Consider the following 54,980-nt stretch of genomic DNA (forward strand, 5'->3'; position numbering starts at 1 on the left):
TGGTGAAACCGGCCTGGCAGCGTTTGCTGGCAGATCGCCCCGAGATCGAGGTGGTGCTCGAACAGGGCGGTCTCCCACCGTTTCTCGACGAGGTGAGCCGCCTGGTCCGCGACTACTATCACCTCGAGAACCCCACCGGATTCGACCCGGAATCCTGTGAATCGCTGGTGGAGGTCCGGCTGGCGGACGGCTCGCCGCTGCGCGGATATGTCGACCGCATCGATATCGCGCCGGACGGCCGGTTGCGGGTCGTCGACTACAAGACCGGGCGCGTTCCCGCACCGGATGCCGAGCAGAAGGCGCTGTTCCAGCTGAAGTTCTACGCGCTGATCATGTACCGCACCCGGGGCGTGGCCCCGGCCCAGCTGCGGCTGCTGTATCTGCGCGACGGGCAGATCCTGACCTATGCGCCGGACGCGGACGAACTCGTCCGGTTCGAGCGCATCGTGTCGGCGCTGTGGGCGGCGATCACCACCGCCGGCCGCGAGGGAGATTTCCCGCCGCGGCCGGGGTGGGGCTGCAAATTCTGCGAGTACCGCCCGCTGTGCCCGGCCTACGGCGGTACCCCACCGCCGTATCCGGGCTGGCCGGACGACGCTGCCGCGACGGTGCCGCATCCATGACCGCGGGCGCCGTCGAGCGAGGTCAGAAGGCGCGGCAGGAACGAATATCGGTAGCCAGAATCGCCTTGGCGCCGAGTTCGGCGAGCTGATCCATCACGTCGTTGCCCTGATTACGCGGCACCAGCGCGCGCACGGCGACCCAGTCGGGATCGGTCAGCGGCGAGACGGTCGGCGACTCCAGACCAGGCGTGATCGCGGCGGCCCGGTCGAGCAGATCCTTGGGGCAGTCGTAATCGAGCATCAGGTACTGCTGGGCGAAGACCACACCCTGCACCCGCGCGATGAGCTGGTTGCGGGCCTTGTCGCTGTGGTCGGAGCCGGCGGCCTCGATCAGCACGGCCTCCGAATCACACAGCGAATCGCCGAAGGCGACCAGATCGTGCTGACGCAGGGTGCGCCCGGAGCCGACCACGTCCGCGATAGCGTCGGCGACCCCGAGCTGGATGGAGATCTCCACCGCGCCGTCGAGGCGGATCACCTCGGCCTCGATCCCCCGGCGCTGCAGATCCCGCAGCACCAGATTCGGGTAGCTGGTGGCGATCCGCTTGTCGTAGAGGTCTTCGACCTTCCATTCCCGTCCGGCGGGGGCTGCGTAGCGGAAGGTGGAGCGGCCGAAACCCAGGCCGAGGCGTTCCTGCACCGGGGCGCCGGAATCCAGGGCCAGATCGCGGCCGGTGATGCCGAGGTCGAGGCGTCCCGACCCGACGTAGATGGCGATGTCCTTCGGGCGGAGGAAGAAGAATTCGACCTGGTTGGCGTTGTCGATCACCGACAGGTCGCGCGAATCGCTGCGCTTGCGGTAACCGGCCTCGGTGAGAATTTCCACGGCCGATTCGGAGAGAGCGCCTTTGTTGGGGACTGCGACGCGAAGCATGGGGTGTCCTTTCGGGACGGGTGGCGGACAAAGGTGTCAGGGAGCGGTCGAACCGTTTCGCCCGGTAGCCGTGGCGGCCCGGGTCTCACCCGTCACAGATGTCGGTACACGTCCTCGAGCCGCAGACCGCGGCCCACCATCAGCACCTGCACCCAGTACAGGAGCTGGGAGATCTCTTCGGCCAGCTGTTCGTCGGTCTCGTGTTCGGCGGCGATCCACACCTCACCGGCCTCTTCGATCACCTTCTTGCCCTGCGCGTGGACCCCGGCGTCCAATGCCGCCACGGTTGCGGAACCTTCCGGACGGTTGGCCGCACGATCCTGCAGCTCGGCGAACAGGGTTTCGAAAGTCTTCACGGGACGCCATTCTTTCAGACGACCGCATATGTCCCGCAATCGGTTATCGGCGGGGGCGCCGCGGTTGCCGCCGGTGTGCGCGCGATCACCGTCCGGCACCCGGCGGCGGTGCTGCCGGCGCCTCGAGCGGGCGGTCGACGCGATAGATGTAATGCCATCCGTCGTCGATCGGGTTGTCCGGCGGCAGCTCCCCTTCCGCGACCCGGTGCAGACCGGCCTTCTCCAGCGCCCGCCAGGACGCCCGGTTCGCGGCGGCGACGGGAATGACGATGCAGTCGGCGCGCGGATAGTCGGCCCAGCTCGCCGCGACGACCGCGCGCAGCATCGCCGAACCCAGGCCGCGGCCGACCCGCCCCGGCTCGCCGATCAGGTAGTCCAGTGACACGGCCTCGCCGGGCACGTCGAGTATCGGCCGCACCTGCTCCACATACTCGGGCCAGTCCGCCCAGCGAATACGCTGCACCAGCCCGACGGGTTCGCCGTCGGCACTGACGAGCAGATCTTCGGCGGCCACCTCCCCGCGCGCGGTCGGCCCGAAATCACGTTCGACGGATGCGGCGTCGAAGTCGTGATGCCACCACCGCCGCACATGCGGTTGCGCCAGCCAATGCCCGAGCAGCGCGAAATCCGCCGGTGTCACCTGACGCCAGGCGAACCGCGGCATCACCGAGTCGACCACGGGAACGAGGCTAGCAATCCGGGTGCATGCCCACCACGGATCGAAACCGCTCCGCACGGAGCCTGCGCTCCGGTGACGGCACCTGTGGACCGAAACCCGTTGTGACCGAGACAGTCTCGCGCGACAGCAATGTGCCGCGACCATTCCCCGATACGACCGGCACCCGAGCCGCCTGTCACCCGGTTCGAGTGGCGGGCGGCTCGGGTGTAGTCCCCGATCAGGCGGAGGCGAGCAATTCCTCCAGTTCCGACACCGCGGTCCGCAGTTCGTCGGCGAACCGATACATCTGCTCCGCAACCGATTTCGGCGTCGCGAGGTAGATGTTCCAGCGATCCGGCAGCAGGACGTAGGCGATGCCGATGCACTTCTGGCTGGTGCAGCCGAAACCGAAGTATTCGATATTCGCCGAAGGCGCCGAGCTCGTACTCAGATAGTCGTCGCGGGTGATGATCCAGCCCGGGCTGTCGAAGAAGGGCATCGGCTCCGTAGCGCCCAGTTCGGCGCCTCGCCGGCGCTGCACCCACTGCAGCTCCCAGAGATGCTGTTCCGGCGCCTCGCCGCGCTGGCATTGCTTGGCGCGCTCCACATGGGCGGTCGCGGCCGCGCGGGCGGCGGCCAGCTTCGTCGCCGCATCGGCCGACGAATCGTCCATGGCGGCAACGAATTCCAGGATCTGCGGGGTCACCACGCGCATGGCCTCGGTGCGTCCGTTGCGATACTGCCGGGTCGCGATCGATTCGTAGGTGGCCCCGATCATTCCCTTGCTGCGCTGATGGGCGAGCTGATAGCTCAACTGCGCGAAGGCGTCCGGCGAGATGCCGAGCTCCTTGGCGCGGGCCGTGCCGAAGTGGTCGAACGACACCGTGGTCGTCGCGTTGTCGGCGACGAACTGCGCGAATGCCGCTGCGGCCGAGGAGATCTCACCACGCAACCGATCGTCGAGCCGGAATTCGATCGGCTCCACCGAGGGCAGCCCCTGGGGCTGCGCCCCCGACTGCGCGGCATGCTCGGCGGCCGGAGCCTCGAGCAGCCGGTCGACGAACGACAGGATGGTGGTGCCGTCGAGTCCGCAGTGTTCGACGTTGATACCGGCGCTGCCGTCGGCGAAGACGATCAGCGAGACCGCCTTGTCGAACCACCGGTTACCGCTGTCGCCGTGCAGCAGCTGGTCACTGGCCGCGCGTTGATCGGCCGGGGTCACATCGTCGAGGCAGACGCAGAACAGTGCGGTTTCGATCGCCTCCAGCGCCGCCGCGTTCACCGGATCTTCCAGCAGACGGCCCCGCACGCCGGCCCATTCGGCCCGCGCCATGGTGGTGAGATGTCCGGCCGAGGAGTCGACGGGCAGCTGATCGGGCGCCGCCTTGAGCACGGCCCGCAGACCGTCGGCGAGGTCCTCCGGGGCATGCGGCGCCCCGCCGGCGCCGATGACCTCCATCCGGAACATGGCGCCGTGGTGGAAGACCACGATGTGGCGCGCCTGCGACGGGCCCGGCCATTCATCGCTGTAGGGCACGCGCACGCTGTCCTGCGGATCGCCGGGAATCCTGGTCTCGGAGAACAGGAATTTGTTCTGCGCCATCGAAAAGTGCGCTCCGCGTTGCACGACCGGCGGGATCTCCTCCCGATCGAGCAGCAGTTTGTAGTTCACCGCGGCGGTGATCAGCGCGGCGGCGCGATCGGCCTGCTGGTCCGAGGTGGACTGCGCCAGTGGCGTGTCGTTGCGGAACAGGAAGAAGAAGTTGGCGTTGACCGCGATCCGGTCGCGACGGCCCAGATAGCGCGAGGGCCAGAACTCGTCGAGCCAGCTGCCCACACCGGGGGTGCGGTCGAACCGCTCCAGATCGGCGTGCAGGATCCGGGCCGGACCGTCGGCGCGCAGCAGATCGGCCACGGCGCGCTCGGTATCGGCGTATTCGTCCTCCGACAGCAGCGGCCGCGACCACTGCAGGAAACGCGCGCAGCTGTCGTCGAGCGTGGGCAGCGGCACGCGCGGCAGCTGATCGTCGAAGGCGAAGGTACGGTCGGTCACGGGCGGTCCTCGGGGGTCGGTGTGGATATGTAGAGTTCGGCGTGCAGCCAGCCGTCGGATTCGTAGCCGGTCGGATCTATTCCGTTGGCGGTCAGCGTATTCAATACCTGTTGCTGTTCGGCGGCGGAGGCGAAACGGCGCTGCCGGAAGGTGCCGGGACGGCGCTCGGTCCGGTACCCCAGGGCGGCGAGTTCGCGCGCGATCGGTTCGAAGGCATACATCCGCAGCACGAAGTGTGCCATCCACGGTAGCCGGGTGCCGTGCGCGCGAGCCACCCGTGTGAGGGTGCGGCCGGTGACGTAACCGACGCAGCCCGTGGAGATCACCAGATCGGCCGAGCCGATGATCTTGCGCTGTGCCTCGGTGGGATCGCCCGCCTCCAGATCGGCGTGGACGGTCTCGTGCAGCAGTCCGGTGGCCGCCGCGTAGTCCAACGCCGGCGCGGAGGCGTCCATACCGATGAAGCGGATCTGGGGCAGCCGGTCGTCGGCGACCAGGCGGGCGCGGTCGCGGGCGATACAGGTGGCGGTATCGGCATCACCGTAGTGCTCGGCCAGATCGGCCACGGTGGTCCCGAAACGCAGCAGCGCCGCGTTCACCCCGTAGGAGCACCCCAGGTCCAGGACGGTCGGCACGGTGCCGGTGCGCGCCTCGTAGTCGGCGAACAGTTCCAGGAAGGCGGGTTTGGCCAATTCCGGTATGCAGTAGTCCAATTCGGCCATCCGGCGGCAGTAGGCGCTCGGATCGGGGCGGTCGTAGATGTCGTCGAACGAAGCTTTTCCGGTGCTGTGCATCGAAACCGTCACGGGCGATCCTCCTGAGTCGAACGGGTGATCAGTCGAGAAGTCGGTCACCGCGTACGGCATTGCCCGCCGCGGCCAGATGGTCCGGAAGAACCCGCCCGAACAGCTGCCGGGTGCGTTCGACCGCGCCCACGATGCCCGGGCGGTCGCTGTAGGCGAAGATCGCGCTGTGGCGCTGCGTGGTGCCCTCCACCGGCGAGACCCGGTGCAGGGAGAAACGGCCTTGGAACAGTTGCAGATCGCCGGGGCGCAGCGTGAGCCGCCGGATGAAGGAGTCGCCCGCTCCGGTGAGCACGGCCCGCACATCGGCCGGATTCTCCGCTTCCGGCGTCCGGATGCGCGGGCAGTATTCGAAGACACCGCCCGCGTCCGGTTCCTGCGTCAGCATCGAGACCGTGAATTCGTTGGTGTCGAAATGCCACGGATGCGACATGCCGGGCGCAACCACGTTGAGACACAATCCCGCCAGCGGATCGGTGTATTCGTGCAGCTGTGGCAACCCGAAGCATTCGGCGACCAATCGCTGGAACGCCGCGCTCGTGTAGAGCACCTGGATCACCGCGGTGGGCGGAATGAGATCCCGCGCGACGAAGGCGTTTCCACGCTCGAGCACGATCGTGGCCGGATGGTCGGGAGGCAGGTCGCTGTCGAGCGGAATGTTGTACGCGTTGACCTTCTCGACCGTGTAATAGGCGTGCGGGGCGAGTTCGGCGCCCTCGTCGCGCAGCGTGGCCAGCAGATCGGGGCGCACGAATCCGGGCAGGACGGTGCAGCCGACGGCGGCGAGGTCGTCGCGCGCTCGGCGCACCACCTCGTCCCACCGGGCGCTGCCGGGTGCGTCGAGCGGATAGCGCTCGGTATCGACGACGGCAGCGAGGGCCGGACGGGCCGCCGCGTCGAACCGTTCCGAACTACCTTCTGCCCCAGCTGTTTCGCCGTCCCGGCTCGGTACACCCACGTTGCCACAACCCCCTGTCGCCGCCATGAAGATCATTGTGACCTGCCGGGCGCCAATGCACAGCAGATTCCCGGATATCATTGAGAAACCTCACAAACCCTCGAGTAACCATGTGCGCCAGCGATATTCGCCACCACAACGTCGCGCGGCGCGCCGCTGCCGGTCCGGCCGCCGCGCACGGACGGTAGGGTCGCGAGATGGCGCCACTGCGGGTGGGCACCGTGCCGACCACCTCCGACGAATTCATCGGCCGCGAACCGGAACTGGAACGGCTGGCGACCCTGCTCTCCGGGCCCGCGCGGCTGATCACGGTGATCGGCGCGGGTGGTCTGGGCAAGACGCGCCTGGTCACCGAGGCCGTGCACCGGTTGCCCCGGACCGGCGAGGGGCGCGTGCACTGGGTGCGCCTGGCCCGGCTGACGGCGGGCACCGACGCGGCCGGAGTCGCCGACGAGGTGGTCCGCGCGGTCGCCGACCACGACTTCTCCGGGCGGGCACCGTGGCCGGCGCTGATCGAAACCCTCGATGCCGGCGCCACGCCCCCGGTGCTGGTCATGGACAATTGCGAGCACGTCACCGAGGGCGCCGGTCAGGTGATCGCCGAACTGATCGAGACGGTGCCGGGCCTGACGGTACTGGCCACCAGCCGCCGCCCCATCGGCTGGATAGACGAGCAGCTCCTACCGCTCCCACCGTTGACCCAGCGCCAAGCCGTGGAGTTGTTCCGCCGGCGCGCGGCGCTGACCGGTACCGTGCTGAGCCCGGACACCGCCGAGACGGTGGCATCCATCTGCCGGCATCTGCACCACTACCCGCTGCACATCCGCCTCGCCGCGGCGCGGTTGCGGCGGCGTCCACCGGCCATGATTCTGCGCGATCTCGACGGCCGCGCGGGCGACACCCGTCTGCACTGGCCGCCCGCCACTGTGATCGGCGTGGACGCCCGGCATCGCGGTATCACCGACGTGATCGCGTGGTCGTTCGAACTGTGTGACGCGCGGGAACGGCTGCTGTTCGAGCGGATGTCGGTCTTCGCGCCCGGTTACGACGTCAATCCGGCCGACGCCGAGGACGATGCGAGTCTCGAGGCGGGAGCCGACCTCGACGCGATCGTGGCCGTGTGCGCCGAACCCGACGCCGCGGCGGAGCCGGCCGCCACCGACATCGAGGAGCTGCTGGAACGGCTGGCCGACCAATCGCTGGTCACCGTGCATGTGAGCGCCCGCGAGGTGCGCTATTCGCTGCTGGAGAGTCTGCGGCTGTTCGCCCGGGAGCGCCTGGCCGAACGGGATCCGCGCGAGCCGCGGCGGCTCGCGGACCGGCACCGCCGCTACTACCGCGACCGCATCACGAGCACCGACGACGGCGACGGCCGATTGCCACAGTGGGCGCGGGCGTCGTGGGACAACCTGCTGGTCGCCATCGATCGCAGCCTGGACTCGCCCGACGACGCGGTGGCCGGGCTGGAGATCGCGTTGGGAATGATCGCGTTGCACGTCCCCTTCTTCCGGGGTTCGTTGCGCGAATCACGGCGCCGCGCCGAGAAGACGCTGGCCGCCGCCACCTCGGCGCCCGAGCCGCTGCGGATCCGGGCGATGGCGACGATCGCCTGGATCTGCCTGTGCCAGGGCCTGCCCGACGAGGCCGAGGCGTTACTCGATCGCTGTGTGACGGCCGCGGTGTCCGACCCGGCGGCACGGGCCCGAGTGGCCGCCGATCCCACCGCCGACATTGCGCTCCCGGCGCCGGTGGCCTTCACCCTCGGCTGCCGGCTGATGCTCGTCGACCAGGATGTGCGCGCGCTGGTGCTGCTGGCGCGCGCCCGCGAAAAATTCACCGCCGCAGCGGATTACGGGCATGTGGCGATCAGCGCGCTGTTCGAGGCACTCGCCGCCGCCTTCCTCGGCACCTCCGAGCAGGCCCTCGCCGTGACCGCCCGCCACCTCGAGGCGGTGTCGGATTCGGGCGCGGACTGGGCGAAGTCGTGGGCCGAGATCGCGCGGATCATCGCCGACACCCTGCACGGCGACGCGCGGCGGGCCGCCGCGGCCGGGCGCGCCACCCTGGCGCGCCAGGTCGCGACACGCGACACCTGGGGTGTGGTGTGGTCCGTCCACGCGCGGGCGTGGGCACTGGCGCGGCTGACTCTCGCCGCGCCGCCGGCGGCCGCACCACATACGACGGCCGTGGAGATCGCGCGGCTGCTCGGCGCCGCCGCGGCGCTGCGCCGCAGGCTCGGCGTCGACATCGCGCAGCTGCGGCCCTTCGTGGCGGAGACCGACCACGCGGCGGACGGAATCCGGCGGCTCGTGGGTGCGCACACCTTCGACGCGGCCTATCACGAGGGAACCGAGGTATGCACGACACTGCGGCAGATCAGCCGGCTCGCCTGTGACATCGCCGTGCCGGACGAGTTCGCGGTCGCACCGCACGCACCGGAATGGGATCTGCTGACCCCGGCCGAGCAGGAGGTCGCCGCGCTCGCGGCGGCCGGGTACACCAACAGCGCCATTGCGGACCGGCGGGGTAGTTCGGCGCGAACGGTGGACGCCCAGATAGCCGCCGTCCTGCGGAAGCTGGCCGTCGCGTCGCGCGCCGAAATCGCACCGCTGGTGCCACCCGAGCGCCGCGGCGGCGCCGACCACGCACCGAGGCCGCGCCGACTCCGCGCCGTGCCCGCACCGGCGAACTCGGTGGCGCGGGTCAGCGGACGCCGGCGTGAACCAGGGCAAGCTCGTCGACGGTGAGGCCTACCAGGGATTCGCGGAATTCGAGTCCGGGACGCGCCGGGACCGCGATCTCACACGGCACCACCAGCACCCGGCATCCGGCGGCCAGTGCGGCGGCCGAGCCCGTCGGCGAATCCTCCACGGCCACACACTCTTCCGGGGCGACACCGAGCAACCGCGCGGCGCGGAGATAGGGATCGGGCGCGGGTTTGCCGCTGTCGACCTCGTCGCCGCAGACCGAGACGTCGAACATGTGACGGCCCAGCGTTTCCAAGCACAGCTCGGTGATCGACCGCTTGGTGTTGGTCACCAGTGCGGCCGGCAGGCCCGCAGTCCGCAGCGTAGCCAGTGCGTCCTGGGCACCGGGCCGCCACGGGATGGGCCCGGCCATCAGTTCGGTGACCCGGCGCTCCAGCCACTGGCCCGCCGCCAGCATCGCCGCCGGGTCGAGCTCCAGGCCCAGGCCGTCGAACAGGATCCGCAGCGCGTTGCGGGCGTCGGCGCCGATCAGCGCGTGCCGGATGGCGTCGGTCATCCGGCCGCCGAGCTCCTCGGCGAGCTCGCGCACGCCGATATCCCAGAGCTTCTCCGAATCCAGCAGGGTGCCGTCCATATCCCACAGCACGGCGGCCACAGTCACCCGGAGCTCTCCTTCCGATTCCGCATCAGGTTCCCGACGCGGTGATGAGCATCCGGCCGGTGGCCGTATCCACCGTGAACCAGCGGCTCTCGGAGGTGACGGTCCCGTTCTTCAGCGTATAGGTGAGCGTCGCGACCGCCCGCCCGGGACCGCTCTGGGTCACCCCGCCGACCCGCACCGACGACACCGTCGACCAGAAATTCGAGTACTGCGCGTAGCCGCCGGTCTGGGACTGGTACGACGGTGCCAGCTCGGCCCACGCGCCGCTGGTGTTACCGGGCAGCATGCCGTAGTAGCCGGAGATGAAGCTCGCGATATCGGCCGGCTGGGCGGGGCCGTAGGGAGCGCTGGTTCCGGGCGGGGCCGGCCGGGTGGCGCTCGCGCCGGGCGCCGGGGCGGCGCTCGGCGCCGGGCCGGGCGGGACCTGGCCGCTGGGCACGGGGCTGCCGAGCGACGCGCTACCCCCCGCACCGTTGGATGAGGATCCACCGGGCGCGTCCGGGGTCGCGGCGCCGGGCGGCGCGAAGGCGGTCGCCGAGGGTTGCCCCGGCGCCGAGGTGGTGCCGTCCCCCGCCGCGGTGTGGTTGTCGTCGGACCCGGACGTCGCCACCAAACCGATGATCACCGCGATGACGAGAACGGCGGCAGCGGCGACCGCCCAGATCCGCCGATCGCGCAGCGGGCCCGGTTTCGGTTGCGGCGCGGGCGTTTTCGCCGTAGATCCGGCACCCGCGGGGGTGGGCGCGGGTGCTGTCTTCTCGGGAGCCGACAGCACCGTGGTCGCCGCGGCGTCGGCGCCCGGTTGCGGCAGCACCTTGGTGGCCGCGGGGACCAACGCCGCCGATCGGCCGTCGGCGACGGCCTCGAGCGCCTGCTGCGCCTCCCGCATGGTCGGCCGGTCGGCGCCGTCGGCGGCCAGCAGGCTCATCAGCACCGGGCCCAGCGATTCGGCGCGCTTGGGCTCGGGCACCTTGGCACTGACCACCGAATGCAGCACCGCCAGCGGGTTGTCGCCCTCACCGAACGGCGGCGCGCCCTCGACGGCCGCATACAGCGTCGACCCCAGCGCGAACACGTCCGACGCCGGCTCCGGATCCTCACCGCGCGCGATCTCCGGCGACAGATACGCCGGAGTCCCGGCCAGGAAGCCGGTCGAGGTGACCGTGACGTCGCCGACGGCCCGCGAGATCCCGAAGTCGGTGATCTTCACCGTCCCGTTCTCGGCGACGAGGATGTTCGCGGGCTTCACGTCCCGGTGCACGATGCCGGCGTCGTGCGCGGCGGCCAGCGCCGCGGCGACCTTCGCCCCGATCCGGGCCACCTCGCGCGGCTCGAGCGGCCCCTTGTCGCGCATCAATGCCGCGAGGCTCTGCGCGTCGACGTATTCCATCACCAGCCAGGGCTGGCCGTCCTCCTCCGCGACGTCGAAGACGGTGACCGCGTTCTGATGGTGCAACCGCGCCGCGATGCGTCCCTCCCGCATCGCGCGCATCTTCGCCTCGAGCGCCTGTGCCTTGGTCAGCCCGGGCGCCAGCAACAGCTGTTTGACCGCGACGGTGCGCCGCAGCCGGACGTCACTGGCGCGCCACACGACCCCCATGGCTCCACTGCCGATGGGATCGGCCAGTCGGTACCGCCCGGCGATCAGCCGATCTGAACTCATGGTGTCCAACCCCTCCTGCGCTCACACGCCGAGCCGCCTTGCCACTCTGCGTGACGCCCGGAAACGCCAAAATCCTACGCGTTGAAGTATTTTGCTTCCGGATGCAGCAGGACGAAGGCATCGGTGGACTGTTCCGGATGCAGCTGCAACTCCTCCGACAGCGACACGCCGATCCGGTCCGCCTCGAGCAGCGACACCAGTTTCGCGCGATCCTCGAGTTCGGGGCAGGCCCCGTAACCGAAGGAGTAGCGTGCGCCACGGTAGCCGAGTTTGAAGTAATCCGTCACCTCGGCGGGGTCCTCGTCGGCGACCGAATGTCCTTCCAGCACAAGCTCTTCGCGAATCCGGCGGTGCCAGTACTCGGCCAGCGCCTCGGTGAGCTGCACGCCGATGCCGTGCACCTCGAGGTAGTCGCGATAGTTGTTCGCCGCGAACAGCTCGTTGGCGAAATCGGCGATCGGCTGGCCCATGGTGACCAGCTGGAACGGCAGCACGTCGACCTGTCCGCGCTCCACGGCCAGCTTCCGCGAGCGCACGAAGTCGGCGATGCACAGGAACCGGTCGCGCTGCTGACGCGGGAAGGTGAACCGATAGCGTTGCGGCGCAGCGGGGTCCGGCTCGGTGAGAACGATCACATCGTCCCCTTCGGATACGGCCGGGAAGTAGCCGTAGACCACTGCCGCATGCTGCAGCACGCCCTCGGTGGACAACCGGTCCAGCCAGTACCGCAGCCGCGGACGGCCGTCGGATTCGACCAGTTCCTCGTAGCTCGGCCCCTCGCCGCCACGCTGCCCGCGCAGACCCCACTGCCCCAGGAACAGCGCGCGCTCGTCCAGCAGGCCCGAGTATTCGCCCACCGCAAGACCTTTGATCACCCGCGTGCCCCAGAACGGCGGCACCGGCACCGGCAGATCGGCGGCCACGTCCGAGCGTTCGGGCACCTCGACGGGCACCTCCTTGGCGCGCCGTTCCGCCGCGATGCGCTTGGACCGCTCGTGGCGGGCCTTGCGTTCGGCGGCCTTGGCGCGTTCGGCCTCGGCGTCGGGACTGTCCGAATCGCCCGCGCCGCCACGCTTGCGGGTCATGATGTCGTCCATCAGGCGCAGGCCCTCGAACGCGTCGCGGGCATAGTGCACATCGCCGGCGTAGACGTCGGTCAGATCGTTCTCGACGTAGGCGCGGGTCAGCGCGGCGCCGCCCAGCAGCACCGGGAACTGGTCGGCGACCCCGCGGGTGTTCATCTCCTCGAGGTTCTCCTTCATCACCACCGTCGACTTGACCAGCAGACCGGACATGCCGATCACATCGGCCTTCTTGTCGGTCGCCGCGTCCAGGATCGCCGAAATCGGTTGTTTGATACCGAGATTGACGACCTCGTAGCCGTTGTTCGACAGGATGATGTCGACCAGGTTCTTGCCGATGTCGTGCACGTCGCCCTTGACCGTGGCCAGCACGATGCGGCCCTTGCCGGAGTCGTCGGTGGCCTCCATATGCGGTTCCAGGTGCGCCACGGCGGCCTTCATCACCTCGGCGGACTGCAGCACGAACGGCAGCTGCATCTGACCGGAGCCGAAGAGCTCACCGACGGTCTTCATCCCCGACAGCAGCGTTTCGTTGATGATCTGCAGCGGCGGCACCTCCTGCATGGCCGCGTCCAGATCCTGTTCCAGCCCGTTGCGGTCGCCGTCGACGATGCGCCGCTCCAGGCGTTCGAACAGCGGCAACGCGGCCAGTTCGTCGGCGCGGGAGGCCTTGGCCGAGGCGGCCGACACGCCCTCGAACATCGCCATCAGCGTCTGCAGCGGGTCGTAGCCCTCGCGGCGGCGGTCGTAGATCAGATCCAGCGCCGCGGTGCGCTGATCCTCCGGGATCCGGCTCATCGGCAGGATCTTCGAGGCGTGCACGATCGCGGAATCCAGTCCGGCCTCGACACATTCGTGCATGAACACCGAGTTCAGCACCTGCCGCGCGGCCGGGTTGAGGCCGAAGGAGATGTTCGACAGGCCGAGGGTGGTCTGCACCTGCGGGTGGCGGCGCTTGAGTTCGCGGATGCCCTCGATGGTCTCCAGGCCGTCGCGCCGCGACTCCTCCTGGCCGGTGCCGAGGGTGAAGGTCAGGCAGTCGACGATGATGTCGCTCTCGGCCAGCCCCCAATTGCCGGTGATGTCGGCGATCAGGCGCTCGGCGATCTCGACCTTCTTCTCCGCCGTGCGAGCCTGGCCCTCCTCGTCGATGGTCAGCGCCACCACGGCGGCGCCGTGCTCGGCCACCAGGCGCATGATCTGCTGGAAGCGCGAATCCGGCCCGGCGCCGTCCTCGTAGTTCACCGAGTTGACCGCGCACCGCCCGCCCAGATGTTCCAGACCGGCCTGCAGCACCGGCGGCTCGGTGGAGTCGAGCATGATCGGCAGCGTCGAGGCGGTGGCCAGCCGGCCCGCCAGCTCGGCCATGTCGACGCTGCCGTCGCGGCCGACGTAGTCGACACACAGGTCCAGCATGTGCGCGCCGTCGCGGGTCTGGTCCTTGGCGATGTCGAGGCATTTCTGCCAGTCACCGGCCAGCATCGCGTCGCGGAATGCCTTGGAGCCGTTGGCGTTGGTGCGCTCGCCGATCATCATGATCGAGGCGTCCTGTTCGAACGGCACCGAGGTGTACATCGAGGACACGCTCGGCTCGTGAGCCGGATTGCGTTCGGCGGGAGCGACATTCGCGACCGCGTCGGCGACCTCGCGGATGTGCTGCGGGGTGGTGCCGCAGCAGCCACCCACCAGCGCGAGGCCGAATTCGGTGACGAAGCCGTGCAGCGCGCTCGCCAATTCGCCCGGGGTGAGCGGATATTCGGCGCCGTTGGCCCCCAGCACCGGCAGGCCCGCGTTCGGCATCACCGACACCGGCAGCTGGGCGTGCTTGGACAGATGGCGCAGATGTTCGCTCATCTCGTCCGGGCCGGTGGCGCAATTGAGACCGATCATGTCGACGCCGAGCGGCTCGATCGCGGTCAGCGCCGCACCGATCTCACTGCCGACCAGCATGGTTCCGGTGGTCTCGACCGTGACGTGGGTGATGATCGGAATGCGCCGCCCGGCCCGTTCCATGGCCCGGCGGCTACCGGTGACCGCGGCCTTCACCTGCAGCAGGTCCTGGCAGGTCTCGATCAGGATGGCATCCGCGCCGCCCTCGAGCATGCCGAGCGCGGACTCGGCGTAGGCGTCGCGCAGCGCGACGAAGGGGGCGTGGCCCAGGGTGGGCAGTTTGGTGCCGGGGCCCATCGACCCCAGGACGTAGCGGGGCGTGCCGTCGGCGGACGGGCCCATCTCGTCGGCGACCTCGCGGGCGAGCCGGGTGCCGCGTTCGGACAGATCGCGGATCCGGTCGGCGATGTCGTAGTCGGCCAGGTTCGGCAGGTTGCAGCCGAAGGTGTTGGTCTCGACCGCGTCGGCGCCGGCCTCGTAGTAGGCGCGGTGAATGCCGCGCAGCACGTCGGGGCGGGTCTCGTTCAGGATCTCGTTGCATCCTTCGAGGCCACGGAAGTCGTCGAGCGTCAGATCCGCGGCCTGCAACATCGTGCCCATCGCACCGTCGCCGATCACGACACGCCGGGCAAGCGTGTCGAGCAACGTGGTATCGAACTCGGCGCGGGAGGACACAGACATGTACCCCAGAGTAGTGGGCGGCCCCGACAATCCTGACCACCGGACCGGGCGGCCCGTGCCACATCGCTCCCGACACGCGGTATCCCGCAATATGCGGTGAACGACACCGCCGCCACGCCGTAGGCTGACCGGGTGAACCCCAGTGCCTCATCCGATCCGGCAATGCCGACGTTGCGTGATCCGGTTCTCGTCGCCGCCTTCGAAGGCTGGAACGACGCGGCCGACGCCGCCAGCGGCGCCGTCGAACATCTGGAACTGATCTGGGACGCCGAACCGCTGGCCGAACTGGATTCCGAAGACTACTACGATTACCAGGTCAACCGGCCGACCGTGCGCCAGGTCGACGGCGTGACCCGCGAGATCCAGTGGCCCTCGACCACCCTGTCGGTGTGCTCACCTCCTGGTAGTGAGCGCGACATCGTGTTGCTGCACGGCATCGAGCCGAATATGCGCTGGCGAGCGTTCTGCTCCGACATCATCGAACTGATCGAGCAACTGCAGGTCACGACGGTGGTGATTCTGGGAGCACTGCTCGCGGACACGCCGCACACCCGGCCGGTCCCGGTCACTGGCACCGCCTACAGCAAGGAAGCGGCCGAACAGTTCAGCCTGGAACAAACTCGCTACGAGGGCCCGACCGGCATCACCGGCGTGCTGCAGGACGCGTGTGTGCGAGCGGGCGTGCCGGCCATCTCGTTCTGGGCGGCGGTTCCCCACTACGTCTCCCAGCCGCCGAATCCGAAGGCGACCATCGCGCTGCTGCGCCGGGTCGAGGACGTGCTCGATATCGAGGTGCCGCTGGGCGAGTTGCCCGCGCAGGCCGAGGACTGGGAGTCCGCGGTCGACGAGATGACCGAAGGTGACGAGGAGGTCACCGAATACGTGCGGTCGCTGGAGGAGCGCGGCGACGCCGCGGTCGACCTCGACGACGCGATGGCCAAGATCGATGGCGATGCGATCGCCGCGGAATTCGAGAAGTATCTGCGCCGGCGAGGCGGCGGCAAGGGCGGATTCGGCTTGTAGCCGGTGGCGGCGCCGGACACTCGGCCGGCGGACGGGTCCCGCGGACGCGTGTCCGGCGACAGCCGCGCGCGGTCAGGTCTCGATGGTCAGCACCTGGGCCTCCGCGTCGTGAGCCAGTTTCGCGATCAGCACGTCGCGCGGAATGGTCTGGCCCGCAAGATGATCGAGGGACGGAACCACCACATGGTGTGCCTCGGCCCGCTTGAGCTCGGCCGTGAGTTCGGCGAACGCGGTGCCGTCACCCTGGGTCGATTCATGGAACGTCGCGGCGAAGCAGAGGCCGACTTCGCTGGCCAGGGTGCACATCGCATCCTCCAGCTCGGCGGCGTGACCGTCGGCCAAATCGTCACGCACGTATCCATAGATCAACGCTTCCACCCGAACCTCCGTTTGGATGTGTAAGGGACTCGCTGTTCTGTTGTGGATCACCTGCTAGTGGATCACCTTCTGCGGACGGGAAAACCGCCCGAATCGAGCATCCGTCATCGGCAAATGCAATTGCAGATGTCAATGACGGACAACCGCGTGCCCTATTGGGTCCAACTCGCGTTAACTGGTGGGATACTACAGACGTGGCCGTGAGTGACGATCGACCCGTCTGGGCTGTCAGGATGCGCTCCGAACGCGACGCCCGGGGGTGGTCCCAAGCGGATGCCGTCCGTGCGATGCGTGCGAAGTCATCCCACAACTTGCCGACAGACAGTACCCTCCTACGCAATTGGCGCCGTTGGGAATCGGGCGAGTCGCGCCCGGACGATTTCTACGCGCCGATCATCGCGGCGGCGTTCGACACCGTCACCGCGGCGTTTTTCCCCAAGGCGCGCCCGAATCGGGACGACGAACTTTTGTCGTCAACGGGAATGGACACGCTCGAGTTCATCGGCCGGCTACGGATGTCCGACATCTCTTCGGCCACACTGGATGCCATTCGCATCACAGCCGAGCGGCTGTGCTGCGAATATCCCTTCGCCGACCCGCACGAACTGCACACCGAGGGCACCGCGTGGCTGCGGCGCATCACCTCCCTGCTGGACGGACGGCTGACCCTGGCTCAGCATCGCGAGGTGCTGGTCCTCGCCGGTTGGGTGGCGTTGCTGGTCGGATGTGTGGACTACGACCTGGGCCGGCGCACCGCCGCGGAGGCGACCCGCCGCGCGGCCCTGTCCCTGGGACAGGAGGCCGACCATCCCGAAATCGTCGGCTGGGGTGCGGAAATGGCGGCCTGGTTCGCCATCACGCAGGGCAACTACCGCGGTGCGATCGAGGTGGCCGAGTCCGCCCTGGACAACTGCCGCGGCATGGGCGTCGGCGTGCAGCTGGCCGCGCAGCAGGCCAAAGCGTGGGCCCGCATCGGCGATCGCGAGGCGATGGAACGCGCCCTCGAGCGGGGCCGAGATATCTTGCGGCAATTGGACAATCCGGCAAATCTGGACAACCACTTCGTGGTCGACGCGCAGAAGTTCGACTTCTACGCCATGGATTGCTGCCGGGTCGCCGGTGACAACCGCCCCGCGGAAGCCTATGCCCGCCAGGTGATCCGCAGCGCCACGGGCCTCGACGGTTCGGTCCGTCAGCCGATGCGCGTATCCGAGGCACAGCTGACCCTGGCCGTCGTAGCGGTCCGCGATCGCGATCTGGAGCTCGCGGTCGACGAGGCGATGCGCGCGTTCGAGGGCAAGCGCCGCTCGCTGCCCTCACTGCTGTGGATCGCGGGCGAGGCGGCGCGGGAGATGATCGAGCGCTATCCGTCCGATCCCCGCACTCGCACCTATCTCGAGCAGCTGCGGGTCCTGTCGATGAGCTGAGCGGATTCGCCTGCGCCGCTGAATTGCACGATGCCGCCGGGGTTGTACGCTGCGACGAATGGACTTCAGTCTGCGCAGCTGCTCGTGGCACGGGCACGCCACCTACGCCCCCGACGAAGCGGAACTGGCTGCGCGCCTGCATGTTTCGACGGCCGCCGGCGAGGCCTGGCGGTGTCTGCGCTGCGGGAACTTCGTGATCGGCGAGCCGCGCGGGCGCGGCCCCGCCGACGCGGCGCCCGAGGTGCCCCGCGGGCGGCTGCTGCGCGACCGGCTGATCATGCGGCTGCTGGCCACCGAACGCGTGCTGCGCGGACTGGTGTTCGTGGTGCTGGCCGCCGGGGTGTTCAAGGTGCGCAATTCGCAGGAACAGCTGCACGCCGCGTTCAACCGGGAGCTGCCGCTGATCCGTCCGCTCGCCGACCAGATCGGCTGGAATCCCGACAATTCCAAGATCGTGGCGTTCATCGAGAAGGGCTGGACGCTCTCGCCGACTGTGCTCACCTGGATCGCGGTGGGGTTGCTGGCTTATGCGGTCATCGAATTCGTGGAGGCCGTGGGACTGTGGTACGTGCAGCGCTGGGGTGAGTATTTCGCGGTGATCGCCACCTCGATCTTCCTGCCTCTCGAAATCTACGAGCTCACCGAGCGCATCACCGTCCTCCGCGCCGGCGCGCTGCTGATCAACATCGCGGCGGTGCTGTGGTTGCTGTGGTCGAAGCGGTTGTTCGGCCTCAACGGCGGTGGCGCCGCCTATCATCGCGAGCACAGTGAGGAGAGCCTGCTGACCGTGGAACGCTCCGCGGTCGCCACCGAGGCGGGGTGACGGCACGCCGAGGCCCGGGTGCGCCGCCGCGGCGCATGGGCAGGTATTACGCTCGTGCCGGTGACCGAGTCCGCTGACCGATTGCTGCCCGCCGAACCCGCACTGTTCGACGGCGTCTCCCCCACTCGGGACGACACGGTGATCGAGGGCGCGGATCGGCTGCGGTTGTTCTCCTTCGCCACCGCCGACAAGCGCAACGACTATCTGTGGGTGCTGCGCGCCTTCGATCACGCGCGTGCCGCCTATGTGGTGCTGCTGCACGCCTCCGATGTGGCCGACACCCTGGCTCGGATGCTCGATGCCCCGCATCCCACCGCCACCGAGATCGGGCCGCTGCTCGAACAGCTGCACACCTGGGGTGTGCTGGAACGCAGTTACGACGGCACCCGCGCGGCGACCCTGGCCGAATATCGCAACCGGCACTACGTGTATCAGTTCTCGCAGGCCGGATATCAGGCGTACCGGGCGGTGAACGAGGTGCTGGGGGCGCGCCTGGACGAGGCCTCGCTGTCACGCCTGGTGCTCCCGGAACTGCTGGCCGATCTGCGGGCGCTGGCGCAGGCCAATCGCGACGGCGACGCCGAGCGGGTGTACCGGATCCTGAAGCGACTCGACACCGCGCTGTCCGAATTGGCGGACCACGCGGCGCATTTCTATCTGACCCTCGGCGATCTGGTCCGCACGACCGAGGCCACGCCGGAAGCCTTTCTCGCACACAAGGATGCGCTGCTGGCGCATATGCGCGAATTCAGCATGGATCTGGCCCGCTACGCGCCCCGGCTGGCGGCCGCGATCGCCGAGGTCGACGACACCGGCGCCGAGTCGCTGATCGCCCGCGCCGCGTCCTGTGACGAGCGGGTGCTGCTGGACATCGGCGCGCGCGAAGCCGATTGGCGGGCTCGCTGGCAGGGGCTGCGCGGATGGTTCGTCGCGGTCCGCGATCGCGGCGCGCCCGACCCCGGCGGCGAATCCGCGCCGGCGACCGAGGCCGAACGGTTGCGGGAGGCGACCATGAGTGCGATCGCGGCGGTGCTGTCGCTGCTGCGCCGCGTGACCGAAACGCGCAAGGGCGGGGTGAGCCGGGAGTCGGCGCTGCGGCATCTGGCCGGTTGGTTCGCCGCCGCGCCCACCACCGACAGCGCGCACGCCCTGTTCGACGTCGTCTTCGGATTGGGCAAACCCCGGCACCTGTCGATGGAACATCCCGACGCCGACATCATTCCCGCCCACCGATCCTGGTGGGAGGCAGCGCCGCTGGAGATCGCGCGCACTCTCGCCGAAACCGGCCGTCAGCCCACCCCGGGCGCGCCCGCGCGGCTCGTGCGCAACGATGCCGGGGTGCGGCGGCTGCGCCAGGCGCAGTTGGAGACGCAGCGGGCCCGCGCGGCGGCCGCGATGTCGCTGGCCGCCGCCGATGTGCACGACCGGGTCCTCGACGAACGTGAAACCGAGGTCCTGCTGCGGCTGCTCGACGCCGCCTCCACCGCGTGGGTGCCCGTCAGCGGCCGGGTGAGCACGACCGGATCCGACAGCGGCGTGACGCTGACCGTCCGCGAACATCCCGGCTCCACGGTGGTGCGCACGGCACAGGGCCTGCTGTATCTGGATCACCGCCGGCTCGAGGTGCGCGAGAATTCCCGCGCCCGCACCGCCTCCGGGCGGTCGTGATGCACGCGAAAACCATCGACCCGCTGGCATTGGACAGCTACCAGCGCGCCGCGCGGGTCCTGCTGGCCAATCATCTGGTGACCCGGACCTTCCCGGATCGCATTGCGCTGCCGTTGATCCGGCGCTGGGCCACGGAATTGCGCGAGGACATGGCCGAGCTGCTCGGTTACCGGCTCGAGGTCACCGAGACCACGGCTCGGCTGTTCCCGATCCCCGACCGGCTCGACACCGGCCGTCCCGCCCGTACCCCCGCCGATCGTGTCTTCGACCGTCGCCGCTACGCCTATCTGTCGCTCGCGTTGGCGGCGCTCGGTCGCGCCGGTGATCAGATCACGCTGTCGGAGTTGGCCGATCAGGTCGCGGCCTACGCCGTGCGGGTGGAGGGGCTGGACCTGTCCACCGAACGCGCTGCCGACCGGGATGCGTTCGTGGACGCGGTGGCCTGGCTGGCCGCCCGCGGCGCCCTGACCCTCGCCGACGGCGACGCCGGTGGCTGGGCCGCCGACCCGGAAGCGGGTGAGGCACTCTACGACATCGACCGCTCGGTGGTGTTCGCGATCTTCCGGCCGCCGCGCGCGTTGCAGCACCTGCACAGCGTGCGCACCCTGCTCGCCGACGACACCGATTCCGCCGCAACGGTTTCCGTGCCGTCGCGCGCCGCGGCCGCGCGCCGGGTGCGGCGGGCGCTGATCGAACTGCCGGTCGTCTACACCGAAACCCTCGGTGCGGCGGAACAATCCGCGCTGGGAAGCGAGAAGATCGTGGCGGAGGTGGAGTTGCTCACCGGGTTGCGCGCCGAACGCCGCGGTGAGGGTGTGGCCTTGATCGACACCTCCGGCCGGTTCTCCGATATGCGCTTCCCCAGCACCGGAACCCTCGCGCAGGTGGCGCTGCTGCTGATCGGCGAGATCGCCGACCGGGTCCTCGACATCGACAATCCGCTGCCCCGGCAACCGCGCCCGCCCGCCGCCACCGGCATCGCCGACGGTCTCGATGCCGCCATTCCGGCGGCCACGGTCTTCGCGCCGCTGGTCACGGCGCCGCAGGAACCCGGCGACGCGGATGATCCGGCCGACGAGGAAGGTCCCGAGCCGATCACCCATCCGTTCGTCGACGACGAGTGGATTCGCGCGACGGTGCACGCGCTGACCGAGCGGTACGGTTCGACCTTCGCCGCTCAATGGCAGGCCGACGTGGGCGGGCTCACCACCGAAGTGGTCGGTCTGCTGGCGCGGCTGACTCTGGTGGAGATGGTCGACGGCGGTGTCCTGGCACTGCCCGCGCTGGCCCGCTATCGGGGCGCGGTGGTCACCGTGCGCACGCGGGCCGAAACCGAATTGTTCGCCTCGGCACGATCGCTGGGCGCGCACGCCACCGGGCAACCGGCGACCGCACCGGCCGGCGCCGCGGGATCCAGTACCTCAGGAAAGGGGACGGAGTAACCATGGACCTCATTCACGGTGGTGTCCGCTTCATTCCCACCCGCGCCGGAATCGTCAATCTGTGGGACTACCGCGATCAAGAATTCTGCTTCGCCGACGGGCGGCTGGTGCTGCGCGGTCCGAACGGCTCCGGCAAGACCAAGGCGCTGGAGGTGTTGTTCCCCTTCGTCTTCGACGGCCGCATCGAACCGCGGCGGTTGAATCCGTTCGCCGGTGAAGAGCGCACGATGAAGTCGAATCTGCTTTATCGCAAACAGGATTCGGCTTATTCCTATGTCTGGATGGAATTCGCGCGCGGGCGCTGGTCGGATCCCGAGGTGGTCACCGTCGGCATCGGCATGCGCGCGACCCGGTCCTCGGACAAGGTGACGCGGTGGTATTTCGTCGCCGACGGCCGGGTGGGCGTGGACTTCTCGCTGATCGGACCCGACGACCGGCCCTTCACCCGCAAACAGTTGGCCGAGCAGATCGGCACCGACGCGATCGTGGACCGCCCCGTCGACTACCGCGCCGCGATCGACGCGCGCATGTTCGGCCTCGGTGTGCAGCGCTACGACCAGTTGATCAATCTCATCCTGACCCTGCGCCGCCCGCAGCTGGCCAAGAACCTCGATCCGCGCGGACTCTCGCAGGCCCTCACCGACGGCCTGCGCCCGCTCGACGATCAGCTGATCCTCGACGCCGCCCGCTCGTTCAGCGATATGGAGGAGGTCGGCCGCACGCTCGAGGGGCTGGTCGCCGCCGACTCCGCTACTCGCACCTTCGTCGACGTCTATCGCAAATACCTTGCGGTGCAGGCGAAGTCGGATGTGGATCAGGTGCGTTCGCGGTTGGACGCGGTGACTCACGGCAGCACCGCGCTGTTCGCCGCCGCGGCACTGCGGCAGCGGCGCGAGACCGAGCGCACCGCCGCCGAGCATCGCGCCGAGGAGGCCGATCGCGCCTACGAGCAGGCCCTGACCGATCGGGAGACGCTGCAGCGCTCCAGCGCCTACGAGGGCAAGCAGCAGCTCGACGATCTGGCCGATGCGGTGCGGCGGCTCGAGACCTCGGCGGCGGTCCACCTTGACAAGGCGACCAAGGCCCAGCAGGCGGCCGACCAGCGCGGCGAGGAATACGAACGCGCCACCGCCGCGGTCACCACCGCCGCCGCGGCCCTGGCCCGCGGCGAGGACGAACTGCGCGCGGCGGCCGAGGAGGCCGGAATCGCCTGGGCAGCCCTGCCGGAACAGGCCCGCACCGAACAACTCACCACCACGGTGCGCAGTCACGCCGAGGAACGCGACGCCGATGTACGCGCGGTGCGCCAGGCGATGACGGTGGCCGATGCCGCCGCGGCCGACCGCACCCGTGCGGAGCGAGCCCTCGAGCGTGCGGGCCGCCACCGCGATACCGCGGCCGCCGAATTGGCCGAGGCGGAGGCCGCGGTGGCGCTGGCGCGCGCGAATACCGCTGCCTTCCTGCGTAGTTGGTGGAACACGCACGGTGAGCTGTACTCCCCCGTGGCCGCCGGATTGTTCGAGACGCTCGACGCCGCGCTCGCCGAGGCGGGCGGCGACGATGCGCTGCCGCTGCCGCAGGTGCTGGCCGAGCACACCGAATCGCTCACCGAAGCGCTGCGGGATCGCCGCCGTCAGGCCCGCGCGAGCGCCGATCAGGCTCGCGATCGCGCCGCGGCGCTGCGTGCCGAACAGCAGCGGGTCGCGGCCGAACAGGACGACGCGCCCCCGTCCCCGCAGAGCCGCGCCGAGGCCCGGACGACGCGTCCCGGCGCACCGCTGTGGCGGCTGGTGCGTTTCGCCGACGACATCGATGCCGAGCGCGCCGCCGGGATCGAGGCGGCTTTACAGGCCGCGGGCTTGCTCGACGCCTGGGTCGGTGCGAATGACGAGGCGCCGCAGGCTGATTCGGACACCTTCCTGACGCCGCTCCCGCCCACCGCCCGGCCCGACGGTCCCACTCTCGCGCAGGTGCTGGTCGTCGAGGACGGTGTCGGCGACGATGCCGATTCGCCGATCGCTACGGTCTCGCGCACCCACCTCACCGATATCCTGGCCTCTATCGCATTGAGCGACGACGGCTCCCACGTCGGCGACCTCGTTGCCGTCGGCGGTGACGGCGGTTTCCGGCAGGGTGTCCAGATCGGCCGCCACCACAAGCCGCAGGCCGAATTCATCGGCGCCACCGCCCGGGCCCGACGCCGGGAGCGGCGCCTGGCCGAGTTGGCCGAGGAGATCGCCGCCGCCGAACAGGCCGGACAGACCGCTCGTGCGGATGCCGATGAGGCCTCCGGCGAGTTGGCCCGGCTGGCGGCCGCCGCAAAGGACTTGCCGCGCAGCAGTGCGGTGATCGCCGCGCTGCGTTCGCTGTCCGAGGCGGCGGGAGTTCTGCGCTCGCATACCGAGGCGGCGGCGCAGGCCGAACACGATCTGGACCAGGCGGTCGCGGCGTTCACCGCGGCCGACAAGAAGGTGCGCGCGGTCGCCGCCTCCCGCAACGCGCCTCGCGACCCCGCGGAGCTGGACGCGCTCGCCGCGGCCGTCCGCCATTTCGAGAACACCGGCACCGCCCTGCTGCGGCTGCGCGGCGACCAGCAACGCGAGGCCGAACGCGCCCGCGAGGCCAGCGACCGGCTCGCCGAATCCCGCGATCTGGCCGAGGCTTTCGCCGAGGAGGCCGAAGCCGCGCGGGCCGGGTACGAGGAACAGCTGCGCAAACTCGAGACGCTGCGCGAGGCGCTGGGCGCCGACGCCGCCGATATCGACCGCGAACTCGAGCAGGCCCGCGAGCGCATCGACGCCGCCCGCGCCGAACAGCGGGCCGCTCGCAAGGCCGCCGCCGAGGCGATCGAAGCGGTCGGGTCCGCCGAGGGCGCCTATCGCGCCGCCCACGAGTCGCTCGGCACCGCGCTGACCGAATTGCTCACCGACGTGCGGCAACTCGCGCCCTACGCGCGGCCCGATCTGCTCTCGCTGCTGGGCGCGCCCACCGAGAGCCGGTGGCCGAGTTCGCCGGCGGCCTGGTCGACGGCCGATCAGCTGCTGTATCGCATCGAATCCGGCGGGCCGGAGAACGAGACCGCCGTCCTGCCCGTCGAGGTGCACGAGTTGTTCGACAACCTCTGCGCCGCCACCACTTCCGTGCGCGCCGGGGAGTCCGCCCGCAAGTCGACCCGCAGCGCGGTGACCGCGGCGTTGCAGGAATTCGACGCCGCACTGGCCTCCGCGCGCCAGGACTACCGCCTGCAATGGGACGCGGCCGACGGCCTGACCGTGGTCCAGGTGCACGACGACAACGGGATGGCGGCACTGGCCGATTTCGCCGACCGCATCGCCGCGGCTCGCGCCGATCAGGAACTGCTGCTGACCGATGCCGAGCGGCGTATTCTCGAGGACGCGCTGCTGACCGGGCTGGCGCAGCAGATCCACGAACGTACCTGCGACGCCCGCGATCTCATCGCCCGGATGGGCGCGGAGATGAAGCAGCGGCGCATGTCCTCGGGCAACACCATCGGGGTGCACTGGGTGCTGGTGGACAGTCTGTCGGAGTCGGCGCGCGCGGTGTGCAAACTGCTGGACCGCGCCGCTGCCGATCTGGGTCCCGACGAGTTGGCCACTGTGCGTGCGCATTTCGCCGCCGAGATCCGGGCGGCGCGCGCGACGCATCCGGAACGGTCCTATCCGGAGATTCTGGCCACCACCCTGGACTACCGGACGTGGCGGGTGTTCTCGTTCACCCTGGTGACCGCCGACGGCTCCGAGGATCGGCTCACCGTCGCCCGGCACAGCGCCCTCTCGGGTGGCGAACAGTCGGTGTCGCTGCATCTTCCGCTGTTCGCCGCCGCGCACGTGATGCTGGATTCGGCCGATCCGCAGGCGCCGCGACTGCTCGCACTGGACGAGGCGTTCGCCGGCGTCGACGACAACGGTCGCAGCGAATTGCTCGGCCTGTCGGTCGATTTCGATCTCGACCTGTTCATGACCGGCTACGACCTGTGGATCACCTACGATCACGTGCCCGCGTGCGCGCATTACGACCTCGCGCATTCGGCCGCCGAGAACACCGTCAGCGCGACGCTGCTGGTATGGGATTCCTCGGCGCTGCTGGCCGAACACGACGGCTCCGATCTGACCACCGCCCTGGGCTCGCCCAACCGGCGCCGCACCCCGCATACCGTCGAGGGCGGCATCACTTTCGACGAGGCGCTGGAACCGACCAGCTGAACCAAATTCGTTGCGCGCCGGGCTTATTCGCGCCCGGCGCGGCTCACCGGTCGCCGAAGGTGACCGACAGCGTATCCCGGTCGCCGGGTGCGACCACGACGGTCAGCGGCGGATCGGGAATCGGCCGGTCGGAGGCGGCGTAGCCGACCCAGCCGGTGCCGACGAAGACCGCGATCAGCAGGGCGGTGGGCAGTTCCGGCAGCAGCCATCCGCACGGTATGGAGGACAGACCGGTCTCGGGGATCAGCTGGACCGTGGGTATGTCCGGTCCGGTCTCGCTGTGCACCGCATTGCCACGTATCGCACCGCTCCGCCGTACCGGAACCCGCCCTTGCACCCGAACCTCCATCGCTTCGAGCGTCCCGGCCCGTCTGCCGGGAAACCGCCAGACATTTACAGTGCCCCATCCGCGAGTGCGCCACACCGGTATTGGACAGGACAATCGGCGTGTCTCCGAAAGTTTGCTGAATACCGATTGGTAGTTATCCGATTCGCGAGTTTCGCGCTACCGATGCGGACGGACACTGGCGTCGGGCCACCGGGGCGGGCAGGCGCCGCCGGGGAAGGTCTGCAACTCGAAGTGCCACCACTCGTTGTCGAACGTCCGGCACAGCCCCCACCGATTTCCGTTGTCCTGCAACCACTGCGCGCCCTGCTGCGGGCCGACGTCGATGGCCTTACCGGTCACATGCGTGGATTCGTCCGGCGGCAGCACCCACCGCCGCGCGGCGTCGGGACCGCCGTAGGTGGCGATGCCCTGCTCCCACAGCTGTTCCTGTTCCTCGCGGGTGCGATGCCCGGACACGATCTCGAGCGGAACACCCTGCTGGTGGGCCTGGCTTTCGGCCATCGTGTAGGCGGCGGCCAGCAGCGGATCCAGTCCCTCGGTGCCGGCGGCGAACGCGGTATGGGCGGGTTCGGCCAGACCCGGTCCGGCGGCACCGGCCAGCGCCACACCGACCACCACGGCTGTACCGGCAAGTCCTCGCAGCATGAAACCGATCGTAACCAGCGCCGATCCCCACACCGCGCAACCGGGTGCCGGCCCACCGTCACGCCCGCGAGCCGCCGGGCACGACCATCGCCTGACATTCCGGGCGGCTGCGTCGTCGAAAGGACGTACCAGTTTTCAGCCATCCAGGAGCTCCGGACATGACCAGAATCGGCATCATCCTCGGCAGTACCCGCCCCAACCGCAACGGTGCCCAGATCGCGCAGTGGGTTCTGGACTCGGCATCGCGTCGCGGCGATGCCGAATTCGAACTGATCGATCTGCGCGATCACCCGCTGCCGCATCTGGACGAGCCGGTGCCGCCGATGTTCGGCCCCTCGGTGCACGCGCACACCCGGGCGTGGGCCGAGCGGATCGCAGCGTTCGACGGTTTCGTGCTGGTGACCCCCGAATACAACGGCGGGATGCCGGGGGTGCTGAAGAACGCCCTCGATCACGTCTTCGCCGAGTGGGTCGACAAGGCGGTCGGATTCGTCTCCTACGGCGCGAACGGTGGCGCCCGCGCGGTCGTGCAGCTGCGGGCGGTCTGCAGCTCGCTGGGGATGGCCGATGTGGGCTACCAGGTCTCGATCTCGGTGCTCACCGATTTCGAGAACCACACCACGTTCACCCCGCGGGACCATCACGCCGCCGCGCTGGACAAAACGCTGGACCAAGTCGTCGCGTGGAGCACCGCGCTGGCCCCGCTGCGGGCCGGCGCCGAAACCACTCTCACCAATTCCTGAGGAGCCGAACATGACCGTATCCAACGATTTTCAGGCCCGCGCCGACCGGCTCGCGGCCGACGAAGCCGAGATCCGGCGCCAAATCGACCGGGTGGTCGACGGACTGCGCGCCAAGGATCTCGACGCCGTGCGGCAGGCGTACGCGACCGACGTCGTGTCCTTCGATGTCGAACCGCCACTCCAGCACGTCGGGATCACCGCGAAACTCGACAACTGGGCCAAGGTTTTCCTGTTCTTCGAGGACGTGGACTACGAGATTCGCGATCTGACGTTCACCGTGGGCGAGGACGTGGCATTCGGGCACGCCTTCGCCCGGCTGCACGGCACGATGACGAACGGGGTGGCCAACAGCGGTATGTGGGTCCGGGTCACCTACGGAATGCGCAAGATCGACGGCACCTGGCTGATCGCGCACGACCAGGTGTCGGTGCCCTTCGACATCGCGAGCGGCACCGGGGTCGTCGATCTCGAGCCCTGACAGGCACTTTCGACGTCAGCCGGCGGAGACCGCTTCCTCGTAGGCGCGCAGTGTCGCGATGACCAGGGCCCGCTGCTCCGCGGTCAGCGGGCCCAGCGCGGCGCGCCACCCCCGATCCGCGCCACCGAGCCAGTCCGCCACCGCCTTTCGGTGCGCGCCGGCGATCGCGACGAGGGTGCGCCGCCGGTCGTTGTCGTCGGTGCGGCGTTCCAGGACGCCCTGGCGGCTGAGGTCGGCGATCATCAGGCTCACGGTGGTCGGCGCCACCTCCAGTCGCCTCGCCAGCTCGTTGACCGTGAGCGGCCCGTCGAACAGCACGTACGTCAACAACGACAGATGGCGCGGCGCCAGATCGAACGATCGCAGGGCGTCGGGCACCGGCAGGCGTTTCGCCCGGCCGACCAGTCGCGGCATGAGCAGCACCATCGCCCGGACGCTCTCGTCCAGGGACAGCCCGTCGTGCTCCGTTGACATACCCTTCTCCCTCAAATACCTTTGCTTTCAAAGCTAAATTGCCGAACAGGCCCATCGTCCCATGTGGACAACTGCCCCCTTCTCGGAGGAGAACGATGACCGATCCCGCCCGGCTCCGCGCGCTGACCATCGGATTGCATCCACGAGCGCTGGACTACAGTCGCCTTCCCGATCTGGACGAGGAGCAACTCACCGCCAGGGTCGACGCCGCCAATGCCGCGCTGCGCGATACCGAATTCGATATCACACCGTGCCTGGTCTCCGCCTCGCCCGACGAGGCCGAGAACGACATCCGCGCGGTGCTGGCGACCCGGTCGTTCGACCTCGTCATGGTGGGCGGGGCGGTGCGAGCCATACCCGAGCACACCCTGCTCTTCGAGCGCGTGGTCAATCTCCTCGCCGAGGCGGCGCCGGGAATCCGGTTCTGCTTCAACACATCACCGGAGACCACCCTCGACGCCCTCCGCAGAGCGGCCGCGTTCGCCTGAATCCTGCCGGCGGCCGAGCCCTCCGGCAACGATCACAGGCAGTCGTAGACGGCAGCGACCAGGTCGTAGGCTCGCCGGTCACCGGCGAGCCAGTCGCGGCGCAGATTCGGAACGAAGGCGATCGCCACCCGGTTGTCGACATCGCCCACGCCGACCGAACCGCCCGCGCCGGGGTGTCCGAACGCCGTGGCTGCCGCGGTGTCCGGCAGCACGAAATTCTGCGACGGCAGCATGTATCCCCAGCCGAACGCCGTCTCGAGTTGCAGCACCGCGTCCATCCCGCGCACCCGCTCCCGCGCGGCCTCGGCGAGGACCGCCTGCGGCAGCAGCGTTCCCGTGACGAGGTCACGATAGAAGCTGGCGAGAGCGCGAGCTGTGACGACCAGACCCGACGCCGGCCACCCACCCGCCAGCACATCCGAATTATTGTATGCCGCAGTGGGATTGGACGAGGAGCGCATCAGCAGCGAATCCGGATCACGATACGCCTCTGCCACGCGGGCCGCCGCGGCCGCATCGATCGGCCCGCTGTCGTCGGTCCACACCATCTCGGCGGCGGGCGGGCGGGCCAGGCGCGCCGCTCGGGCGGCCTCGTCGGCGGAAACACCGATGCGCAGATCCGCACCGAAGTGGCCGCGCACATACTCACCGACCGTCGACTGGATATGGCGGCGTACGAATTCGCCCACCAGCCAGCCGAAAGTCAATGCGTGATAACCGTGTTCGCTACCCGGGCGCCACATCGGGCGCTGCGCCGCGAGGGTGCGTGCCATCAGTTCCGCGTCGGCGGCCTCGGCCACCGTGATCGGCTGCTCGAAGACGGGCAGCCCGGCGCGATGGGTCAGCATGTCGGCGAGCGTCGTGGATTCCTTGCCGGCGACCGCATACTCGGGCCACCACTCCGCGACCGGCTCGTCCGGGTCGATGCCGAGGTCGTGCGCGACGGCGAGAGCCGCCGTGGCGGTGACCGCTTTCGTGCAGGAGAAGACGACGCAGGCCGTGTCCTGCTCCCACGCCCGCCCGGTGCGTTCGTCGGCGACACCACCCCACAGATCCACCACAGCGCGCCCGTCGACGCATACCGCCACGGAGGCGCCCAGATCGCGCCCCTCGCCCAGGTTGGCGGCAAACACCTCGCGGACCGCCTCGAAGGCCGGATCCACCCATCCCTGTACGCCGGTCATCACAGAATTAGAACACGTTACAGAGACTGCCGCCGGTATTCGCCGCCGAACCCGGCGCACCGGGCGAAATGCGCGGCGGCGTGTCGCTCTGCCGCGAGTCCGAATCACCCGATAGCGTGCGAAGCGGTCGTGTGCTCTGACGGCCCGACGACGAGGAGGCAGTCATGGCTCTTCCGCTGACCGCGAACACCCTGGTGCCGCTGGCCGCCGCACTGGGGGCGAGCGCATTGGTCGCAGTCGCCTCCCTGGCGCCGGGACGCACCCGGAGGATCCCCGCGCAGGCCGACGAGGTGACCCGGCGGCGCCTGGTGCGCCAAGGTGGCGTCGCACCCACCAGCCGGCACCGGGCGGGACGAGCTCGGTGGCGTGCGGCCACATCGACCTCACGATAGGACGGATCACGAATCGAGCCATTGTTCGATCGCGTTCAGTTCAGCGGTGCAGAAGACCTCTTCCCCGCTTTCCCTGTCCAGCAGTTTCCATTTCGGTTGCGGGCGGACGCTGCGGAGGAGAACGTAGCCGGCGGTTTCGGCGCGCGCGGTGAGCTCGGGAATGCGTTCCGGCATCGGATCGGCTTGCGCTGCCGAGGTATTCGTCTCACGATCACTCATCGTCTTCGCTCCTGAGGGTGTTCGGGCGGGTGGAATCGGGACGAATGCGACCGGCCGCGACCAGCGCGGCGAAGGCCTCCCGCTTGCGCGGGCAGTCGTGATCGCGATGCATCTGCATCCAGTGGTGAGCCTCGGCCGTAGTGAAGGACCGGGCGGGCGGGGCACAGCTCCAGTCCGTGAGCCGAGCGATCGGCGACCCGCAGTTCGCGCCGTTCCATCGCTCGACGTGCCCGGTACGCGGAGAATCATCGCTCGGCCAGAAGCATCCGACAGCGAGCAGCACGACGCCGCACCCCGCCAGCACTGTGACGACGCTCGACAGGGCGTTCCACGTTCCCATCGCTCACCGGTCACGAATGGTGTTGGGGTACAGATCGTTCGCGAGTTCGCTCAGCCCGGCGAGCACCTGCTGGAAGGTTTCGATCGGCACGTCGCGCTGTCGCTGGAGACCGGAACCGTCACTGCCGACCGGGAATTCGATGCCGCGCCGATGCGCACGCTCGCGCGGGCTCAACCGCGGCGGCTCGATCCGCCGGACATGCACCAGGGTCCGATAGGCAACCTGTTTCCACGCGCACAGTTCGATACGGCAGTTCCGGTGATGCTGCATCAGATCGTGGGCCAATTCGATCTGCGAGAGATCGCAGATATCCGGTAGCGCGAGGAGAGCATCCTCGTCGATCGGCGAGTGCGGCACTGGTGGCATCTCCTTCGATAGCGTTGGGCTGGAACGCAATTCACGACCGGCGCTCGCCGGGCGGGTACGACTCGGCTATCATGTGTGGTAGCCGTGGCACAGGGGGCGCACTCCACCTGTAGCCGCACTAGCGATTCGTCAGGTTCCTCTGTTTGTGCCGACCGCAGGAGCGGTCATGCTTTCGCGTCGGTCGTGGTCGCAGCACCAGAACACCATCGACCGGCCTGGTCCGCGTGCGCGACATGAAATCCCGCCGGAAGTGCCGCAAAGCGCCAGGACGGATTACAGGAATCCAGAGGCACCATTTCACTTCGCAACGCAGAGAAAGGGGCATTCGATGGCCGAACGCGGGGAACCGCTGTCCCTGCCGAAACGCCAGCTCGGCTACTACCTCAGGCAGGCCCGGGAGGAAACCGGCATGAGCCTGGCCGAGGCCGCGGCACATATCGGACGCTCGGCACCCACGTTGATGCGTATCGAGAAGGGGCTCACCCAGAAGCTGTCGGTGCCCGAGATCGAGGCGTACTGCCGGCTGTACGAGTTCGATGAGGAGAAGGTCGAGGCGATGAAAGGACTTGCCCAGCAGGCCGATACACAGAACTGGTGGCACGAGTACGACGATCTGATTCCGGCCGACTTCGATATCTATGTGGGGTTGGAAACGGGAGCACAGGAAGTCGCCACGTACCAACCGGACCTGATTCCCGGTCTACTACAGCTCCCGGACTACGCCCGGGCGCTGATTCGCACCGCGTTGCCCGACGCTCCCGAGGAGGAAATCGACCGTCGCCTTCGGCTGAAGCTGCGACGACAGCTCCTCATCACCCGCAAGGTGCGTCCCGCCGCACTCCAGGCAGTGATTCACGAAGGGGCGCTCCGCAGGAGCGTCGCAAGCGCCAAAATCATGGGCTCTCAGATTCGCCACGTCGCGGACATGAGCACCCGCACGAACGTCGAGGTCCGAGTTCTTCCGTTCAGCTCCGGAGTCCCCCTGGGCGATCCGGTGGGCGCCTTCGTCGTTCTGCGGTTCAACGACCGCACGCGCACCGTTGTCTATGTTGAAACCTTCACCGGCAACTTGTATCTGGAGAAATCGGCTACCGTCCGCCGGTACGCTGGAGCATACGAGGAGATGCAGCTCGCCTCCCTGGATGCGTCGACCAGCAGGGCCTTGTTGCGACAGGTAGCGAAGGAGTATTTGCGATGACGGTTGATCTATCCGGCGCGAAATGGTTCAAGAGCAGCCGAAGCACCGCCACGAGAGAATGCGTCGAGGTCGCATTCCTCGATGGCAGCATGGTCGGAATCCGCGATTCCAAGAACCCGAACGGCCCTGCCCTCGTTTTCACCGCTGATGAGTGGGACGCCTTCACCGGCACGATGCTGAACGGTGGGTTCTCCCAACCACAGGCGTAGTCGACCGGCGCAGCGAGTCGGCCGGGCGGCTCGCAGTCGGTGATTCCGCACGATTCCTGTTTCAGGTCTCGACGAGCCTGAAAAGTGTTGCGCCACAGTACCACTGGCACAGCAGGGCGGCTGCCACCAGCACCGGTTCTCGGCGAGCTCCAGGCCGATCCGGCGCCCAATACCACCGCGGGAGCGCTCGGACGGTCTACACGTAACACTGCCCCAGCGCCGATGGAGGGTCAGCGCGGCATCGTCGTGTCGGCATTCGCGACGGATGATCCTACCGGTCCGCTAAGTACCGGAATCGGGCGGAAGCTCGAAAGGCACTGGGCAGGAAGGTGTCTCACTGCAGGTGAGCAGGTCCTCGCACCCGGCGGCCAACGCGGCACGCAGGGTGTCGCGGACCGCGCCGAGTTCGGCCAGCTCGGCATCGACCTCCGCAAGCTTGACGCGCGCACGGCTGCGCAATCCGGCATCGCGCCGGTGGTGACCGGTACCGGAGAGCAGGTCGGTGACCTCGTCGAGGGTGAACCCGAGCCGCTGGGCAGCCTTGATCACCCGCAGCACCGTCACCGCTTCCTCCGGATACAGGCGGTGCCCGCCGAGGGTGCGCTGCGGTTCGGCCAGCAGGCCGCGGCGTTCGTAGTACCGCAGGGTCTGGGTGTTCACCCCGGCCGCGGCCGCGAGCTCGCCGGTGCGCAGCCCGGTCACCGCGCACCGCCGGTGAGGCGAGCGGCGAATGCGTCGAGCACCGCCGTATAGGCCGGTGGGACAACGATACTCAGGGCCAGCCCTTCTTCGGTGGCGCCGAAGTCGAACGTGAAGAACGAGCAGCAGCTACTCTCGCGCGCCGCGAGGTCCCGGGCCCGCGGCTCGGCGTCGGCGGCGAGAATCAGGTCGAGCCGGTGAGGGCCCGGTCGACGAACAGCACGGACCGCCTCAGCGAGAAACCGATCGAACTCGGCCACCCGGATCGGCTGCTCGGCCGCGGGCAGGGTGCATGCCGGCGGCACCCAGTCGTCCTGAAGCGGAGAAATCGTCATATCTCGACGGTAAGCCTGTACCCCGGTACCGGATGCAAGCTCGAGATTCACCCGAAGACCACACGGCGATAATCCACTCTTTTCTGTATACAGATTTCGATGTACCGTTTGCGTTATGCAGACCTTGCCTGTGGCCCACACCGACGCGCTGGCCCGCTTCGGGCACGCCCTGTCGGATGCGACCCGCACCCGGATCCTGCTGAGCCTGCGCACCGGTCCGGCCTATCCGGCGGAGATGGCCGAGCAGATCGGGGTATCTCGCCAGATTCTGTCCAATCATCTTGCGTGCCTGCGCGGATGCGGGCTGGTCGTAGCGGTCCCCGAGGGTAGGCGTAACCGTTACGAACTTGCCGACCACCGCATCGCCGCCGCCCTCGAAGACCTGCTCGGGCTGGTGCTCGCGGTCGATCCGGCCTGCTGCCCCGCCGCCGAGACCGAGGGCTGCTGCTGATGTCGCAGTCGCTGGGTATGCCGGGTGTGCCGTCGACCGTGGCGGCCGGCCCGTCGTCGCAGCGGCGTGCCGTGCTGGCGCGGCGGATCCGCTGGTTCGTGGCCGCGACCATCTCCTACAACGTCCTCGAGGCGATCATCGCGCTCACCGAGGGCAGCCGGGCGTCCTCGACCGCGCTGATCGGATTCGGACTGGATTCGGTGATCGAGGTGTCTTCCGCGGCTGCGGTGGCGTGGCAGTTCGCCGGACCGAACCCGGAGGCCCGGGAGAAGATCGCGCTGCGCATCATCGCGTTCTCGTTCTTCGCACTCGCGCTCTACGTCACCGTCGACTCGATCCGCAGCCTGCTCGGAATCGGTGAAGCTCGCCACTCCCCCATCGGAATCGGTTTGGCCGCAGTCAGTTTGGTTGTGATGCCCATCCTGTCGGCCGCGCAGCGACGCGCCGGCCGCGAACTGGGCTCCGCCAGCGCGGTCGCAGACTCCAAACAGACCCTGCTCTGCACCTACCTGTCGGCCGTCCTGCTCGTCGGTCTCCTGCTCAACGCCCTGTTCGGATGGTCGTGGGCCGATCCGATCGCCGCACTGGTCATCGCCCTGATCGCGACGAAGGAGGGTGTGAACGCCTGGCGCGGCGACACTTGCTGCCCCGCCCCGGCACCCCTCGGCCCGCACCAGAGCGACGACCACACCTGCGACTGCGAGCACCCGTGATCGCGTGTAAGTAGCCGCGCATCGGCGCGAAAACCTGTTGCCGGACAACCGGGACCACTGCTACCTTTCCCGGAGCCGTGCAAGAGAACGAGGAGGTGGTACCCGTGAACGCAGTATCGACATGGGTGCTCCCCTCAGGGGTCACGGTCGGGCGATAGGTCGTCCGGGAGCGCCGCGAAAGCACTCCCGAAAGGCACGACCATGCATTTCACCTCGGAACAGCGTCTCGACGACGACGTCCTCGAACGCCGTTTCACCCTCGGCGAGATCCCCGGCATCCTGTGGACGCCGGCATCCGCCCCCGCACCCACACCCCTGATCCTGCTCGGCCATCCCGGCGGACTGGACAAGATGTATCCCCGTCTGGCGGGCCGGGCCCGGCGCACCGTGGCGCAAGGCTACGCCGCGGCCACGATCGAACTCCCCGGCAGCGGTGACCGGCCCCGTTCCCCCGACGCCGAGCAGGCCCGCGCCGATCTGCGCCGGGCGGTTCAGGCCGGCGAGCCGGTCGACGACGAGATCGTGGACCGGCTCGTCCTACCGCTGGTCGACAAGGCGGTACCGGAATGGCGGGTCACCCTGGACGCCCTCCTGTCACTGCCCGAGATCGGCGGGCCGGTCGGGTTCTCGGGAGGGGTGATCGCCATCGCGCTCCGGCTGGCGGTCGTCGAGCCACGCATCGTGGCTGCCGTGTTCTTCGCCGGAAGTTTCGTGCCCCGCAGCATGTTCGACGAGGCCCGGCAGGTCACCATCCCGCTGCTGGTCCTGCTGCAGTGGGACGACGAAGGAAACGATCGGCAGCAGGCCCTCGACCTGTTCGACGCCTTCGGCTCGAAGGAAAAGACGCTGCACGCCAACATGGGCGGGCACACCGGCGTCCCACACTTCGAGGGAGACTACGGAGACCAGTTCTTCGCACGGCATATGAAGTGATGCCGCGCAGCGTCTCTCGACCTGCACCCCATGCGGTCCCGTCGGCATGTCGCTGCGCATAACGGTGCACACCGCACCGCCCTATGCGGTTTTCCGCGATTTTCATCGAGGTTTGCACGATATGTTCGGCCGAGACAGACCCGCCGCTATCGCACCAGCATCCAGTCGAATGTCGTTGCGGTGTCAGCAGTTGCCGCCACGATGACGGGAGCTCGCAGCTGACCCGACCGGCCGCGCCGGTCGGGTCAGCATCCCCGCGAATCACGCGAGGCCGTTGGTCGGTCACCGGGAGGGGTCCGGGTGATTTCGTTGATCGTTCGCGTCAAACGCGGCGCCGCCTGGTCGCTGTCGTGAGCCGACAAAGCTTGGTTGACGATCAGCCAATCTTCGATGTTGTTACCACCGACGTACTTGCGAAAACAGTTGTAGATCGCGTAGTAGGCGAACTCGACCGGGTCGGGGAAGGCGAGATCATCGTCTTGCAGCGCGGTGATGGGCTCGAGATACCGGTTGCCGACATCCGCGAGATCCACACCGGCCCCGGCAGAGCGAAGGGCATCGGCGGGAAGCTCGACATCCACGTGGTGCCGCATTCCGACAACCGAGTCGCGATAGCGTAGCGCGCTGGGCTTCTCCCGCACGTAACCGATCCAGGTCGGCAGCGCATCCTCGCACAGCGACAGGTGAACCCGTCGTCTGTACTCGGTTCCGAGTTGGAAGAAAAGGGCGCTCGGCGTCATGAACGACACTCTGCCAAGTGGCGCATCAGTTTTCGATCGCCGGTGCCGGCGGGCGCTCTTGCGGGGTCACTTGGTCGATGGCGGCTCGGTCCGAAGCGGCTGTGCGCGAGCATGTTCGCACGCGCACTACCGTTGCCTTGGCCGCGTCTTCGGAAGGGCCTGCGGACTGCGGATTCAGTAGCCGACGGTGAAACGCCGCTGCACGAAGCGAGGAGTCTCGATCTCGTCGAGTAATGCGACGGCGGTGTCCTCGAACGAGATACGACTGCGGCCGTCGCGGTCGAGGACCGGCTGGTCTCCGCCCACCCGGAAGCGGGCGGTGCGCTCGCCGGGGCCGATCTGCTCGGCGGAGCTGAGATAGGTCCACAGGCGGTTCGACGTCCGCAGCACAGTCGCGTACACGGTGGGGTCCGCGATATCGCCACTCTCCGCGAGCGAACCGAACCAGCTCAGCGGTGACGGGCAACGAACGTCCCGTCATGCCGCATATCGCGCCGCCGAACTCGCCCCCCGACTCGGACGTGCCGAAACCCACTGGGGGCAGTCATCCCGGCCCGGCGAGGCTATGACTCGCATCACAGGTTGTTATCCCGCAGTCGTGGGCGGTGTCGCGTGGGCGTGCCCGAACACAACGGCATTCGCCCACAGTCGTGGCGATCGGCAGCGGCTACGTCGCCGGCGTGGCGGCGTCGACGACCAGCCGCACTCAACCAGTGAACAGGACAAACCATGACGAGCAACATCGAGTCGAGTGAACTGACCGGGAACTACGTCATCGATACCGAGCACACCCGAATCGGGTTCATCGCCCGGCACACGATGTCCACGAGGGTGCGCGGTAGCTTCGGCGAGTTCGAGGGCAGCGCGCACCTGGACGGTGACCACCCGTCGAAGTCGAACGCCCAGCTCATAATTCGGGCACAGAGCCTCGACACCGGTAACAAGCGGCGCGACGATCTGGTGGCAAAGAAGTTCCTCGGTGCAGACGACCACCCGACCATCACCTTCACTCCGACCGAGGTCGAACAGACCGGCGCAACCATCCTCAGAGCCACCGGCGACCTGACTATCCGCGGCGTCGCCGCACCCGTCACCGTCGACTTCGAATCGACTGTCAGGCAACGCGATACGCGCGGGATCGTCCGGCTCGGCCTCACCGGCAGCACCACCGTCGACCGCAAGGACTGGGGCGTGCATTGGAAGGCGGCCGTCGGCATGGTCAGCCCGAAGGTCACCCTGGAATTCGACGTCGTCGCGGTGCGCCGGTCCTGAGCGACAGCGGAAACGCTTGTCCGCCATAGCAAGAGAAGGAGAAGGTAGATGACGGCCGATCGGGCACCACAGCGGAGACGCCGGCGGTGGTGGGTACTCGTGGCGGCGTCGGTCCTGCTGGTGATCGGTATGGTGGCGCCGGCCCGGGCCGATACGGGCACGGACCCGGCGCCCGGTGAATGGCTGTATGCCGACACCCCGGCGGCGCGGTTCCACTATCGGAAAGCGGGCGAGGGACCGCCGCTCATCCTGCTGCCGGGCGGGACCCTATGGTCGTATACCTACCGCGACATCATCCCGGCGCTCGCCACAGACCACACCGTCTATGCCGTCGATCCGCCCGGCACCGGGTACACGACGCTGCACGATCCCGGCTTCGGATACGACGTGCATGCCATGGCGGATGCGTTGCGCCAGTTCGTATCCGCGGTCGGGCTGACACGTGCGTCCGTCCTCGCACATTCCCTGAACGGTTCCGTCGCGGTGGATTTCGCCGCACGGTATCCGCAACAGGTAGATCGTTTGGCACTGCTCGCGCCGCTGGTCCTCGACACCCGGCTCAACGCGAACATGCAACTGATGCGGCAGCCGGTCATCGGCGAACTGGCCACATCGGTGATGACCAGGGACATCTATCGAGCGAGCCTGCGGGACGCCTACGCGCATCCGGAAATACTCACCGAGGACCTGACCGACACGTATTGGGCGCCGCTCAGCCGTTCGGAGAATCGGACCGCCATGTGGAAGCAGCCTCGACACCTCGATCTGGCGGCCGTACAGCGAGAGGCAAGCGAGGTCCGCGCCGACACGCTGATCCTGTGGGGTCAGAACGACCGTGTCGTCGATCCGTCGCAGGCCCAGCCGCTCGCGCGGCTGATCCCGACGTCCAGGCTGCGGATCGTCCCCGGCGCCGGACACAATGTCCACGAGGACGATCCAGCCACGGTCACAGCCGCCCTCACCGAGTTCTTCGGCCCGCACTAGCCTGCGGACGAGTTGGGCACCGGGGATGAGGATGCGATTCCGGCTGTTGCGAGGTGACGCGTGTCACGCCGTGTTACGTCGTGGGCGTTTCCGGTGTCTGATGGGCATGACTGATCACAGCGACACCACCGAAATCGTCGTCATCGGCGGCGGATACGCAGGCGTCATGGCGGCCAACCGGCTGCGCAAACGCCAGGACGTGACCGTCACGCTCGTCAATCCCCGTCCGCGCTTCGTCGAGCGTATTCGGCTCCACCAGTTCGTCGCCCGAACCCGCGATGCCGCCCTCGACTACGACACGCTGCTCGGCAACGGCGTGCGGCTGCTGGTCGACCGCGCCACCCGCATCGACACGGGTGCCCGCACTGTGCTGCTCGCATCGGGGCGTGTTCTCGACTACGACTACGTGATCTACGCCGTCGGCAGTACCGCCGACTCGCCCACCTCCGTACCTGGCGCGGCCGAATTCGCCCACCCTATCGGCGAGTGGGAGCACGCCGAACGACTGCGGACCGCGATCGACGAATTGGCCCGGGATGCCCGGATCACCGTTGTCGGTGGCGGTCCCACCGGCATCGAAACCGCCGCCGAACTGGCTGATCAGGGCCGCGCCGTCACGCTGGTGGGTGGCGGCCGGTTGGCGCCGACGTTCCGGGAACCGGCCCGGCGCTCGGTGCTGAAATGGCTGTCCTCGAACCAGGTCGAGGTGCTCGAGGATGCGCGGGTGGCGAAGGTGTGGCCGGACGCGGTGACATTGGCGGGTGGCACGGTGCTGGCCGGCGCTCTCACGATCTGGAGCGCCGGATTCGGTGTGCCGGATCTCGCTGCCGACAGCGGCCTGCCCGTCGATGCGCTGGGCCGGCTACTCACGGATGAGACACTGACCAGCGTGGGCGACGATCGCATCATCGCGGCCGGTGACGCTGCCGCACCCTCGGGCCGGCCGCTGCGTATGAGCTGCCAGGCCGCCGCGCCGCTGGGTCTGCACGCCGCCGATACCGTCCTGGCACGCATCGCCGGCACCCGTCCCGGCGTGCTGAACATCGGGTTCATCGGCACCGGTATCAGCCTGGGCCGCCGCGCCGCGGCGGTGCAGTTCACCCACCGTGACGACACGGCCGGAAAACTTCACCTCGGCGGTCGCTGGGGTGTCCCGATCAAGGAGGCGGCGAGTAATGGTGCGGTGACGGGAATTCGGAAGGAAGCCCGCAAACCCGGCTCGCTCTCGATCTACAAGGGTGCCGGAAACCGGCACCCGCTGCCGGCGGCGGAGAACGTCACGCGATGACCGCCACTACCAAACACGCCGAGCGGTTCACCTTGCTGCGACCGCTGTTGTTCACGATCGTCTACGAAATCCTGGGCTCCGCGACGGAATCCGATGATGTGCTCCAGGACAGCTACTTGCACTGGTCCCGGGTGGATCTCGCGATCGTGCGGGATACCAAATCGTATCTGGCACAACTGGTGACTCGGCAGGCTCTCAACGCGGTACGGGCCGGTTCCCGCCGACGCGAGGACTACGTCGGTCCGTGGCTGCCCGAGCCGCTGCTGATCAGCGAACAGGATGCGGTCAGCGATGTGGTGCTCGCCGAATCGGTATCGATGGGGATGCTGGTGCTGCTCGAAACGCTCACTCCGGATGAGCGCGCGATCTTCGTGCTGCACGAGGTATTCGGCTTCGCCTACGACGAAATAGGTTCGGCGATAGGCAAATCCGCGACCGCGGTGCGCCAGATGGCCTACCGTGCCCGTGCCCACGTCCAAGCGCGACGCAACCGATTCGGGCCTGTCGACTCCGCCCGCACCGCCGATCTCACCGAACGGTTCCTGGCCGCGGCGACCACCGGCGACCTGTCCGGACTGCTGGCGCTACTCGCACCCGATGTCGCCTTCACCACCGACAGCGGAGGCAAGGTCAGCGCGGCCGGCCCGCGGGCGCGGGGAGCGCAGGATGTGGCCACCATTGTGATCGACGTATTCCACATGGTCGGACGGGTGCCCGGCTTGCGGCTCGAGTCGGCGACCTACAACCACACCCCTGCGATCGCGATCTACGACGGCGATCGACAGGAGGCCGCCTGCCTACTCGAGAGCGCCGAGGGCCGGATCACCAACCTCTACATCATCCGAAATCCGGACAAACTCGCGACCCTCGCGGTCCCGCGCGCCATCACGCGCAGCGACCCGACCGGGCACAGGCCATAACGCGCCCCGGCCGGCGCCCATCCTGGGCGGGACGGCCGGCTCGGTTCGTCCACGTCGGTCGGTTACCACGCTGCCAAGTGGCGCAGGGATATCCGTTCACCCGGTTCCGGTTGGCGCTCTTACGATTTGCGCACCTTTCGCGCGTCAGGGCCGTGTGGCGACCACCTCGGACGCGACCTCGAGGAAGTTCAGGTCGGTGACGGCCGGAACCAGGATGAACTCGTCGCACCCGGCCCGCTCCGCGCCGTCGAGAATGCCTGCGAGCGCCTCGGGACTCGACGCCCGCGCCGACGCGGCGACGATGTCGGCCAGGTCGGGTCCGAGGAAGCCGAGGTAGCGAGCGGTGAAAGAACGCAGGGCCTCGGACGCGTCGGTGACGCCCAAGGCGGTGAAGCAGCCGCTGACCTTGCGCGGGGGCGTCGTACGACCGGCCTCGGCCCAGCATCGGTCGGCGCGTTCGCCTACCTTGGCGATCTCCTCGGCGTCGCCGGAGATGCTGAAGCCGGAGATGCCGTCGGCCCACCGCGCCGCCCGGCGCATCGCCTTGGGCCCCATCGCGCCGGCGAGGATGATCGGCCCATCCGGCTGCACGCACGCCGGCCCGATCGGGTCCGCGCCCTCGAACGGGGGCTCGCCGGCCAGCAGTGACTTCAGCTCGGTGACCTTGTCGTCGAGTCGCTGGTGCCGTCGCTCGAATTCGGCGCCGAGAGCGCGGTAGTCGTGCTCGCGAGCGCCGACGCCGACGGCTACCTCGAGACGGCCGTTCGCGAGCTGGTCGAGAGTGCCGATCTGCTGGGCCACCATCGCCATCGGGTGCTGTGGGAGCACCCAGAGGTTCGCCAGGACCTGCACTCGCTCGGTGACCGCGGCGCAGGCGCCCAGCGTCGCGACCATCTCCGGATTCGAGAACGTCACTCGCTCACCCACGGAGACGCTCGAAAACGGGCCCGCGTCGATTCGCCGGGCCCAGTCGAGCGTCGTACCCGGTCCGTAGCCGGGAGCCATCTGCGGAAGTGCGACACCGATCTTCATGGGGCGACCCTTTCAGACCCACCCGGCCCCGGTCACGCGATCCCCGATATCTCACAGCCTCCGCATTCGGTTCGTCCTCGACAGACACCGACAACAGATTCCTGTGCTTCCTGTTCTTCGTCCTGCACGCCGACTGACAACCGCAGCCTCGGGCGCGGCCAGTCCTGGATGTCCGGACGATGCCCCGGATTCTCGACCGGGATCCCCGCGCGCAGGGACTGGCACCCACACCTGCATGCCTCTAAAATAGAGGCATGGTCGAAAGTCTCATCCTGCCGGTGTGGCAATCGAAAGACGCCACGCGACTGCCGGCCTTGCTCGCCGAAGGCGTGACCTTCTCGAGCCCGGTCGCCGACTACCACGGGCGCGCCCGCGCGGCACATCTGCTGGCCACGATCGCGACGGTGCTCGACTCGGTGCAGCAGACGCGGCAGTGGACCGACGGGCAGCAACGGATATTCGCCTTCGCCGCCCGATTCGCCGACCAGGAACTCCAGGGTGTGTTGCGGGAAGAACTCTCCGAGACCGGCAGCTTGACCCACGTGACACTGTTCCTGCGACCGTATCGGGCATTGCGCGCGGCCATCGCGGAAATGGCACGGCGACTGGAAGATTCGCCCCCGCCGCAGGCGGCATGACCGTGGCGGCCGAAACGCCGCGTCCGGGGCGCCCGGTGCGCGGATCGACCACCGGGCGCCCGATCATGGCGCTGTTCGATCTGCTCGGGCGGCGGTGGGTGCTGCGGGTGATCTGGGAACTCGATCAGGCCCCGGGTCCGCTCACCTTCCGCGAACTGCGCACCGCATGTGGCGACCTCTCCTCGAGCGTGCTGACCCGCCGGCTGTCCGAACTCACCGAGGCGCGCCTGGTCGAACACCACGAGGGTTATCGGCTGACCCGCGCCGGGCGCACACTCGTCGAGCGACTCACACCGCTGACGCAATGGGCGACGGAGTGGCGCATGACGATGGACGAGTAGCCACTCCGGGCCAGAGGGCAGCGGTAACGCTCATTCGGATACCGCACCGGGCCGTCGAGGTCGCGCCGGAATCCTCGAACCAGCCTTCACGTATCAAAAATAGATTTATGAGACGGGCGGGCCGTCGTCGGAAGTTGTGAGGTTCCGATAGACGGTCGCACGGGACACGCCCAGGCTCGCGGCGATCTCGTCGACGGTACATTCGCCGGAATCGCGCATTCGCCGAGCGGTTTCGACCATCGCGGGGGTCATCGCACCCGGTCGGCCGCGACCGGTCCGGCGCCGCGAGATGTCGGCGGACCGCCCGGACGCGCGAGCAGTGACACGGGGCGGCGCCCCACCCAGCAGTCGCTGCACCCCATCGAGAATGGCTGCGCGTAAACGCTTTTCACTCTGGTCGGCAAAGAACACCACCGGATCACTGAGCGCCGCGTAGATCTGCGCGGCCCGGACCCGGGCGGTGAAATCCGCGTCGGGGCCGGCGAGCAATGCCTGCGCGGTCAGGGCGATGTCACGCAGCCGCCGGTAGGTGGCAGTATCGGCCGACAGCGCCTGGTCCTGCATATGTATCCGCAGCAATGGCCGATGCTGGAGCCACGTATCGATGAGCCCTTCGGCCACTGCCCACCGTCGCGCGTCCGGATCCCGGATGGATCGGACCGACTCGAGCATGGCCTCGGTATCTGCGAGCAATGGTTCGACCAAGGCGACGACGATGTCGCTCTTGCTCGGAAAGTGATAGAGCACAGCCGTTTTGGTCAGTCCGACCTGCTCGGAGATCTCCCGCACGGAGACGGCGTGGTAGCCGCGCTCGGCGAACATCACCAGCGCGGTGCGCAGGATTCGAGCACGCGAATCGTCGGTCACGATCCCGATCCTATCCCTTGACTGACCGACGGTCAGCACCTTATCGTTGAGACCTGACCAATGGTCAGTATTTTTGCGACAAGGAGGACGCGGTGAAGAACGAGCGGATTCTGATTTCCGGCGCCGGTATCGCCGGACAGGTGTTGGGGTACTGGCTGGCACGGCACGGATTTCGGCCCACCGTGGTGGAACGGGCACCCCGGTTGCGGACCGGCGGCCAAGGGGTCGATATCCGCGATCAGGCGATCGACGTGGCCGAGAAGATGGGGATCATGGCGCGGGTGCGGGATTCCGCGGCCGACGTCGCGGGAATGAGATTCGTCCGCGCCGACGGACGCGACCTCGCTCGGATCGACATGCAAGGAATCAAGGAGAAGTACGGCAGCACCGAGGCGGAGATCATGCGTGGCGATCTCGTCCGGATCCTGCACGACATCACCGCCGACAACGTCGAGTACATCTTCGGCGACTCCATCCGCGGGCTCGAGCAAGACGCCGACGGTGTCACCGTCACCTTCGAGCATGCGCCGACGCGACGCTTCGACCTGGTGATCGGAGCCGACGGCCTGCACTCGGCGGTCCGGCGACTGGCCTTCGGCCCGGAGTCCGACCACGTGCGGCACATGGACCACTACTTCGCCTTCGGTAACACCGACTCGGCGTTGGGACCCGACCGGTGGATGACGGTCTTCAATACGCCGGGACACTTCGCCGGGATCTACCGCTCGGGCAACCACACACAGGCCAAGGCGTATCTCATGTTCCGCAGTCCGCGGCGCGATATCGACCCGCGCGACCAGGAGGCGGCGCGGGCGCTGCTCGCCACCGAGTTCCGTGGCGAAAACGCCTGGCACGTGCCGGAATTGCTGCAGGGCGTACTCGCCGATCCCGACGCCTACATCGACACGCTCGGCCAAGTTCGCATGAATTCCTGGTCGATCGACAGGGTCGCGCTGGTCGGCGACGCCGCCTACTGCGCATCTCCGGCCTCGGGCGCCGGGGCCGAACTGGCGTTGATCGGCGCCTATCGGCTCGCGGGTGAACTCGCAGCCGCCGGCGGCGACCATCGCATCGCCTTTCACCGGTACGAGCGGGCCCACCGGCCGTTGGTCGACCGCAAACAAAAGATCGGCCCCAACCTGCGACTGATGGCCCCCAAAACACGGGTCGGCATCGCCATGCGCAACCTCATCACCCGCCTGCCGCTCCTGGAATCGATGGCCGGAATGGAACGCATCATGGCGCCCAAGTCCGTCGAGCAGCTCCCCGACTACAGGCCGCCGGCAGCGACGATCGCGGAATGAACCGCTTCGGCGCACAGTGCCATCGCGGTTCGCCTCGCGCCCGCTGGTCCCTCGTCGACGCCGGCCGAGTTCAGCCGGAATCAGGAATCTTTGTCCTTGCGAAGTTCGTCCGGTGGTTTGTTCTCGGTGACCTGCTCGTCGACCGAGTCGGCGAAGGCCGTTCCGGCGACCATGCCGTCGGTACCGGGTACGACGACGCTGGCCCGGGCGCCGGGCTCGTAGATCTTGTCCAGCCGGTCGGCTTCCTTCTTGGCCCGCTCGCGGGTTTCCCGATCCGGTTCCGGCGCGGCCGTCTCGGCGGGCTTGGCCTCCGAGGCATCTGATGTGTTCTCTGTCATAGTGGCGTGATTCCCGCCCGTCCCGCTCTTACACGGGCTCTGCGATCATCGAGGTCGGCGTTCGACATCGGTCCGGTGTGGCGGGGCCTGTGGCATCCCCCTGTGAACCTCGCGACCGGGCCGGTCCGCGACATCGACCGGTGAAGTGCCCCGTCGGACTACCCGCAGCCTGTGCCGGCATCGCGGCGCCGAGTGCGCGCCGGCACGACCTCGCGAGCCCTGGGCACCGTGCTGCACCCGCACATGATCCCAGTCCCGTAGGGCGCCGAGCCGGCTCGAAAGGCCGGACCATACTGCGCACGTCCTGCGATGACGCATAACGCGCACACCGTAGCGACTACTCGGGCTTGCGACTGGTGAAGTCGAAGGATCCGCTGTCGATGCCCCAGGAGATGATCCGTTCGGGGATGATGCGGATGACCGCGCGTTCCTGGGGCGGGAACGGAGGCTCCTCGTCGTCGAGCGCAACGGCCGTGCCGCGCACCTCGATGCCGCGAATTTCGTAGGGCTCCAACGACACCTGCTGGTCGACGACGAACGACACGCGGCTGCCCGCCTCGACGTTGCGATACTTTCGGCTGGCGCGCATGCGCATACCCCCGATGTCGATGGTGCCGTCGGCGTTCACCCGATAGCTGGTCGGGTTGTTCTGCACGACGCCGTCGGGGGCCACCGTGGCGAGGCGGCCGATCCCGGCCTCGGCGAGGAACTTCTGCTCGTTGATGGTGAAGGTCATGTCGATTACTCCTCGGTGAACTCGAATCACGGTGCGCCCCCGGCGATCAGCCGGAGTTGTCGGTGGCGCCGAGCGTCAGCGATCCGGCTTCCCTACCGAAATCTATCAGCGCTAGCGACTAGAGCGACGGTAACATCATATTCGATAGATTGTCTAGTGTTGCTAGATTTCAGTCCGTAGAAACGGGTTTACGCTCGAATCAACAAGCTCCACAGGCTGTTCCGCCCGAGCGAATACAACGACCTCGGCAGCACCGATGAATTCTCCGCGGCCCCGCCGTCGACACCACTGGATACCGACAGCACTGGGCCCGTCCCAGCGCGGGAACAAGCACAGGGAGGCAACGATGGGCACTCACGGACCCGAGCGGGGGCAGACGAACCGTTCAGTGATCGGCACGGGTGTGCAGGGGGCGCTGTGAGCAGCACTCGAGTGTTGGTGACGGGGGCGAGCATCGCCGGGCCCGCGCTGGCCCACTGGCTCGTCCGGAGGGGCGCCGAGGTGACCGTGGTGGAGCGGGCGCCCGAGCTGCGACCCGGCGGTCAGGCCGTGGACGCGCGCGGAGTGACCAAAGAGGTCATCCGGCGGATGGGACTCGACGCGGCGGTTCGCGCCGCGCGCACCGAGACCGCCGGCGCGTACACCGTGGACGCGAACGGCACAGTGCTGGAGACCTTTCGGGCGGACGACGACGGCGGCGACGGATACATCTCCGAGATCGAAATTCTGCGAGGGGACCTGTCCCGGGTGCTCTACGACGACACCCGCGACGGTGCCGAATACCTCTTCGGCGATCGGATCGCCGAACTGACCCAGGACGCGGACGGGGTCGACGTCGTCTTCGCGGGCGGCGATCAGCGGCGCTTCGACCTGGTGATCGGGGCGGACGGACTGCACTCGGCGTTGCGCGCCATGGTTTTCGGCCCGCGCGAGCAGTTCATCCGTCACCTCGGGCAGGCACTGGCCTTCTACACCGTGCCCAACGAGTTCGGGCTCGGGCGCTGGCTGATCGATTATCAGGAGTCCGGGCGGTCCGCCGGTCTGCGACCCATCCCCGACGCCACCAAGGCCATGGCCATGTTCTCCTTCACCGCCGCCGACCTCGACGTCGACTACCGCGACGTCGAGGCCCAGAAGCGCCTGCTCCGAGAACGGATGGCGGGCATGGAGTGGTTGACTCCGCGCATCCTCGCGCATCTGGACGACACCCCGGACTTCTATCTCGACCAGGTCGCCCAGGTGGTGATGGACCGATGGTCCAGCGGTCGGGTGGGGTTGCTCGGGGACGCGGCGTTCAGCTCCTCACCGCTGTCCGGGCAGGGCACCGGCCTGGCCCTGGTCGGCGCCTACCTGCTGGCCGGAGAACTGGCGGCCGCCGACTGGGACCCGAAAATCGGATTCGCCCGCTACGAGGAACAGATGCGCCCGTACGTGGAGGCCAACCAGGAAATCGGCCGATTGCACGCCCGCAGCCGTGAGGTCCCCACGCTCGATTCCGAGCCGAGCCCCGATTTCACCGGCGAATGGTTCGCCGACCTGATCGAACGCGCGCTCAACGGCGTCGAGCTGCCCGACTACGCGGGTGTGCCCGACTCCAAGATCACGGCCACACCGCCGACCACCTCAGCTGCCGGACCCCGGTAGGCCCCCGCCGAGTCGAGTGCGCCCTCCCGCCCGCTCCCCCGCATCGGAGGACTGGGCCGGCTCTGCGGCCGGCCCGAAGTGGGCGGAGAGGCGCTCGCACAACGGAATCAGAGCGGACTCCTCGATCCGCGGACCGCTGTCCCACGAGTCGACTACCTCGAAAGCCGATGTGGCACTGGGGCTGCGGCGCTGGAGCATGCCGGCCGGACCGGCGATGACGCGGTGTTCAGAACATCCCGTTCGGGATCTGATCGGGTTCGGGGACGGGCTGGACGACATCCCAGTGTTCGATGATCTGCCCACTCTCGAGCCGCCAGATATCCACGACGGCGACATCGGGCTCATCGCCTCCGGGGGACATGCGGTAATGCAGTACCACGTAGTCGTCCTCGGCGATGACCCGCGCGAGTTCGAGGTGGGCGCCGGCGACCGGGGCGGTGATGACGAACTCGATGAAATCTTCTCGGCCGCTGGGGTTTCCGGGGCTGTGCTCGATGAAGTTCTCGTGCAGCAGGGTGCGGAGCACGTCGACGTTTCCTGCCGCGAACTCGCGGAAGCCGTCGACGACGAGTTGTTTGTCGGTCTTGTGCATACGACGACTGTTGCTCAGGTGCGCGGGGCGCGTCGATTACATGCGGTGTAATGGCGGCGGCACCCGGTGAGCGAGCAGACTCTGAGCATGACGAGCGACCGGCCGATCGGGGAACTGCTGCGCGAATGGCGGCACCGCAGTCGCTCGAGCCAGCTGGATCTGGCCATTCAGGCGGAGGTGTCGCCTCGGCACATCAGTTTCGTCGAAACGGGACGGACGATTCCCAGCAGCGCGATGGTCCTGCATCTGGCCGAGCAGTTGCGGGTGCCGTTGCGGGAACGCAATCGACTGCTGGTCGCCGCCGGGCACGCACCGGTCTTCCGGGAGCAGCCCCTGCACGATCCCGATCTGGCCCGAGCTCGGGAGACCGTCCAGCAGGTGCTGCTGGGGCACGAACCCTATCCGGCGCTCGCGGTGGACCGTCGATGGAATCTGTTGCTGTCCAACAGTGCCGTCGACGTATTCCTGCACGGAGCCGATCCGGCGCTGCTGGGCCCGCCGGTCAACATGATGCGATTTGGGACTGCATCCGGACGGGCTGGCGCCGAGAATCCGCAATCTGGACCAGGTGCGCGGGTACCTGCTGCCCCGGCTCGCCCACCAGGCCGCACGCACGGGAGATCCGCAGCTGCACGCGTTGTACGCGGAACTGGCGGAGTTCGGCCCCGCGCACGAGCCTCAGCCTCCGGACCCCACCGAGATCGCCCTGCACATCCGGCTCGAACATCGCGGGACAGAGCTGTGCTTGATCAACACGGTCACAACCTTCGGCGCGGCGTTCGACATCACGCTGGACGAGATCGCCGTCGAAGCCTATTTCCCCGCCGATCTCGCGACCCGCCGGTTCTTCCAGACGAGCGCAACGACCGACGACCCGCGGTAGCCGAACCCGCCCGAGACTCGGGCCCGCCCGCCGAGGCCGGCTGATACTCTCCGCTTCATGCCTGTGATCGTTGCCACCATCACCCCGAAGCCCGACAAATTCGACGAGGTCGCGGAACTCCTGACCCGTCTCATCCCGGACGTTCACAACGAGGACGGGTGTGAGCTCTACGCCCTGCACCGGGGCAAGGACCGCTTCGTGTTCATCGAGAAGTGGCGCGACATGGCGGCCCTGGGCGCGCACGGCGCCGGGCCGAGCCTCGAGGCGTTGAACGAAGGACTCGAAGGCCTGGTCACCGGCTCGCTGGACGTCCAGGTTCTCGAAGCAGTCCCCGCGGGCGACCCGGACAAGGGCGCCCTCTAACCATTCCCTCGCGCCGCGCGGTGGCCGGACCGCGCGGCGTTTGTCATGCGCTCACCCCTCGCTGCGAGGCCCCGCTATCGCAGCCGCGACGATCGTTTCGAGCTCGGCGCCGATACGGTCGAGCGCTCTGGTGCTGCGCTCGGCGCGGCACATCGCCACACTTCCCTCGACGGCGGCGACGGTCAGCGTGGCGATACGCTCGGCGTCGGCGTCATCGGCTCCTTGGTCGCGCAGCGACGCGCTCAGCAGTTCGGTCCATCGAGCGAAGGCGGCGGCCGCTGCTTCGCGAGGGCCTTCCTCGACGTCGGCGAGCTCTTCGACCGACACTGCCAGTACGGGACATCCGGCCCGGAAATCGTTGTCCACCAGAATCTTTCGCCACGTGGCGAGGAACGCACGTAATCCTTCGACCGGTCCGTTGTCGAGCTCACGGACCAACAGCACGGCGGTCAGGTCACCGGCGAAGGTGACGGCCTCGGTGGCCAGCTGCGTCTTGCCACCGGGAAAGTAGTGGTACGTCGACCCCAGCGGCGCATGGGCGTATTTGGCCAGTTCGCGCACACTGGTGGCGTTGAGGCCGCGCCGCCGGATCATATCGGCCGCGCCGGCCACCAACTTCCGGCGTGCGTCCTGAGATTCCGCCACCCTAGCTCCTTGTCTATAACGCCCGTCATATAGTAGCGTGCGCCGATTATAACGGTCGTTATAAGTCGTTTCCCGAAGCGAAGGAGCACATCGATGCCGATGATCCACCTGACCGTGCCCGCCGGAGCCCTGTCCGGCCCGGCGCGCGACGAGCTGTTGCGATCACTTCCGACGACGCTGCTGAAGTGGGAAGGAGCGCCGGACACCGCGTTCTTCCGAGCGCAGGCGTGGTGCCGCGTCGAGGGCGTGGCCGCCGGCGGATTCGCCGCACTCGAAGACGACCTGCCGCGCTTCCGGGTGGATGTGACCGTTCCCGAAGGCGGCCTGTCGCCACGCCGCAAAGCCGGACTCGTCACCGACGTCACCGAGCAGGTGCTCACCGCGGCCGGTCTCGCCGACGGCGACGCCTGGCGGGTGTGGGTACTGATCCACGAACAACCGGAGGGCACCTGGGGCGCCGGCGGAAGCATCGTGAAATTCAAGGAGCTGGCCGCGCTCGCACAGGGACAGCGCGACAATGCGTGAGCTGCAGTTCATCCGAGCCGGTCGGCTGGAGTGGCGGGAACGGCCCGCACCGGCGCTGCGCGATGCGCGCGACGCGCTGGTGCGCCCGATCGTGGCGGGCCGATGCGACGGCGACACCCTGCCGATTCACCGGCATGTGTCCCGGGCCATGCAGTTCGGCATCCGGGCGGGGCTGATCGATCCGGTCGTGGGCAGTATCTGCGGGCCGGTCCCGTTCCGGGGCCCGTTCGGCATCGGGCACGAATGCGTCGCCGAGGTCGTCGAGGTCGGCGCGGACATCACGACCCTGCGTCGCGGTGACCTGGTCGTGGTCCCGTGGGCGATATCGTGCGGCGAATGCCGTGAATGCCGGCTGGGACTGACCGCGAAATGCTCCACGACGCGCACCTCCACCCTGGCGGCATTCGGATTCGGCCCGGCGAGCGGCCCCTGGGGTGGGATGGTCGCCGACCTGCTACGGATCCCGTTCGCCGACCACATGCTCGTTCCGCTTCCGGCCGGCGTCGACCCGCTGCGAGTCGCGGCCGCCAGTGACAACCTCGCCGACGCCTGGCGATGTGTGATTCCGGGTCTGCGGATCCGGCCCGGCGGAAAGGTCCTGGTGCTCGGTGGCGCGGCACAGAGCATCGGTCTGTACGCGGCCGGGCTGGCGGTCCGGCACGGCGCGGAGGTCGTCGACTATGTCGATCATCGGCGCGAGCGGCTCGACATCGCCGAAAAGCTCGGCGCCAGAGCGCATTCCACGACGGCGAAGGGCAAGATCCGGCGCACCGACATTCCCCGCCGCGATTACGACATCGCCGTGGAAGGCACATCCACGGCCGCGGGCGTCGACGCCGCGCTGCGCTCACTGGCACCGGGCGGCTTCTGCCGGCCCGTCGGCTACTACCTACCGGTCGGCACCAAGGTTCCGCTGATGCACATGTACGCCAACGACGCCACCGTGAGTATCGGAGTCTCCCATGTCCGGCCGATCCTGCCGGATCTCCTGGATTTCGTTGCCCGGCACGACTTCCCCGCCGAAACGGTCACCACGCTCACGGCCGACTGGGACGACGCGCCCGAGGCGTACACCGCGCACACCACCAAACTGGTCCTGCACCGCGCACCGCTCCATGCCGCGGCGGACGGAGCCGCGCACGGTGGTCCGGCAGCGTAACCGGACCTCGGTCCCGGGCCGCTATCGGCAGCGGCCCGGGCCGAACCTCAGACCCGTTCCTTGGAGCGCGTCCGCACGCGCAGCGCGATCGGCTTCTGGGTTTCGGCGAAGAAGTCGTTGCCCTTGTCGTCGACCACGATGAAGGCCGGGAAGTCTTCGACGTCGATCTTCCAGACCGCTTCCATGCCGAGTTCCGGATATTCGAGGACCTCGACGTTCTTGATGCAGTCCAGAGCGAGGCGGGCGGCCGGGCCGCCGATGGAGCCGAGGTAGAAGCCGCCGTGCTCCTTGCACGCCTTGGTCACCTGCGCCGAGCGATTGCCCTTGGCGAGCATGACGAACGAGCCGCCCGCGGCCTGGAACTGGTCGACGTAGGAGTCCATGCGGCCCGCGGTGGTCGGCCCGAACGAGCCCGACGCGTAACCCTCGGGAGTCTTGGCGGGGCCGGCGTAGTAGACGGCCATATCGCGCAGGTACTGCGGCATCGGCTCGCCGGCGTCGAGGCGCTCCTTGATCTTGGCGTGCGCGATGTCGCGGGCCACCACCAGCGGACCGGTGAGCGAGAGCCGGGTCTTCACCGGGTACTTCGACAGCTCGGCGCGGATCTCCGACATCGGCCGGTTGAGGTCGACCTTCACCACGTCGCCGCCGAGGATCTCGTCGGTCTGCTCCGGAAGATATTGCGCCGGTTCGCGTTCCAGCTGCTCGAGGAACACACCCTCGGGGGTGATCTTGGCCAGCGCCTGGCGGTCGGCCGAACACGACACCGCGATCGCGACCGGGCAGCTCGCGCCGTGGCGCGGCAAGCGGATCACCCGCACGTCGTGGCAGAAGTACTTACCGCCGAATTGCGCGCCGATACCGAAGGACTGGGTCAGCTTGAACACCTCCTCCTCCAGCTCCAGATCCCGGAAGCCGTGCGCGGCCATCGAACCCTCGGTCGGCATGGTGTCCAGATAGTGCGCGGAGGCGTATTTGGCTGTCTTCAAAGCGAATTCGGCGCTGGTGCCGCCGATGACCACGGCCAGGTGGTACGGCGGGCAGGCGGCGGTGCCCAGCGAGCGGATCTTCTCGTCGAGGAATTCCAGCATCCGGGTGGGGTTCAGGATGGCCTTGGTTTCCTGGTAGAGGAACGACTTGTTCGCCGAGCCGCCGCCCTTGGCCATGAACAGGAACTTGTAGGCGGGATGCGTGGGATCGCCCGCGGTGGAATACAACTCGACCTGCGCCGGCAGGTTCGAGCCGGTGTTCTTCTCGTCCCACATGGTGATCGGCGCCAGCTGCGAATACCGCAGGTTCAGCTTCGTGTAGGCGTCGAACACGCCGCGCGAGATCCATTCCGCGTCGTCCGCGCCGGTGAGCACGCCCTCGGACTTCTTGCCCATCACGATGGCGGTGCCGGTGTCCTGGCACATCGGCAGGATGCCGCCCGCGGAGATGTTGACGTTCTTGAGCAGGTCCAGCGCGACGAAGCGGTCGTTACCGGAGGATTCCGGATCGTCGATGATCTTGCGCAGCTGGGCCAGGTGCGCCGGGCGCAGGTAGTGGCTGATGTCGTGCATCGCCTCGGCGGTCAGCATCCGCAGCACGTCGGGGTCGACCTGCAGGAAGGTGCGTCCGCCCGCTTCGAATGTGCTGACGCCCTCGGTGGTCAGCAACCGGTAGGGGGTCTCGTCGGCTCCGGTGGGAAGCAGATCCGAATAGCGGAACTCAGGCGCGGTCACGAATCGCACTCCTTGTGTGTCTGCGGGTGCACTCGGCCGGCGGGAGAACCGCTCACGGCCGAAACAACGCTCCGACTCTAATCAGCACACCGCGTCACACCGAGCTCAGGCCAGCCTAATCTTCATTGCCGAGCACAAAGGTTGCACCTTCAATGCGGTGGGTGTAGGTGTCGATCCGATACCGCGATCACGGGTATCGCCGACAGCGGGAAGGCAATACCATGACCGACGCAGAACCCTGGAGAGGAATCGTGACCGAACCCCGTTGGCTCGACGATCTCGAAACGCGTGCGTGGCTCGGCTTCGTCTTCACCCGTGATCTCATCGCCGCCGCCGTCGGCCGCGACTCGCTGCGCGCCTCGAATCTCACCTACGTCGAGTACACGGTGCTGGCCCGGCTGGCCGACGCCACCGACCACCGGCGCAGCTTCGCCGAACTGGCGTCGGTGCTGGAATGGTCGCAGAGCCGGCTCTCCCACCAGATCACCCGCATGGAGAAGCGCGGGCTGGTCGCCCGCGAGGCCATCCCCGACGATGCCCGCCGCACCGCCGCCGTACTCACCCCGAAGGGTGCGGAAGTGCTGGCCACCGCCGCTCCCGCCCATGTCGAGAGCGTGCGGCGGCATATGATCGACGTCCTCGACCGCGACCAGCTGGCCGCACTCGCCGACATCTACGACACGTTGCTCACTCATCATCGCGCGCCGGACCCGGGCGTCGAGGCCTGCATCGACCACAGCGGCGCCCTGCCCCGCGAACCCAGTCCGCAGCCGGG

Annotated in this window: 58 protein-coding genes and 1 pseudogene (2 of these 59 only partly in view); 31 read left to right on the forward strand and 28 right to left on the reverse strand. The window is 68.3% G+C overall.

Features of this window, described 5'->3' with window-relative positions:
• Positions 1-623, forward strand: the 3' portion of a protein-coding gene (locus tag ACPCUW_RS15075; RefSeq protein WP_063015435.1) for a RecB family exonuclease. It extends 241 nt beyond the left edge of the window; the window shows 623 of its 864 coding nt (coding positions 242-864); its start codon lies off the left edge, out of view; the stop codon is at positions 621-623.
• A 22-nt stretch (positions 624-645) separates the two neighbouring features.
• Here ACPCUW_RS15075 and hisG read toward each other — a convergent pair whose 3' ends face one another.
• The 6 genes from hisG to ACPCUW_RS15105 form a co-directional block, all read right to left on the reverse strand.
• Positions 646-1,497 (reverse strand): ATP phosphoribosyltransferase, encoded by an 852-nt coding sequence (gene hisG / locus ACPCUW_RS15080; protein WP_423425452.1) that lies wholly within the window; start codon positions 1,495-1,497, stop codon positions 646-648.
• Positions 1,498-1,589: 92 nt separating this feature from the next.
• On the reverse strand, positions 1,590-1,853 hold the full coding sequence (locus ACPCUW_RS15085) for a phosphoribosyl-ATP diphosphatase (protein ID WP_030518144.1): 264 nt from the start codon (positions 1,851-1,853) through the stop codon (positions 1,590-1,592).
• Positions 1,854-1,938: 85 nt separating this feature from the next.
• Positions 1,939-2,532 (reverse strand): GNAT family N-acetyltransferase, encoded by a 594-nt coding sequence (locus ACPCUW_RS15090; RefSeq protein WP_423425454.1) that lies wholly within the window; start codon positions 2,530-2,532, stop codon positions 1,939-1,941.
• A gap of 217 nt (positions 2,533-2,749) precedes the next feature.
• Positions 2,750-4,564, reverse strand: a complete 1,815-nt coding sequence (locus ACPCUW_RS15095; protein WP_423425456.1) for a choline/carnitine O-acyltransferase — start codon at positions 4,562-4,564, stop codon at positions 2,750-2,752.
• A complete protein-coding gene (locus ACPCUW_RS15100; protein WP_197039966.1) occupies positions 4,561-5,370 on the reverse strand; it encodes a class I SAM-dependent methyltransferase in 810 nt (269 codons plus the stop codon). Before ACPCUW_RS15100 ends, ACPCUW_RS15095 begins: the two co-directional genes overlap by 4 nt.
• Before the next feature lie 28 nt (positions 5,371-5,398).
• Positions 5,399-6,352 (reverse strand): HalD/BesD family halogenase, encoded by a 954-nt coding sequence (locus ACPCUW_RS15105; protein ID WP_423425457.1) that lies wholly within the window; start codon positions 6,350-6,352, stop codon positions 5,399-5,401.
• Positions 6,353-6,522: 170 nt separating this feature from the next.
• Between ACPCUW_RS15105 and ACPCUW_RS15110 the strand changes: the two genes are divergently transcribed.
• Complete coding sequence (locus ACPCUW_RS15110; protein ID WP_423425458.1) at positions 6,523-9,072, forward strand: ATP-binding protein; 2,550 nt, start codon at positions 6,523-6,525, stop codon at positions 9,070-9,072.
• On the opposite strand, the gene ACPCUW_RS15115 is transcribed toward ACPCUW_RS15110, so the two are convergent.
• The 3 genes from ACPCUW_RS15115 to metH all read right to left on the reverse strand — a co-directional run bounded on the left by ACPCUW_RS15115 (position 9,029) and on the right by metH (position 15,010).
• Positions 9,029-9,694: an HAD family hydrolase gene (locus tag ACPCUW_RS15115; RefSeq protein WP_227462889.1), complete on the reverse strand. Its 666-nt coding sequence runs from the start codon at positions 9,692-9,694 to the stop codon at positions 9,029-9,031. The genes ACPCUW_RS15110 and ACPCUW_RS15115 overlap by 44 nt on opposite strands.
• Before the next feature lie 25 nt (positions 9,695-9,719).
• A complete protein-coding gene (locus ACPCUW_RS15120) occupies positions 9,720-11,357 on the reverse strand; it encodes a protein kinase domain-containing protein (protein ID WP_423425460.1) in 1,638 nt (545 codons plus the stop codon).
• A 74-nt stretch (positions 11,358-11,431) separates the two neighbouring features.
• Positions 11,432-15,010 carry a methionine synthase gene (metH, locus tag ACPCUW_RS15125; RefSeq protein ID WP_423425462.1) on the reverse strand — a complete coding sequence of 1,193 codons (3,579 nt, stop codon included), beginning with the start codon at positions 15,008-15,010 and terminating at the stop codon, positions 11,432-11,434.
• 162 nt (positions 15,011-15,172) lie between these two features.
• Between metH and ACPCUW_RS15130 the strand changes: the two genes are divergently transcribed.
• Entirely contained in the window at positions 15,173-16,033 is an 861-nt protein-coding gene (locus ACPCUW_RS15130) for a PAC2 family protein (protein WP_210743458.1), read from the forward strand.
• Positions 16,034-16,105: 72 nt separating this feature from the next.
• Here ACPCUW_RS15130 and ACPCUW_RS15135 read toward each other — a convergent pair whose 3' ends face one another.
• The gene (locus ACPCUW_RS15135; RefSeq protein WP_062965122.1) at positions 16,106-16,411 is read right to left on the reverse strand and encodes a hypothetical protein; all 306 of its coding nucleotides are present in this window, start codon (positions 16,409-16,411) and stop codon (positions 16,106-16,108) included.
• A 311-nt stretch (positions 16,412-16,722) separates the two neighbouring features.
• Here ACPCUW_RS15135 and ACPCUW_RS15140 point away from each other — a divergent pair, with 311 nt between their 5' ends.
• From ACPCUW_RS15140 to ACPCUW_RS15160, 5 genes are all read left to right on the forward strand, one after another.
• Positions 16,723-17,838, forward strand: a complete 1,116-nt coding sequence (locus ACPCUW_RS15140) for an XRE family transcriptional regulator (RefSeq protein WP_245921732.1) — start codon at positions 16,723-16,725, stop codon at positions 17,836-17,838.
• Positions 17,839-17,896: 58 nt separating this feature from the next.
• Positions 17,897-18,661: a DUF2127 domain-containing protein gene (locus ACPCUW_RS15145; protein WP_423425464.1), complete on the forward strand. Its 765-nt coding sequence runs from the start codon at positions 17,897-17,899 to the stop codon at positions 18,659-18,661.
• A gap of 159 nt (positions 18,662-18,820) precedes the next feature.
• Positions 18,821-20,329 carry a TIGR02677 family protein gene (locus ACPCUW_RS15150; RefSeq protein ID WP_423425652.1) on the forward strand — a complete coding sequence of 503 codons (1,509 nt, stop codon included), beginning with the start codon at positions 18,821-18,823 and terminating at the stop codon, positions 20,327-20,329.
• On the forward strand, positions 20,329-21,771 hold the full coding sequence (locus ACPCUW_RS15155; protein ID WP_423425466.1) for a DUF2398 family protein: 1,443 nt from the start codon (positions 20,329-20,331) through the stop codon (positions 21,769-21,771). Before ACPCUW_RS15150 ends, ACPCUW_RS15155 begins: the two co-directional genes overlap by 1 nt.
• A gap of 2 nt (positions 21,772-21,773) precedes the next feature.
• Positions 21,774-25,994: a TIGR02680 family protein gene (locus ACPCUW_RS15160; RefSeq protein WP_423425467.1), complete on the forward strand. Its 4,221-nt coding sequence runs from the start codon at positions 21,774-21,776 to the stop codon at positions 25,992-25,994.
• 43 nt (positions 25,995-26,037) lie between these two features.
• On the opposite strand, the gene ACPCUW_RS15165 is transcribed toward ACPCUW_RS15160, so the two are convergent.
• On the reverse strand, positions 26,038-26,280 hold the full coding sequence (locus ACPCUW_RS15165; RefSeq protein ID WP_064901890.1) for a hypothetical protein: 243 nt from the start codon (positions 26,278-26,280) through the stop codon (positions 26,038-26,040).
• 219 nt (positions 26,281-26,499) lie between these two features.
• Positions 26,500-26,988, reverse strand: coding sequence for a M15 family metallopeptidase (locus ACPCUW_RS15170; protein WP_305780199.1), 489 nt, complete (start codon positions 26,986-26,988; stop codon positions 26,500-26,502).
• A 158-nt stretch (positions 26,989-27,146) separates the two neighbouring features.
• On the opposite strand from ACPCUW_RS15170, the gene ACPCUW_RS15175 reads away from it, so the two are divergent.
• Positions 27,147-27,731 carry an NADPH-dependent FMN reductase gene (locus tag ACPCUW_RS15175; RefSeq protein ID WP_423425470.1) on the forward strand — a complete coding sequence of 195 codons (585 nt, stop codon included), beginning with the start codon at positions 27,147-27,149 and terminating at the stop codon, positions 27,729-27,731.
• Positions 27,732-27,741: 10 nt separating this feature from the next.
• Positions 27,742-28,209: a YybH family protein gene (locus tag ACPCUW_RS15180; RefSeq protein WP_423425472.1), complete on the forward strand. Its 468-nt coding sequence runs from the start codon at positions 27,742-27,744 to the stop codon at positions 28,207-28,209.
• 15 nt (positions 28,210-28,224) lie between these two features.
• On the opposite strand, the gene ACPCUW_RS15185 is transcribed toward ACPCUW_RS15180, so the two are convergent.
• Positions 28,225-28,683: a MarR family transcriptional regulator gene (locus tag ACPCUW_RS15185; RefSeq protein ID WP_104363512.1), complete on the reverse strand. Its 459-nt coding sequence runs from the start codon at positions 28,681-28,683 to the stop codon at positions 28,225-28,227.
• 95 nt (positions 28,684-28,778) lie between these two features.
• Here ACPCUW_RS15185 and ACPCUW_RS15190 point away from each other — a divergent pair, with 95 nt between their 5' ends.
• Positions 28,779-29,171 (forward strand): hypothetical protein, encoded by a 393-nt coding sequence (locus tag ACPCUW_RS15190; RefSeq protein WP_030518359.1) that lies wholly within the window; start codon positions 28,779-28,781, stop codon positions 29,169-29,171.
• A 32-nt stretch (positions 29,172-29,203) separates the two neighbouring features.
• Here ACPCUW_RS15190 and ACPCUW_RS15195 read toward each other — a convergent pair whose 3' ends face one another.
• On the reverse strand, positions 29,204-30,355 hold the full coding sequence (locus tag ACPCUW_RS15195) for a serine hydrolase domain-containing protein (protein WP_423425474.1): 1,152 nt from the start codon (positions 30,353-30,355) through the stop codon (positions 29,204-29,206).
• Positions 30,356-30,519: 164 nt separating this feature from the next.
• Here ACPCUW_RS15195 and ACPCUW_RS15200 point away from each other — a divergent pair, with 164 nt between their 5' ends.
• On the forward strand, positions 30,520-30,747 hold the full coding sequence (locus ACPCUW_RS15200; RefSeq protein WP_423425475.1) for a hypothetical protein: 228 nt from the start codon (positions 30,520-30,522) through the stop codon (positions 30,745-30,747).
• Between the two features lie 6 nt (positions 30,748-30,753).
• On the opposite strand, the gene ACPCUW_RS15205 is transcribed toward ACPCUW_RS15200, so the two are convergent.
• From ACPCUW_RS15205 to ACPCUW_RS15215, 3 genes are read right to left on the reverse strand one after another with little or no spacing between them, the layout of a single operon-like run.
• Positions 30,754-30,966 (reverse strand): hypothetical protein, encoded by a 213-nt coding sequence (locus ACPCUW_RS15205; protein ID WP_423425476.1) that lies wholly within the window; start codon positions 30,964-30,966, stop codon positions 30,754-30,756.
• Positions 30,959-31,306 carry a hypothetical protein gene (locus ACPCUW_RS15210; RefSeq protein WP_423425478.1) on the reverse strand — a complete coding sequence of 116 codons (348 nt, stop codon included), beginning with the start codon at positions 31,304-31,306 and terminating at the stop codon, positions 30,959-30,961. The genes ACPCUW_RS15205 and ACPCUW_RS15210 overlap by 8 nt, the downstream gene beginning before the upstream one ends.
• 3 nt (positions 31,307-31,309) lie before the next feature.
• Positions 31,310-31,663 (reverse strand): hypothetical protein, encoded by a 354-nt coding sequence (locus tag ACPCUW_RS15215; RefSeq protein ID WP_423425480.1) that lies wholly within the window; start codon positions 31,661-31,663, stop codon positions 31,310-31,312.
• Positions 31,664-32,000: 337 nt separating this feature from the next.
• Here ACPCUW_RS15215 and ACPCUW_RS15220 point away from each other — a divergent pair, with 337 nt between their 5' ends.
• Both ACPCUW_RS15220 and ACPCUW_RS15225 read left to right on the forward strand, forming a co-directional pair.
• The gene (locus tag ACPCUW_RS15220) at positions 32,001-32,870 is read left to right on the forward strand and encodes a helix-turn-helix domain-containing protein (protein ID WP_423425482.1); all 870 of its coding nucleotides are present in this window, start codon (positions 32,001-32,003) and stop codon (positions 32,868-32,870) included.
• Entirely contained in the window at positions 32,867-33,079 is a 213-nt protein-coding gene (locus ACPCUW_RS15225) for a DUF397 domain-containing protein (protein WP_064908600.1), read from the forward strand. Before ACPCUW_RS15220 ends, ACPCUW_RS15225 begins: the two co-directional genes overlap by 4 nt.
• 282 nt (positions 33,080-33,361) lie before the next feature.
• Here ACPCUW_RS15225 and ACPCUW_RS15230 read toward each other — a convergent pair whose 3' ends face one another.
• Positions 33,362-33,781: a MerR family transcriptional regulator gene (locus tag ACPCUW_RS15230; protein ID WP_423425484.1), complete on the reverse strand. Its 420-nt coding sequence runs from the start codon at positions 33,779-33,781 to the stop codon at positions 33,362-33,364.
• The gene (locus ACPCUW_RS15235; protein ID WP_423425485.1) at positions 33,778-34,113 is read right to left on the reverse strand and encodes a hypothetical protein; all 336 of its coding nucleotides are present in this window, start codon (positions 34,111-34,113) and stop codon (positions 33,778-33,780) included. Before ACPCUW_RS15235 ends, ACPCUW_RS15230 begins: the two co-directional genes overlap by 4 nt.
• 115 nt (positions 34,114-34,228) lie before the next feature.
• Between ACPCUW_RS15235 and ACPCUW_RS15240 the strand changes: the two genes are divergently transcribed.
• The 3 genes from ACPCUW_RS15240 (at position 34,229) to ACPCUW_RS15250 (ending at position 36,210) form a co-directional block, all read left to right on the forward strand.
• Positions 34,229-34,564, forward strand: a complete 336-nt coding sequence (locus tag ACPCUW_RS15240; protein WP_063015790.1) for an ArsR/SmtB family transcription factor — start codon at positions 34,229-34,231, stop codon at positions 34,562-34,564.
• Complete coding sequence (locus ACPCUW_RS15245) at positions 34,564-35,277, forward strand: cation transporter (protein ID WP_423425487.1); 714 nt, start codon at positions 34,564-34,566, stop codon at positions 35,275-35,277. Before ACPCUW_RS15240 ends, ACPCUW_RS15245 begins: the two co-directional genes overlap by 1 nt.
• Positions 35,278-35,478: 201 nt before the next feature.
• A complete protein-coding gene (locus ACPCUW_RS15250) occupies positions 35,479-36,210 on the forward strand; it encodes a dienelactone hydrolase family protein (RefSeq protein WP_423425489.1) in 732 nt (243 codons plus the stop codon).
• Between the two features lie 245 nt (positions 36,211-36,455).
• Here the strand turns inward: ACPCUW_RS15250 and ACPCUW_RS15255 are convergent, their stop codons facing one another.
• Positions 36,456-36,950, reverse strand: a complete 495-nt coding sequence (locus tag ACPCUW_RS15255) for a hypothetical protein (protein ID WP_423425491.1) — start codon at positions 36,948-36,950, stop codon at positions 36,456-36,458.
• Positions 36,951-37,124: 174 nt separating this feature from the next.
• Positions 37,125-37,352 (reverse strand): hypothetical protein, encoded by a 228-nt coding sequence (locus tag ACPCUW_RS15260; protein WP_423425492.1) that lies wholly within the window; start codon positions 37,350-37,352, stop codon positions 37,125-37,127.
• A 327-nt stretch (positions 37,353-37,679) separates the two neighbouring features.
• On the opposite strand from ACPCUW_RS15260, the gene ACPCUW_RS15265 reads away from it, so the two are divergent.
• The 4 genes from ACPCUW_RS15265 (at position 37,680) to ACPCUW_RS15280 (ending at position 41,414) form a co-directional block, all read left to right on the forward strand.
• Entirely contained in the window at positions 37,680-38,222 is a 543-nt protein-coding gene (locus tag ACPCUW_RS15265; RefSeq protein ID WP_064908596.1) for a YceI family protein, read from the forward strand.
• Between the two features lie 48 nt (positions 38,223-38,270).
• A complete protein-coding gene (locus ACPCUW_RS15270) occupies positions 38,271-39,206 on the forward strand; it encodes an alpha/beta fold hydrolase (protein ID WP_423425493.1) in 936 nt (311 codons plus the stop codon).
• Positions 39,207-39,312: 106 nt separating this feature from the next.
• Complete coding sequence (locus ACPCUW_RS15275) at positions 39,313-40,494, forward strand: NAD(P)/FAD-dependent oxidoreductase (RefSeq protein ID WP_423425495.1); 1,182 nt, start codon at positions 39,313-39,315, stop codon at positions 40,492-40,494.
• The gene (locus ACPCUW_RS15280) at positions 40,491-41,414 is read left to right on the forward strand and encodes a sigma-70 family RNA polymerase sigma factor (protein WP_423425497.1); all 924 of its coding nucleotides are present in this window, start codon (positions 40,491-40,493) and stop codon (positions 41,412-41,414) included. Before ACPCUW_RS15275 ends, ACPCUW_RS15280 begins: the two co-directional genes overlap by 4 nt.
• Positions 41,415-41,558: 144 nt before the next feature.
• Here the strand turns inward: ACPCUW_RS15280 and ACPCUW_RS15285 are convergent, their stop codons facing one another.
• Entirely contained in the window at positions 41,559-42,446 is an 888-nt protein-coding gene (locus tag ACPCUW_RS15285) for an LLM class flavin-dependent oxidoreductase (protein WP_423425499.1), read from the reverse strand.
• Between the two features lie 254 nt (positions 42,447-42,700).
• Here ACPCUW_RS15285 and ACPCUW_RS15290 point away from each other — a divergent pair, with 254 nt between their 5' ends.
• Positions 42,701-43,084, forward strand: a complete 384-nt coding sequence (locus tag ACPCUW_RS15290) for a hypothetical protein (RefSeq protein ID WP_423425500.1) — start codon at positions 42,701-42,703, stop codon at positions 43,082-43,084.
• The gene (locus tag ACPCUW_RS15295; protein ID WP_181065307.1) at positions 43,081-43,425 is read left to right on the forward strand and encodes a winged helix-turn-helix transcriptional regulator; all 345 of its coding nucleotides are present in this window, start codon (positions 43,081-43,083) and stop codon (positions 43,423-43,425) included. The genes ACPCUW_RS15290 and ACPCUW_RS15295 overlap by 4 nt, the downstream gene beginning before the upstream one ends.
• Before the next feature lie 105 nt (positions 43,426-43,530).
• Here ACPCUW_RS15295 and ACPCUW_RS15300 read toward each other — a convergent pair whose 3' ends face one another.
• Positions 43,531-44,292: a TetR family transcriptional regulator gene (locus ACPCUW_RS15300; protein WP_423425501.1), complete on the reverse strand. Its 762-nt coding sequence runs from the start codon at positions 44,290-44,292 to the stop codon at positions 43,531-43,533.
• Between the two features lie 92 nt (positions 44,293-44,384).
• Here ACPCUW_RS15300 and ACPCUW_RS15305 point away from each other — a divergent pair, with 92 nt between their 5' ends.
• Positions 44,385-45,596 (forward strand): FAD-dependent monooxygenase, encoded by a 1,212-nt coding sequence (locus ACPCUW_RS15305; protein ID WP_423425502.1) that lies wholly within the window; start codon positions 44,385-44,387, stop codon positions 45,594-45,596.
• A gap of 80 nt (positions 45,597-45,676) precedes the next feature.
• On the opposite strand, the gene ACPCUW_RS15310 is transcribed toward ACPCUW_RS15305, so the two are convergent.
• Both ACPCUW_RS15310 and ACPCUW_RS15315 read right to left on the reverse strand, forming a co-directional pair.
• Positions 45,677-45,934, reverse strand: coding sequence for a hypothetical protein (locus tag ACPCUW_RS15310; protein WP_104367867.1), 258 nt, complete (start codon positions 45,932-45,934; stop codon positions 45,677-45,679).
• 337 nt (positions 45,935-46,271) lie between these two features.
• Positions 46,272-46,670, reverse strand: coding sequence for a PPOX class F420-dependent oxidoreductase (locus ACPCUW_RS15315; RefSeq protein WP_423425504.1), 399 nt, complete (start codon positions 46,668-46,670; stop codon positions 46,272-46,274).
• Between the two features lie 417 nt (positions 46,671-47,087).
• Here ACPCUW_RS15315 and ACPCUW_RS15320 point away from each other — a divergent pair, with 417 nt between their 5' ends.
• Positions 47,088-48,314, forward strand: coding sequence for an FAD-dependent monooxygenase (locus ACPCUW_RS15320; protein WP_423425505.1), 1,227 nt, complete (start codon positions 47,088-47,090; stop codon positions 48,312-48,314).
• A 226-nt stretch (positions 48,315-48,540) separates the two neighbouring features.
• Here the strand turns inward: ACPCUW_RS15320 and ACPCUW_RS15325 are convergent, their stop codons facing one another.
• A complete protein-coding gene (locus ACPCUW_RS15325) occupies positions 48,541-48,906 on the reverse strand; it encodes a nuclear transport factor 2 family protein (RefSeq protein ID WP_423425506.1) in 366 nt (121 codons plus the stop codon).
• A gap of 87 nt (positions 48,907-48,993) precedes the next feature.
• Here ACPCUW_RS15325 and ACPCUW_RS15330 point away from each other — a divergent pair.
• The 3 genes and pseudogenes from ACPCUW_RS15330 to ACPCUW_RS15340 all read left to right on the forward strand — a co-directional run.
• Positions 48,994-49,368: pseudogene (locus ACPCUW_RS15330) on the forward strand (helix-turn-helix domain-containing protein); the annotation flags it as partial.
• 55 nt (positions 49,369-49,423) lie between these two features.
• A complete protein-coding gene (locus tag ACPCUW_RS15335; protein ID WP_423425508.1) occupies positions 49,424-49,789 on the forward strand; it encodes a hypothetical protein in 366 nt (121 codons plus the stop codon).
• Positions 49,790-49,846: 57 nt separating this feature from the next.
• The gene (locus ACPCUW_RS15340; protein WP_423425509.1) at positions 49,847-50,152 is read left to right on the forward strand and encodes a putative quinol monooxygenase; all 306 of its coding nucleotides are present in this window, start codon (positions 49,847-49,849) and stop codon (positions 50,150-50,152) included.
• A 51-nt stretch (positions 50,153-50,203) separates the two neighbouring features.
• Here ACPCUW_RS15340 and ACPCUW_RS15345 read toward each other — a convergent pair whose 3' ends face one another.
• The gene (locus tag ACPCUW_RS15345; RefSeq protein WP_423425511.1) at positions 50,204-50,797 is read right to left on the reverse strand and encodes a TetR/AcrR family transcriptional regulator; all 594 of its coding nucleotides are present in this window, start codon (positions 50,795-50,797) and stop codon (positions 50,204-50,206) included.
• Positions 50,798-50,890: 93 nt separating this feature from the next.
• On the opposite strand from ACPCUW_RS15345, the gene ACPCUW_RS15350 reads away from it, so the two are divergent.
• A complete protein-coding gene (locus ACPCUW_RS15350; protein ID WP_423425512.1) occupies positions 50,891-51,322 on the forward strand; it encodes a tautomerase family protein in 432 nt (143 codons plus the stop codon).
• Positions 51,315-52,481: a zinc-dependent alcohol dehydrogenase gene (locus tag ACPCUW_RS15355; RefSeq protein WP_423425514.1), complete on the forward strand. Its 1,167-nt coding sequence runs from the start codon at positions 51,315-51,317 to the stop codon at positions 52,479-52,481. The genes ACPCUW_RS15350 and ACPCUW_RS15355 overlap by 8 nt, the downstream gene beginning before the upstream one ends.
• A gap of 47 nt (positions 52,482-52,528) precedes the next feature.
• Here the strand turns inward: ACPCUW_RS15355 and ACPCUW_RS15360 are convergent, their stop codons facing one another.
• Complete coding sequence (locus tag ACPCUW_RS15360) at positions 52,529-54,205, reverse strand: fumarate hydratase (protein WP_051042627.1); 1,677 nt, start codon at positions 54,203-54,205, stop codon at positions 52,529-52,531.
• 251 nt (positions 54,206-54,456) lie between these two features.
• Between ACPCUW_RS15360 and ACPCUW_RS15365 the strand changes: the two genes are divergently transcribed.
• Positions 54,457-54,980: the 5' portion of a MarR family winged helix-turn-helix transcriptional regulator gene (locus ACPCUW_RS15365; RefSeq protein ID WP_063015808.1), read on the forward strand. Its footprint extends 4 nt past the window's final position; 524 of the gene's 528 nt are visible here — the first part of the coding sequence; the start codon lies at positions 54,457-54,459; its stop codon lies beyond the right edge, outside the window.

It is taken from the genome of Nocardia sp. AB354 (assembly GCF_049538315.1).
GTDB lineage: Bacteria > Actinomycetota > Actinomycetes > Mycobacteriales > Mycobacteriaceae > Nocardia > Nocardia nova.

What these genes read in the sequence shown, in the direction of transcription:
- ACPCUW_RS15175 (WP_423425470.1), top strand. Translation starts at nt 27,147, where the DNA reads ATGACCAGAATCGGCATCATCCTCGGCAGTACCCGCCCCAACCGCAAC.
- ACPCUW_RS15315 (WP_423425504.1), bottom strand. Translation starts at nt 46,670, where the DNA reads ATGACCTTCACCATCAACGAGCAGAAGTTCCTCGCCGAGGCCGGGATC.
- ACPCUW_RS15210 (WP_423425478.1), bottom strand. Translation starts at nt 31,306, where the DNA reads ATGGGAACGTGGAACGCCCTGTCGAGCGTCGTCACAGTGCTGGCGGGG.
- ACPCUW_RS15285 (WP_423425499.1), bottom strand. Translation starts at nt 42,446, where the DNA reads ATGAAGATCGGTGTCGCACTTCCGCAGATGGCTCCCGGCTACGGACCG.
- ACPCUW_RS15205 (WP_423425476.1), bottom strand. Translation starts at nt 30,966, where the DNA reads ATGAGTGATCGTGAGACGAATACCTCGGCAGCGCAAGCCGATCCGATG.
- ACPCUW_RS15120 (WP_423425460.1), bottom strand. Translation starts at nt 11,357, where the DNA reads ATGAGTTCAGATCGGCTGATCGCCGGGCGGTACCGACTGGCCGATCCC.
- ACPCUW_RS15355 (WP_423425514.1), top strand. Translation starts at nt 51,315, where the DNA reads ATGCGTGAGCTGCAGTTCATCCGAGCCGGTCGGCTGGAGTGGCGGGAA.
- ACPCUW_RS15245 (WP_423425487.1), top strand. Translation starts at nt 34,564, where the DNA reads ATGTCGCAGTCGCTGGGTATGCCGGGTGTGCCGTCGACCGTGGCGGCC.
- ACPCUW_RS15195 (WP_423425474.1), bottom strand. Translation starts at nt 30,355, where the DNA reads ATGACCGGCGTACAGGGATGGGTGGATCCGGCCTTCGAGGCGGTCCGC.
- ACPCUW_RS15270 (WP_423425493.1), top strand. Translation starts at nt 38,271, where the DNA reads ATGACGGCCGATCGGGCACCACAGCGGAGACGCCGGCGGTGGTGGGTA.
- ACPCUW_RS15350 (WP_423425512.1), top strand. Translation starts at nt 50,891, where the DNA reads ATGCCGATGATCCACCTGACCGTGCCCGCCGGAGCCCTGTCCGGCCCG.
- ACPCUW_RS15220 (WP_423425482.1), top strand. Translation starts at nt 32,001, where the DNA reads ATGGCCGAACGCGGGGAACCGCTGTCCCTGCCGAAACGCCAGCTCGGC.
- ACPCUW_RS15340 (WP_423425509.1), top strand. Translation starts at nt 49,847, where the DNA reads ATGCCTGTGATCGTTGCCACCATCACCCCGAAGCCCGACAAATTCGAC.
- ACPCUW_RS15310 (WP_104367867.1), bottom strand. Translation starts at nt 45,934, where the DNA reads ATGACAGAGAACACATCAGATGCCTCGGAGGCCAAGCCCGCCGAGACG.
- ACPCUW_RS15275 (WP_423425495.1), top strand. Translation starts at nt 39,313, where the DNA reads ATGACTGATCACAGCGACACCACCGAAATCGTCGTCATCGGCGGCGGA.
- ACPCUW_RS15145 (WP_423425464.1), top strand. Translation starts at nt 17,897, where the DNA reads ATGGACTTCAGTCTGCGCAGCTGCTCGTGGCACGGGCACGCCACCTAC.
- ACPCUW_RS15180 (WP_423425472.1), top strand. Translation starts at nt 27,742, where the DNA reads ATGACCGTATCCAACGATTTTCAGGCCCGCGCCGACCGGCTCGCGGCC.
- ACPCUW_RS15110 (WP_423425458.1), top strand. Translation starts at nt 6,523, where the DNA reads ATGGCGCCACTGCGGGTGGGCACCGTGCCGACCACCTCCGACGAATTC.
- ACPCUW_RS15105 (WP_423425457.1), bottom strand. Translation starts at nt 6,352, where the DNA reads ATGGCGGCGACAGGGGGTTGTGGCAACGTGGGTGTACCGAGCCGGGAC.
- ACPCUW_RS15235 (WP_423425485.1), bottom strand. Translation starts at nt 34,113, where the DNA reads ATGACGATTTCTCCGCTTCAGGACGACTGGGTGCCGCCGGCATGCACC.
- ACPCUW_RS15255 (WP_423425491.1), bottom strand. Translation starts at nt 36,950, where the DNA reads ATGACGCCGAGCGCCCTTTTCTTCCAACTCGGAACCGAGTACAGACGA.
- hisG (WP_423425452.1), bottom strand. Translation starts at nt 1,497, where the DNA reads ATGCTTCGCGTCGCAGTCCCCAACAAAGGCGCTCTCTCCGAATCGGCC.
- ACPCUW_RS15325 (WP_423425506.1), bottom strand. Translation starts at nt 48,906, where the DNA reads ATGCACAAGACCGACAAACAACTCGTCGTCGACGGCTTCCGCGAGTTC.
- ACPCUW_RS15240 (WP_063015790.1), top strand. Translation starts at nt 34,229, where the DNA reads ATGCAGACCTTGCCTGTGGCCCACACCGACGCGCTGGCCCGCTTCGGG.
- ACPCUW_RS15185 (WP_104363512.1), bottom strand. Translation starts at nt 28,683, where the DNA reads ATGTCAACGGAGCACGACGGGCTGTCCCTGGACGAGAGCGTCCGGGCG.
- ACPCUW_RS15170 (WP_305780199.1), bottom strand. Translation starts at nt 26,988, where the DNA reads ATGCTGCGAGGACTTGCCGGTACAGCCGTGGTGGTCGGTGTGGCGCTG.
- ACPCUW_RS15155 (WP_423425466.1), top strand. Translation starts at nt 20,329, where the DNA reads ATGCACGCGAAAACCATCGACCCGCTGGCATTGGACAGCTACCAGCGC.
- ACPCUW_RS15290 (WP_423425500.1), top strand. Translation starts at nt 42,701, where the DNA reads ATGGTCGAAAGTCTCATCCTGCCGGTGTGGCAATCGAAAGACGCCACG.
- ACPCUW_RS15200 (WP_423425475.1), top strand. Translation starts at nt 30,520, where the DNA reads ATGGCTCTTCCGCTGACCGCGAACACCCTGGTGCCGCTGGCCGCCGCA.
- ACPCUW_RS15160 (WP_423425467.1), top strand. Translation starts at nt 21,774, where the DNA reads ATGGACCTCATTCACGGTGGTGTCCGCTTCATTCCCACCCGCGCCGGA.
- ACPCUW_RS15130 (WP_210743458.1), top strand. Translation starts at nt 15,173, where the DNA reads ATGCCGACGTTGCGTGATCCGGTTCTCGTCGCCGCCTTCGAAGGCTGG.
- ACPCUW_RS15225 (WP_064908600.1), top strand. Translation starts at nt 32,867, where the DNA reads ATGACGGTTGATCTATCCGGCGCGAAATGGTTCAAGAGCAGCCGAAGC.
- ACPCUW_RS15265 (WP_064908596.1), top strand. Translation starts at nt 37,680, where the DNA reads ATGACGAGCAACATCGAGTCGAGTGAACTGACCGGGAACTACGTCATC.
- ACPCUW_RS15295 (WP_181065307.1), top strand. Translation starts at nt 43,081, where the DNA reads ATGACCGTGGCGGCCGAAACGCCGCGTCCGGGGCGCCCGGTGCGCGGA.
- ACPCUW_RS15190 (WP_030518359.1), top strand. Translation starts at nt 28,779, where the DNA reads ATGACCGATCCCGCCCGGCTCCGCGCGCTGACCATCGGATTGCATCCA.
- ACPCUW_RS15280 (WP_423425497.1), top strand. Translation starts at nt 40,491, where the DNA reads ATGACCGCCACTACCAAACACGCCGAGCGGTTCACCTTGCTGCGACCG.
- ACPCUW_RS15250 (WP_423425489.1), top strand. Translation starts at nt 35,479, where the DNA reads ATGCATTTCACCTCGGAACAGCGTCTCGACGACGACGTCCTCGAACGC.
- metH (WP_423425462.1), bottom strand. Translation starts at nt 15,010, where the DNA reads ATGTCTGTGTCCTCCCGCGCCGAGTTCGATACCACGTTGCTCGACACG.